The sequence below is a fragment of the Pseudarthrobacter sp. NPDC058362 genome, assembly GCF_042723515.1.
In the GTDB taxonomy this organism is placed as follows: Bacteria; Actinomycetota; Actinomycetes; order Actinomycetales; family Micrococcaceae; genus Arthrobacter.
On record NZ_JBHXIW010000001.1, the window covers coordinates 286,357 to 341,261 of the forward strand.

Consider the following 54,905-nt stretch of genomic DNA (forward strand, 5'->3'; position numbering starts at 1 on the left):
TTTACGTGCGGAGGCATGGGCGGCACGCTTCAGGCGGCCGGAGCTTCTCCTGCAGCACCTGCCGCTGCCCGGTCTCCAGGCGTAGACTTGAAGCGCCTGCAGGTAACCATCAGATGACGCCGGGTTGTTCAGGACATGAGAATGTCCGAGCCGTCTCTTAGCGAGATCGCGAAGGTACCTGCAGGTTCTGTGTTTAAGCAGGTTCTGAACGGCTGGAGCCCTACGGTCCGTCCACAGCGGATCCTTCAGCCGGCGGGGACGGGTCTTTTGTCCCTGTTGTGCGCTGACGGACACGGTATCTACTGGAAGGACGCCCCCGCCCTTACAAAGGAGCAGATGTGAGGGAACAGCATCCTCCAACGCTGCAGTTTCTTGGTGCAACAGATACCGTGACGGGCTCGCGCTACCTTGTCCGTTCCCAGGACCGCCGGGTCCTGGTGGACTGCGGGCTTTTCCAAGGGTATAAACAACTCCGCGAACGCAACCGCATGCCGCTCCATGTCAACCCCGCAAGCCTTGATGCGGTTGTCCTCACGCACGCGCATCTGGACCATACCGGCTACATACCGGCGCTGGTCCGGGACGGCTTCCGGGGCCCTGTGTATGCGACGGCTGGAACAACTGAACTGTGCAAGCTGCTCCTTCCCGACAGCGGGTACCTCCAGGAAGAAGAAGCCCGTTACGCCAACCAGCGGGGATCCTCGGTGCACCATCCAGCGGTGCCGCTCTACACAGCCGAAGACGCCGTGCGGTCGCTCAACAGCTTCAGGGCCCAGGACTTCGATTCGCCGTTCCAGACGGCCGGAGGAATTGAAGTGTCCTTTGTTCCCGCCGGGCATATTCTTGGCGCTGCCCAGGTCCGGCTCAAGGTGGGCGGCCGGACCGTCCACTTCACCGGTGACCTCGGCCGCGACAATGACCCGCTTATGTACCCACCGCGGGGTCTGGAACCGGCGAACGTCCTGGTCACCGAGTCCACCTACGGCAACCGGACCCACCCGGCAGGAAGTCCCGAAACTGAGTTGGGTGAGATCATCACACGGGTCGCTAAGCGGCAGGGCGTCATCATGATCGCGGCCTTCGCTGTGGGCCGGGCTGAAACCGTTCTGTTGCATCTGTCGCGGCTATTGGCCAAGGGCGCCATCCCGGCCATCCCCATATACCTGAACAGCCCCATGGCCATCGACGCTTCTGACATGTACCGGCGCCACCGCGAAGAGCACCGGATCGAGCAGCGTGAGTTCGAGGCGATGTATAAAGTGGCCCAGCCGGTCCGAAGCCCGGATGACTCCAAGCTGCTCAACCTGCGCGGCGGGCCCATGATTATTATTTCCGCAAGCGGCATGCTCACCGGAGGCCGGATCCTCCACCATCTTGCGGCCTACGGGCCCGACCGCCGCAACGCCATCATCCTGAGCGGCTATCAGGCCGGCGGAACCAGGGGAGCGTACCTGGCCGCTGGAGGGAAACATGTCCGCGTTTACGGCGAGGACGTCGGGATCCAGGCTGAGGTCATCCAGATGGAAGGGCTCTCAGCCCATGCCGATTCCAACGAGTTGATCCAGTGGATGCAATCTGTCCCTGAAGCGCCGTCCATGACTTATATCACCCATGGCGAGCCGGACGCGTCTGATGCTCTTCGGCTCCGTATCAAGCACGAACTGGGCCGGCGCGCCCGCGTCCCGGAGTTCATGGAAACCGTGTCCCTGCTTGATCCCCGCTGAAGGATGCTCCAGCACCCGGCCCACCCGCTCGGGGCGGCAAGGTGACGGAAGCACAAGGAGGGCGTACGACGGCGGGACCTCCCGCCGTCGTACGCCCTCCGGAGATATGGCGTGCTTTGCTGCCTGCTAAGCGCTGGCGAGCTCCGAGCCGCGGAGGCTCAGGGTGAAGGTGTTGGGGCCGCTGCAGGTGACGGCGATGCGGCACTTGGTGGTGTTGTGGCGGGCCGAAAGGTCCTCGACCATGGCGTCCAGCGTGTGGTGCATGTTCGCGCGGTCCCAGATCTTGAGCGTTACGGAGTGGGCAGTTTCAAACGTCATTGTTTTGTACTTCCATGTCGGTCCGGACTGTGCCGGAGGTGGCCTGCTCGTGAACGCGCGGAGGCGTCGGCGGCCCGGGGGTCACCGGTGGGCTTCGTTGCGTCACCAGATGTGGAGGGCCGGAGTCAACCCCGCCCTGCTCCTCCATAGTGCCCAACGGACGGGGTGGCCACAACATTATTGCGAGTGAATCGCATCACGTGTGATCCACTCCACACGGTGCCCCTCGATGGGACGGCGCCTCAGGACTCCAGGAACCCGCCGCTTGCCCAACGCCGCAGCGCCCGCCGTTCGTCGTCATCGAACTCCATCAGCGCCACCCGGCAGAGTTCCTCCACGTTGTGGGTCCAGGCCGTGGCGAGCTGAGCTGCGGTGGACGTGTCGGTGAGCTCGAAATGCGCGTAACCCAGCCCCTGGATGACGAAGTTCACGGCTGCCCGGGACACCGGCTGGCCTGCGCTCACGCAATCGTCGCGGACTTGCTTGGCCAGTTCATTGCGGTTCACGGGGTGTTCGCGGAGGCGATTCTCCAGCGCGATGAACATCTGCCGGAACTGGGCCGTGGAAAGCGACGGCACGTCCGTCACCCGGGCCACCTGCTCCTCGATCCCCGGCTCCGGCTCGGTGTCCTGCGGCAGGTCGGCGCTCGAAAAACGCTTAGCGTCCCAGACCCAGCCGCCGCGGGCCGGGGAGTATTCGATGCCTTTGCCCAGCTGCGCGACCCACGTGCCGAACTTCCCGTGGCCGCCCCAGTCGGACTTCAGGGAAGGGTCCGCGGCCAACGCCCGGTGCGCCACCATCGCGCCAACTACGGGACCGGCGGCGCTGCGGATCAGGGCGGTGACCTCTTTGACCGCGGGGCTGAGCGGCCTGCCCTTCGGGGCTGCCGGGCCGTTGACCGGAGCCGTACCGTTCGTGTTGACCGCGCGAATGGGCTCCGCCGTGGATTGGTTGAGGATTGCGATGAAGTCGTGCGATTCCACCACGCTGTCCGCCATTTCCCGGTAGGCAAAGGCCACCGGGCCTGCGGCGATCACTGTGGTCATGCGGTCCGCGGCCCGGAAGCGCTGGATCAGCGAGGTGAAGTCGGCGTCGGCGGAGGCGATGAAGAACTCTTCGATCCCGACGCTGCCGGACAGCGCATCCATCGCGTCGAGCACCAGGTTGATGTCCGTGCTGCTCTTGCCCTGCTGCGTCAGCGACGGGCAGTCGATCACCCTGAACCCGGCCCGGGTCCAGTATGCCCGGTACTTCGAATAGACCACGGGGTTCAGGTAGCAGTTCCGCACCAGGAAGCGGCGCGAGTTCTCTGCAGTCCCGCCCGCGGACAGGGCATCCGCCCAGTGCTTGGGATCCTCCGCGAAGCGCTTGGCGGCCACTGGATCCAACGCCAGCAGGCCGGTATAGACATTGTCGAAATCGACGAACATCGCAGCGCGGATGCCCGGCCGCCGGGACGGGGAAAGACTCATTCGCCCAGTGTGCCAGCACGCAGCCGCGGCGTCACGCATCCGCCGGCAGGGTGTCCACGGTCCCCAGCGGGATCACGTGCGGGCGTCCCTCGGTGGGCTCGGGCACCACGCGGGCCGCCAGGCCGAACACGTCCAGCAGGCGTTCCGGCGTGATCACCTCCGCGGGCGACCCCTGGGCCACGATGCGCCCGTCCTTCATGGCCACGATGTGGTCCGAGTACCGGGCCGCCAGTGAGATGTCGTGCAGCACCATCACCACGGTCCGCCCGTGCTCGCGGTTAAGGGTGCGCACCAGTTCCAGCAGGTCCACCTGGTGTGCCAGGTCCAGGTAGGTGGTGGGTTCGTCCAACAGCAGGATCCCGGTTTCCTGCGCGAGCGTCATGGAAATCCAGGCCCGCTGCCGCTGCCCGCCTGACAGGTCCTCCAGCGGCATGTCCGCCAGTTCCAGGATGTCGGTGGCCGCCAGCGCCCACTCCACGGCGGACTCGTCGAAGGTGGAAAACTGCTGGTACCACTTCTGCCGGGGGTGCCGCCCGCGGGACACCAGGTCCGCGACGGTCAGCCCGGACGGAGCTCTGGGCGTCTGCGGCAGCACGCTGACCCGTGTGGCTACATGCCGGGTGGACTGCTGCCGCAGCGGCGTCCCGTCGAGGAAAACGTCACCGGACTGAGGCGCCAGGAGCCGGCCCAGGCCGCGCAGCAGCGTGGACTTGCCGCACCCATTCGGGCCGATGACAGAGGTGACATGGGCGTTCGGCACGGCCAGGGACAGACTTTCGATGATCGTCCTGCCTTCGTAGCCGAGGCTGAGGTTCCGGGCTTCGAGGCCCGCCTGCTGGACGGTGGGGGTGCTCAACTCAGCCTCCGCTGGTATTTCAGGATCAGGTGGATCAGGAAGGGCGCGCCCACCACGGCCGTGGCCACACCCACCGGGAGGGGAGCGCTCAGCAGGTTAGCCGACAACAGGTCTGCCAGCAGCACAAAGATGGCTCCCACCAGCGCGGATACCCCGACGGGCGGTATCACGGTTCCGGCCAGTGCGCGGGCAATGCGGGGGCTGGCCAGCGCCACGAACGCCACCGGCCCGGCAGTCACCGTGGCCACCGACGCCAGCAACACGGCCAGCGTGAGCACCACCAGCCGCACAGCGCCAATGCGCGCTCCCAGTCCGACGGCGGTGTCTTCGCCCAGGCTTCCCAGCAGCAGCCAACGCCCGCAGCACATCGCCGCCAGGAGAAGCACGACGGCGGCGCCCGCCATGGGTTGGACGGTTTCCCAGTCCTTCCCGTTCAGCGAGCCCATCATCCACGTAAGCGCCTGGGCGGCGCTGGTGACATCACCCAGGGTCAGGATCCAGGTGGTCAGGCTCGCGGCCAGCCCCGAGATCCCCAGCCCGGCCAGGACCAGCCGGTAGCTGTCCAGCCCCCGCCGGTGGGCCAGCAGGTACACCGCCACACCGCTGATGATCCCGGCGCCGAACGCTGCTGACGGCATCCCCACGGTGGCGGCGAACCCGCTCAGCCCGGCATGGCCGCCGTCGGCGATCACCAGGACGGTGACGGCGCCGAGCGAGGCCCCGGCGGTCACCCCCAGGAGGTCCGGACTCGCCAGCGGGTTCCGCGCAACGGTCTGGGTAATGGCCCCTGCCGCGGCCAGGCAGGCCCCGACGACGACGGCTGCGACCATCCGGGGCGCGCGAAATTCCGTGACGGCCAGGTAGACGCGGGGGATCGAGTCATCGCCGAGCAGGGCGCGCAGTACGTCGGGGTAGGCCAAGGGGGTGCCGCCGAAAGCCACATGCAGGGCCATTGCGGCGACGGTGCCCACAGCGAGGAGGGCGCCCACCGCCAGGGCGCGGAGATTGAACCGGATGGAGACGGGCCCGGCGCGTAAGGCCCTGAGGCCCGTGACGGGACGGGATTCCTGGCGCGGGGGAGCCTGCTGGAGAAGTGTCACAGCGTGGCCAGCCTCCGTCGCCGGGCGAGGTAGACGAAGAAGGGGGCCCCGACGACGGCCAGGACCACGGCCACAGACAACTCACCCGGCCGTGCGATCAACCGCCCGGCTGTGTCGGCCAGGAGCACAATGCTGGCGCCGGTGACCAGAGAAAGCGGTATCAGCCACCTGTAGTCCGGCCCAGTGATGGCCCGCGTGATGTGGGGGACCAGGAGTCCGGCGAACGCGATGGGCCCGGCGAGCGTGACGGCGGTGCCGGCCAGCAGCGTGATGGCGCCGATGCCCATGGCCCGGGCCCGGAACACGGAAATGCCCAGCGAAACGGCGGTATCGGCACCCAGGGCCAAAGCATTCAGGGCGCGGATGTTGGCGACAGCCAGCATTACGCCGGCCACGATGAACGGCCACACCAGTTCCAGGACTCCGGAACGGCCAGCCAGCGAGCCCACCTGCCAGAACCGGAGTGTGTCCAGCGCCTGGTCGTTCAGCAGCACTATGCCCGACACTATGCCGGAGCACAGCGCGGTGACCGCAGCGCCCGCCAGGACCAGCGTTACCGGAGTGGCGCCGTAGCGGGCAGCGGAGCCGATGAGGAACACCAACACGCTTGCAGCGAAGGCTCCGGCGAAGGCCAGGAAGGACTGGCCCAGCGGGGAGATTTCGCCGGCCACAGCGGTGGCGGCCACGATGGCCAGCGCCGCGCCCTGATTGATGCCAAGCAGGCCAGGGTCCGCCACCGGGTTGCGGGTATGCCCCTGCACCAGGGTTCCAGCCAGACCCAGGCACATGCCGGCGCAGATTCCCAGCACGGTCCGGGGCCAGCGGAGTTCGCGGATGGTGACGTCCATGACGCTGCCCGTGGGAGTGAACACGGCGTGCCAGACGTCGGCCAGCGTGGACGGCTGGCCTCCGAAACAAACGCTGAGCACCACCGCCACGGCCAACGCCAGGGCTGCTGCCGGCACGGCTGCCGTGGTCAAGGTCTTCACTCAGAGTCTCTCTATTACGTCACGCGTTTGTGAGCTAATCGCAAAAGTACTGCTACAGTCTACGGCAGACGCAGGTAAGGCTAACCTTATGCGTCGCATCCCCGTTCCTTGTATGAAGGCATAACCGTGAAACTTCGCATCACCCGGCACCTCACAGCTGCCGCCGCTGGCCTGGCCCTCCTGGCCACCGCGGCCTGCGGCGCCCCGGCCGCATCCACCGGCGACGCCAGTGCTCCCTCCGAGACCGCCGGCTTCCCGCTGACCATGCAGCACACCATGGGCTCCACCACCCTCGAATCAGTGCCGAAGCGGGTCGTGGCGCTGGACCCCAGCTACATCGATGCAGCCCTGCTGCTCGAGGCTGACCTGGTGGGCTATGTCCAGTACCGCCAGGACCCCAAGGCGCCGTTCGCGCCGTACCTCGGCGACGTTGCCGAGGCCACCAAGGACTCCGTGAACGTGGGCACGCTGGCCGAGCCGAACCTGGAAAAGATCCTTGAACTCGAACCGGACCTGATCGTCTCCGCCAAGGTGCGCCACGAGGCCCTGTACTCGCAGCTGTCCAAGATCGCGCCCACCATCTTCTCTGAGAGCACCGGCCCCACCTGGAAGGAAAATGTCGTTTTCCTCGGCGAGGCGCTGGGCAAGAAGGAAAAGGCCCAGGACCTGGTCAAGGCCTACGAGGAGCGCGCCGCCAAGGTCGGTGCCGAGATCCTCGCCAAGAACCCGGACGCTACGTACTCCCTGGTCCGCTTCACCGGCGGCGACACCGCACGCCTGTACTCCTCCAACTCGTTCATCGGCGAGATCATGACGGACATGAACATCCCCCGCCCCGAGGGCGCGCCGGACACCCAGGAAAAGATCTTCGTTCCACTGTCCGCTGAGCAGATCCTGCAGGGCGACGCCGGCCTTGTCATGGTCAGCGCCTTCACCCCGGAGGGACCCGAAGGCGAAGAAGCGCGCGCGCAGCAGGCCAAGTTCCAGTCCAACCCGCTGTGGAAGAAGCTTGAAGGCGACGTCATCGAGGTGGACGATGCAACCTTCCTGGCCTCCGTCAGCATCCAGGGCGCCCACTCCGTGATCACGGATCTCGCCAAGCACTACGGCGTGGACCCGCAGTTGCCGTAGTGAGCCTAGCTATTCGGCCGGTCCCCGTCTCCCTGCACCCGGTGCGGGTATTCGGGGCTGCCGTGTCGGAAGTGCGGGACCTGGGCCCGCACTTCCGCCGCATCACGTTCGCCGGCCCGCAGCTGGCCCGTTTCGGCGTCCCCGGGCCCACCCGGGACCTCCGCATCAAGCTGCTCCTGCCCTCCCCGGGACATGCGCCGTCCGAGCCCGGACCGCTGTTCCTGCCCGGTGGCCCGGACGGTACCCTCCACGCCGGCTGGTACCAGGACTGGCTCCGGCGGGACCTGCCCGGCCGCGGCCACATCCGCAGCTACACCGTGCGCGCGCTGAGGCAGGCAGGCGCGGCCCGGGAGATCGACGTCGACGTTGTCCTCCGGGCCAGGGATGGCACCCCGGCCGGACCCGGATCATCGTGGGCGGCCGCCGCCGTCGTGGGTCAGCCGGTGTGGTTCGTTGGGCCCGACGCCGAAGCCATTACGCCGGCCACGCCGCTGCCCGAAGCGGGCATTAACTGGCGCCCCGGCACCGCCGGGCGTGTGCTCCTTGCCGGTGACGAAACGGCAACACCCGCCATCTGCTCCATCCTGGAGTCCGTGCCCGCGCATGTCCGCGGCCATGCGTTCCTCGAGGTCCCGGCAGCGATGGACATCCAGCCGCTGTCGACGCCGGGCCGCATCCAGGTCACATGGCTGCATCGGGGCGGCGGACCAGTTCGCGGAGAGCGGCTGGTCGGGGCCGTACGGCAGGCATTGCAGCAGGCAATTGCAGACGGCGGGCGGCCGCCCGGATACGCATGGGTCGGCGCCGAGGCCGCAACGGTCCGCACCCTCCGGCGGGTGATGTCCGGGTTTGGCGTGGACACCAGGAACGGCGAATTCCGCGGGTACTGGAGCGAGGGCAGGGCCGGATCGGGCGTCAACGGCACACCCGTGGCGCCTGAGCGCCGCTGACTTTCCCCGCGTGGATGCTCCTGGGTGCGGGACGGTCGGCGGGTTATTCGTCGAAGTGTGTGTCTATCTTTTGCTCGCCCGACACCGAGGCGATCACTGTGGCGGCCAGGTCCCGCACTTTGACGTTGCGGGTGCTGGAGGCCCTGGTCAGGATGCTGAACGCGGTGTCCCGGCTGCACCGGTTTTCCGCCATGATCACCCCGATGGCGGTGTCGATCATTGTCCGCGACTGCAGCGCCGCCGTCAGGTCCTCCTTCGCCTCGCTGAGTTGGGAAATCCGAAGGGACAGCCGCAGCGCGCCCGCCGCTTGTTCCGCAAACGCTTCTACCGTGGCGATGCTGTCGCTGGGGAAGCTGTGGCGGGACGGGGCGTAAAGGTTCAGGACGGCGTCGGCCTCCCCCGCCAGATCCAGGGGAACGGCGAGGATCGAGGCCACGCCGTTGCTGGCGGCGGCGCGGATGTATGCCCGCCATCGTTCTTCGGCGGCGAGGTCAGGAACCAGTACCGTGGACCTGGTCCGCAGGGCGGTGAGGCACGGCCCGTCGCCGAATCCGTTCTGCAGCTCATCCAGGGCCCGGGCTGTGATGTCACTGGCGGCGACGGCTTCCGGCCGCTTGCGCCGCAGCACCGTGACCCCGCTGTGCACGGGGCTGCCCGGAGAGGAGAGCCGCCCGGAGGCGAGCGTGGCCAGTTCGGTGAGGAAACTCCGGATGTCCGGGTTCGCCAGCACCATTTCCTGCATGGTCAGGTCAGTTTCCGCGTCGCGGGTGTTCACTGCCGGTCACGCTCCACGGGGGCCGCCCTGTTGCTGGTCGACGAGGCGGGGGTCATTGCAATGTTTATGGCCATTCGGCCCTACTTCCCAAACGCCGCCCTGCGGGTGGCTGGTGGCCGCCGCTCTTGGGTGCGGGGCGGCCCGGACAGTCAAACCCCCGGATCCTGTCGCTATCCCGAAGTCTCCTGCTATCGACACTACGCCCCTGCCGGGCCATGCGATACACGGCGGGGCCAGTAGGATGGCCGCATGCCGACATCAACCGAACGCGGGCCCGTCCACCAGCTTCAGGAAATTCTGGTGGGCGCGGAAAACGCGATGGATTTCCTGTCCGGTCTCTCCGGGATGGCGGCAGCCGCGGTCTCGGAAACCGCCGGTGACCACATCGAATGCGCTGTAACCCTCAAGGCCAAACGCAAACCCGCGACGGCGGCAGGCAGCAGCCAGCGCGCGCTGGACCTTGACCACGTGGAGCAGGCCCTTGGCGACGGTCCGTGCATCAGGGCGCTGCGGGAAATGTCCCCGGTGATCATCGACGACGTCAGCAGGGATCCCCGGTGGCCCGCCTACAACCGGCAGCTCGCGGAGAACGACGTCCACAGCACTTTGGGCGTGCCGCTGGAGATCGGTCCGGATGCCAGTGCCGCCTTGAACTTCTTTGCCGGCAGGCCCGGCGTCTTCACCGCAGATGTCTACGAGCAGGCCGTGGGTTTCGCGGGCGCCGCGCAGAACACGCTTCGGCTATCCGTGCGGATCACTTCCGCGCAGAGCAGGGCGGAGGACCTGGAGGCGGCCCTGGAGAGCAGGACCGCCATCAATCTGGCGTGCGGGGTGATCATGGCGCAGAACCGCTGCTCGCAGGCTGAGGCCATGGACATCCTCACCAAGGTTTCCAGCAACCGCAACCGCAAGTTGCGGGACGTGGCCCGCGAGCTCATTGAGCAGCTGTCCGGAACCTCAATTGAGACGCACTTCGATTCCTGAAACTGTTGACTCCTCCGCGGGATAGGAATATCGTACAACCAAATGGTTGTAGATCAGCTCCCTGAAACAGAACTCGACCGCCTGTTCCAAGCGCTCGCAGACCCTACCCGACGTGACATTGTCCGGCGGGTGACGGTGGCTGGGTACTCGGTGTCCGGCCTCGCTGATCTCTATGCCATGAGCTTCGCCGCAGTCCAGAAGCATGTGGCGGTGCTGGAGCGCGCGAACCTGGTGAGCAAGGAAAAGCGCGGAAGGGAGCAGTTGGTGCGGGGCAGCCGTGAAGGCCTGCAGAAAGCCCGTCTGCTGCTCGACGAATACGAAATGATCTGGCGGCAACGCGCCGGCCGGATTGCTGACATTCTCGCTGAAAACTAGGACGGCACAGCCATGACAGTCATCAGTATGGACAAAAACCCCGAGGCACTCTGCCTCACCCTCGTCGCGGAGTTTGACGCCGCCGTCGACCGCGTCTGGAACCTGTGGGAAGACCCGCGGCAACTGGAACGCTGGTGGGGGCCGCCCACCTGGCCAGCGACGTTTGAGAAGCTCGATTTTGTCCGCGGCGGACGCGCGAGTTACTACATGACCGGCCCGGAGGGGCAAAAATCGCGTGGCTGGTGGGAATTCACCGCCATTGACGCGCCGCGCCAGCTTGAGTTCGATGACGGTTTTGCGGATGACGACGGCAACCCCACCGGCGATCTCGGCATCACCCATGCCGAGGTGACCCTTGAGGATGTCGGCGGGCGGACCCGGATGACGATCCACTCGAAGTTTGAGTCGGAGGAGCAGATGGAACAGATGGTGGCCATGGGCATGGAAGAGGGCCTCAAGGGCGCCGTGGACCAGATGGACGGCATCCTGGCCGAACACGCCAACGCCTGAGCTTTCGGAGGGCATGGAATGGCGGGGGGATCCGACGGATTTCGGAACCGGCTGGAACGGGCGGCGGAGCTGAGATCGTACCGGGGAGCGGGTATCAGCGCGGAGGAGGAAGCCGCGCTGGAAGCCGCCGAAGCCCGCGAACGTGAAAAGCGCCGGAAGGTGGGAGACGCTGCCCGCGCCGATTACCTGATCCGTGACGCCATGGCCCAGGGCAAGTTCGACAACCTCAAATACGCGGGCAAGCCGATTCCCGGCCTTGGGGAAGCGTACGACCCCGATTGGTGGGTCAAAGGCCTCCTGGAACGGGAGAACATCAGTGGCATGGGGCCCGCAGCGATACTGCTCCGTAAGGAGGATGCCGGGCTCGATGCCACCCTGGACTCGCAGTACACCGAACAGCAGGCGCGGGACCTCCTGGAGGACTTCAACCGCAGGGTCATCGACGCGCGCCGCCAGCTGCAGGGTGGTCCGCCGGTAGTTACCAAAACCCGCGACGTGGAAACCGAGCTGGCCCGGTGGCGCAAACGGCGGGCGGCTCGTGTTGTTGAGGAGCCGTCGGCCGCACCCGCCGGGCCGCGGGGATGGAGCAGCCGGTGGTGGCGGAAGGTGTGGCGCGGGGAAAGCTAACGGCCGGGAGGCGCCGGCGGCCTGCCTCCGCCTTGACGTTCGGAACCGCTATCCGGCCCGCTCGGGGTGGCACCACCGGTGGATCCGTCGTTTTGGCTGGAGGGTGCCGGGCCGGTGCCCCCGGTGGACGTCCCGGGGCTGGGCGACGGAGAAGGCGGCGTCCCGTACATCGATGCCGGCGGCGGCGGGAACTCCTTCCGCGGATACAGCGGACCCACCTTGAGCATGTAGTTGGCCCACTGCGGCCCGGCGATCATGTAGCCGTCCAGCCGCTCGTAGAACACGCCGTTGATGGTGACGTTCTGTCCCGGCCGGTCCTGGCCTTCCAGCGCGTCGCCAAAGAAGGATGCCGTGGCCAGTCCGCTGGAGTACCCCACAACCCAGGTGGAGCCGTTGTTGTTGGACGTGCCGGTTTTCGCGCCGACCGGGAACTTCGTGTGGACCTTCGGCTCGATCCATACACCCGAGCCCTTCTTCATGACGTCCTGCAGCACCGCGTTGACCCCGCGTGCCACCTGCGGCTTGAGCGCGTCCCGGCATTCCGTGGTCTGCGCCGGCAACCTGCCGCCCGTGACATCACGGATTTCCAGGATGGCGATGGGTGCGCAGTAGCGGCCATCGTTGGCGAACGTGGCGTACGCATTGGCAAGGTGCAGCGGGGCCACTCCGATGGCACCCAGCAGGTTGCCCAGCTGGTGCATATTAATCTGGGCTCCATCCAGGCCGCTATGCAGGCCCACCGCGTCCACCACCTTCTGGATGCCGCAGAAGTCCAGCTGGGTGGCGGAGGCAAAGGTGGCCGTGTTGATCGAGTTGTAGAGTCCATAGTTGATGGGCATCGGCCGGTAGAAGCCGGGTTCAGCGTTCTGCAGGTCGTCGGCAGCCCCCAGCTCCGGGTTGTTCTGCGCTGTGCTGTAGGCGCCCATCACCCGGCTGCAGCTGGATCGCCACGGGAAGCCCACCGGGTAGACCCTTCGGGAAGCATCGATCATTGCGGTGAGTGACTTCCCCTCATTCAGCCATTCCGCAAACGTAAACGGCTTCATGGTCGAGCCCGGCTGGAAACCGCCCGCGCCGTTAAGGTCGTTCCCCTCCGGATCCTTGGCGTCCACATTGAAATTCAGGTGGGTATCAAACTTCCCCCTGGCCGGCAGGATCACCGTGTTCTGCGCCATCGCCAGGATCTTTCCGGTGCCGGGCTGCACCGTCACCAGGGCTGCGCCCCAGCGGTCCGGGTTGGCGCCGGCCGTCCCGTTGACCTGTGTCTGGGCGGCTCCCTGCAACCGACTGTCCAGAGTGGTGATGATGGTCAGCCCGCCGCGGTAAAGCTTGCGCTGCCGTTCGATCAGGCTGGTGCCGTAGGCAGGATTGTTCAGGATCAGGTGCGAAACGTAATCGCAGAAGTATGGTGCGATGGCCGCGTAGGCACAGCCCTGCCGCTGGGGCGTGAGCTTCAACTGGATGGGGGTTGCCACCGCTGCGTCGTGCTCGGCGTCGGTGATCATGCCCTGGCGCAGCATCTCGGACAGGACCTGGTTGCGGCGCACGATCGACTTGTCCGGATTGATGGCCGGGTTGTAGAACGTGGGGCTGTTGACCAGGCCGGCCAGGAGCGCCGCCTGGGGGAGGGTCAGCTTCTTGGCGGTGCTGCTGAAGAAGTAGCGCGCCGCGGCTTCGATCCCATAGGCCTCGCTGTTGAAGAAAACGATGTTCAGGTAGCCCTCAAGGATCTGCTCCTTGGTGAACTTCTTCTCCAGTGCGATGGCCAGCTTCATCTCCCGCAGCTTGTCGCCCATGTCCTTCTGGCCGCTGAGGATCACCTCGTCGGGACGGTCCTGCGAGAGCCGGGCCTCGTTGACCACGTTGGTGACGTATTGCTGGGTAATGGTGGAAGCCCCCTGCTGGCCGCCCGTGGTGAGGTTGGAAACTACCGCCCTGGCAATGGCCTGCGGGTCGATCCCGGCGTGTTCGTAGAACCGGCTGTCCTCGATCGCCACCACCGCATTCCTGACGTACGGAGACATCTGGTCCAGCGGGATCCGCACCCGGTTCTCCGCGAAGAACGTGGCGATCAGCTTGCCGTCGGATGTGAGCACCCTGGTGGATTGCGACGGCGGCTGCACCGTCAGCTCGTCGGGCAGGTTCTCGAAAAACCCAATGGATCTGCTGACTCCCAGCCCGGCTGCCGCCACCGCCGGAACCACCAGGCTGGCCGCCAGGACGCCGCACACGACGCTCGCGGCAATGAACCCGATAAAGCGTGCCAAGACGGCGCCAACGCCGTACTTGCGCTTCATTGTCTGTGCCATTCAGCTGCCCCTGAGCCTCGGAGGTGGCATCAGACTACGCCGCAGCGGTGGGCCGATCCAGAGACATGCAGGTCAGGATTTGGTCACGTTTGCCGGACCAGAGCAGGTGCCGCGGCCTGAACGCACTCAGGCGAAGGAGTCTTCCTTGGCGCGTGCCGCCGTCGTGCTTTCCTGGTGTGAACGCAGGTGTCCGAGCGGGTTGAAGCCGGCCCCGGCCTCCCCGAAGGCGTAGGCGGTTTCAGCGTGTTCGGACAGGTCCACACCTGCGGTCTCGGCTTCGTGGCTGACCCGGAAGCCAACGGTCTTGTGGATCGCCCGGCCGATCACCAGGGTGCCGATGCCGGAGAGCAGAACGGTGATGACGACGGCCGCGGTCTGGGCGATCAGCTGCTGGAAACCGCCGCCGTAGAACAGGCCTCCACCCGCGCCGTCCACCGGCAGGGCGATGAATCCGAGGGCCAGGGTGCCGATGAGACCGCCGCCCAGGTGCACGCCCACAACATCCAGGGAGTCGTCCAGGCCGAAGCGGTATTTGAGGTCGACGAACCAGCAGCACGCGGCGCCCGCCACCAGGCCCAGCCCGACGGCGGCCACTGGGCTGATGTTGGCGCAGGAGGGGGTGATCGCCACCAGGCCGGCCACGACGCCCGACGCGGCACCCAGCGAGGTGGGGTGGCCGTGGCGGATCTTCTCGACAACCAGCCAGCTGAGCATGGCGGCAGCGGGGGTGACCAGGGTGTTGATCCAGATGAGGCCGGCCTGCTCGGCGCTGGTGGCGGCTCCGCCGTTGAAGCCGAACCAGCCGAACCAGAGAATCGCGGCACCCAGCATGATGAACGGGATGTTGTGCGGGCGGTGGTTGGGATCCTTGGCGAAGCCGTGCCGCTGGCCCACGATCAGTGCGAGAACCAGCGCCGCAGTGCCGGAGCTGATTTCGACGACGGCGCCGCCCGCGAAGTCTATGACCTGGCCGAACGCTGCGGTCACCGCGCCGTCCGGTCCCATGAGTCCGCCGCCCCAGATCATGAACGCCAGGGGGCAGTACACCACGGTGATCCACACAGGGACGAACATCGACCAGGCGCTGAACCTGGCCCGGTCCGCGATGGCCCCGCTGATCAGGGCCACGGTGATGATGGCGAACGTTGCGCTGTAACCGGCGGAGATCAGGTCCGGTGAACCCATCATGTCCTGCAGGCCAAAGTGGGTAGCCGGGCTGCCGACGATGCCCAGCACGCTGTCGCCGGTAGCCATGGAATAGCCCCAGAGAACCCAGACCACGCCGACTATCCCGGCCGAGATGAAGCTCATCATGATCATGTTCAGCGCGGCCTTGGCGCGGGTCATGCCGCCGTAGAAGAGGCCAAGCCCGGGGGTCATCAGCAGTACCATCGCGGCTGAAATCATCAGCCAGACGTGTTGGGCAGTGATCTCCACCGGAAGGTCCCTTCGCATGTAAACGGCAAACGGGGGAGCTGGCTGCACGCCCCGTGTTTCCCCCGCCGTCCATTTTTCGGGTCCAGTGTTTCCGCTAATCGAGCGTCAAGTTGCGGTCACGTTACACAAATCGCCGTTGCGTGAAGATCGCGTGTCGCCGATGTTTCGGAGATGTTAACGCGGTCTCTCGGCGCGGTCAGAATCGCCGTGCGTTGGCCAGCACGGGGAGCTTCCGGCGGGCCTGAGCCACCTCTGCGGGATCGAGGTCGACGACGGCGAGCTCAGGTTCGGCGCCCAGCGTCACCAAGGGGGCGCCCAGGGGAGTGATGACGGCACTGTGCCCGATGCCGGTCGGAGCCGTCCCGGGGGTATCGAAAGTCCCAGCGCCACCGGCGCCAACGCTCGCCGGGTCGGCCTGGCCGCACGCCACCACGAACGTGGTGCTGTCCAGGGCTCGGGCCCGTACCAGGAGGTCCCACTGTTCGGACTTGCCCGGACCGGCGCCCCAGGACGCGCAGAGGATGGTGACCTGCGCTCCGGCATTGGCGTTGGCCGTAAAAAGCCCGGGGAAACGGACGTCGTAGCAGGTCGCCAGTCCGAAGACCGTGCCGTTGTACTCGAACGTCACCGGGGCATCGCCGGCGTCCACCGTCTCGGACTCGGTAAAGCCGAATGCGTCGAAAAGGTGCACCTTGTCGTATGAGGCTTCCACTCCGGGTCCGGTGACCAGGAGCGTGTTCCGCACCCGCCCGTCCTTGCCGGGGGTGAACATCCCCGCCACCACCGCGATGCCGTGCTCGCGCGCGATGTCGCGGACCGCCGTCGCCCACGGTCCGTCCAGCGGTTCGGCGATGCCGCGCAGTGAGTTGCCGAACGCCCGCATGGTGGCCTCGGGGAACACCACCAGTCCAGCCCCCGCGGCCTTGGCCCTGCCGGTGTAGTCCCGGACCAGGTCCAGGTTCGCAGCCGGGTCGGCGCTGCTGATGATCTGGGCGACTGCGATGCGCATGGAAAGGCTCCAACCTGTTGTCAGGGTTGTTCGTTGAACGCGTTTACCTTGTAGCCTACGGGCCTACTGCCGGTAGCCCTCCACCTCGCTGACGGGGCGGGCCTCGGCGTCGTTGGGGTCCTCGCCGGAGCGGATCTTGGCCCGCCGCTGCCGGAGCAGGTCCCAGCACTGGTCCAGGCTTTCCTCCACCTGGCGCAGGCGGGTGCGGTCCGGCGCCTGCCCGTCGGCGGGTTCGCGCAGGGAATGCTCCTCCTCCACGAGGGCCTGGATGCGCGTCAAAATATCCTGGTCGTTCATGGCGTCTCCTTCGTCGCTGTCCGCGGGCGTGTTTGCGGCCGCGTCCGGATTCCCAGCGTACGGAGTCACGGCCCCGGCCACCACCCCGGGAAGGCCGTCCCGCGCTGTACGATCTTCACCATGACCACCGTGCTCGATCTGGCAGGTCCAATCCTGGAAATGCTGACCTGGTTGTGCCTGCCCGCTGGGCTCGGACTCCTCTCTTATGCCGGCTTCATGCGCCGTTTCGTCCATCCATGGGAGGTGGCGCAGGGAGTGGTCTATTCGGACATCACCGGCGTGGGATTCCGGTGGGCGGACCGCAGGCATCAGGTGCATCAGGCGCCGATGTCGCCCCACGACATCAAGGACATGGCCGCGGGCGACACCCTCCCCATCTACTACCACCCGAAGCGGCCCACCCAGTGGCGCATGGTCACGCCGGAACAGCCGGGCCGGACGGCAGGAATCCTGGGCGCCTGGCTCACGGGCATCGGGGCGGTGGCGCTGGTGGCGGGCTTCCTGCTCCCGATGTTCTAGCTGGGCGGCCAGCGCCGCACCGCGCCGACTGCCCTGCGGTGCGCTGACTATCCGGCGAGGACGACGCCGATTCCCAGGGTTCCCAGCGCCACCCCGGCAAAAGCGGTCCACAGGACGGCGGAGACGTCTGCCTCCACGCTTTCGGACGCTATTCCTTGCGCGCGGTGGCTGTACCGGCGCCGCTGCGTCAGGTAGATGGCCAGCGCCGCAGCTGAGGAGACGGCGAACAACAGCAGGATGGGCAGCCCGTGGATCGGCAGCCAGCGGAGGAAGAACGCGCTCACGGTGGCCAGCGCCATCATGGTGCGGCCCCAGGCCAGGGCGGTCCGTTCCGGCTGGAGTCCGGGGTCACCGTGCAGGGTGGAGGCGGGGCGGTAGCGGGCCATTGGGTGTTAACGCCAGAGGACAAAAACCAGCACGACGGCGGCCGCCAGCGCGCCCGCCGCGGCCAACAGCGGCACGATGAGCGGCAGGGGGAGGGGCGCCTTATTGCGCATGCTCCGTTCCACGCGGAGCCAGCGTACCGCTGAGCCGCCGCTGAGCAGCATGCCCAGCAGGAGCAGCAGGATGGCGAGGCCCTTCCGGAGGGGCTCCAGGAACAGGTCGCCCGTGAAGGCCTCAATGGCGATGCCGCCGGCCAGGAGGGCGAGGGACGTCCGGATCCACGCAAGGAACGTCCGTTCGTTCGCCAGGGTGAAACGGGGGTCCGGTTCCTCGCCGCCGGGCAGCAGCCGCTGGGCGACTTTACCGCGCGATGGCGGAACGGGGGCGTGGGCGGGCGGCTCGCTGTTGGTCACGGTGCAAGTTTAGCCGGGGCGCTTATCAGGACTGCCGCTAGCCTGCGCTCCGCGGTGCGAACATGATGACGGCAACGCCCAGCAGGCAGATGACGGAGCCGGCCACGTCCCAGCGGTCGGGCCGGAAACCGTCGAACACCATGCCCCAGGCCAGTGACCCGGCAACGAACACGCCGCCGTAGGCCGCCAGGATCCGGCCGAAATGGGCGTCCGGCTGGAGGGTGGCCACGAATCCGTATGCCCCCAGGGCCAGGATGCCCAGGCCAGCCCACCACCAGTCCTTTCCTTCCCGTACCGATTGCCACACCAGCCAGGCCCCGCCGATTTCAGCCGCGGCGGCCAGAGCGAACAGCAAGACGATCCTGGAGGCGGTGAGAGCCTGGGCTAAGTTGTCCACCCAGCCATCATCCCAGCAGGAGGCCTACGGGTTGCCGATCATGACCGTCAGCGATGAGCCCTTGGCCTGCGAGATCACTCCGCTAGCGAAGGAAGGCGTCCCGGTGACCACGGCCTCCTGCGACGTTCCCCTGAGGCTGAACCGGTTGACGAACTGCCCGGGCAGGATGGTCCTGGAGTTGGTGCCTCCCCGCATGACAGGGCCAGTGCCCTGCCAGGTCAGGTCCAGGTAGATCTGGCTTCCATCGGAAAGCAGAACGGTGGCAACGGCGTGGACAAAGTCCTTATCGAAGGTGAAGACGTCGGTTGGAGCTGATCCATAAGCGGAGTAGTAGAACTCTTGGGTGCAGTCGTTGAAGCTGTATGTCGAATAGAACATGGTGCTTCCTTCCTCCGGGCTATAGCCGGCGCCGGCCATGACAGAAGTGAAGGTACAGCCGTCCGGGGACACCATGTCCGAGTAAGCCTCTGCGAACTGTGACCTGTAATCCACCCTGAATGTGGTGGCGGCCGACGCCGGCGAAGCCACGAGGAGGCCGCCGCTAAGGATTCCGAGCAGGGCCATAACCATGGCAGCGAAACGGACAGGCTGCAGGTTTTTCCGATGCATGACACACTTCTTTCCTGGATGGGAGGCCGCCCCACGCGGGGCGGATCCTGGAAGCGTCCCACACACTCAACAGGCGGCACAGAGTCTTTCGGCCCGGGGAATTCCCGCGCCGCCTGCCCTGTTGGGCCAGATATGAAGAACGTTGGTTTCCTTTCCTTCGGCCATTGGGGCCCCGGTCAGGGCTCGCGCACCCGGACGGCAGCGGACGCACTGCTCCAGGGCATCGAACTGTCGGTAGCCGCCGAAGAACTGGGCCTGGACGGTGCGTACTTCAGGGTGCACCACTTTGCGCGCCAGCAGGCGGCACCCTTTCCCCTGCTTTCCGCCATCGCAGCCCGGACCAGCCGGATCGAAATCGGCACCGGGGTCATCGACATGAGGTACGAGAATCCCTTATATATGGCCGAGGAAGCCGCCGCCACGGACCTGATCAGTGGCGGCAGGCTCCAGCTGGGCATCAGCCGGGGCTCACCTGAACCCGCCCTGCAGGGCGCGTCCGCGTTCGGATACCGGCCCCTGCCGGGGGAAACGGACGCTGACATGGCCCGCCGGCACGCAGGGGAGTTCCGGAATGCCATCGGCGGCGCCGGCGTGGCGCAGTCGGACCCGCGCTATGCGGGTGTTGCGACCGGACTGCTGCCCGTCCAGCCCCAGTCGCCCGGCCTGCGGGAGCGCATCTGGTGGGGCGCCGGGACTAGGAACACCGCCGTGTGGGCAGCGGAGCAGGGCATGAACCTGATGAGTTCCACCCTCCTGACCGAGGACACGGGAGTCCCCTTCCACGAACTCCAGGCCGAACAGATCCGACTCTTCCGCGAGGCCTGGACCGCCGCGGGCCACAAACACGCCCCGCGGGTGTCCGTCAGCCGCAGCGTGCTGCCCATCGTGGACGACCAGGACCGGCGGTACTTCGGTGGCAGCGCCCTGCGCGATACCCGGGACCAGGTAGGTGTCATCGACGGCCTGACCGCCCGGTTCGGCAAGAGTTACGTCGGAGAACCGGAAGCCCTGGCCAAACAACTTGCCGGCGATGCTGCCGTTCAGGCGGCAGATACCCTGCTGGTCACGGTCCCCAACCAGCTGGGAGTGGACTTCAACTCGAAGCTTTTGGGTAACATCATGGGTATACTAAGCATGCTTACGGAATACGACGGGGAACCATCCGCCCATGCCAGCCGTTACTCTTAGAGTGCGGCTGTGGGGGCTTAGCGCCACCATTTACAGTGTGACTGCGGAACGGTCATATGACGGAGAGAGAGAACTATGGCTCGCGCCGCATTAGGCTTGATCGCATGATCCGGTTACGGCAATTGGCCCAGGCGGCCACTGTGCTCACCACGCCCCTGGCGCCGGAGGACATCCTTGCACTGTTCAATCCGGTCTATTCCGCGCGCCAGCTGCGCGGCGTAGTCACGCGCGTGGTGCAGGAAACCGCCCAGTCCGCCACGATCTTTTTCCGCCCCGGCCGCGGCTGGAAGGCGCACCTTGCTGGCCAGTGGGCGCGCATCGGCGTCGAACTCGACGGGGTCCGCCACTGGCGCTCCTACTCGTTGAGCGCCCCTGCCGGCAAGGATCCGGCCATCACGGTGACTGACGTCGGCGCCGTCTCCGGCACCCTCGTCCGGACCACCAAACCGGGCGACGTATTGTTCCTCGCGCCGCCGCAGGGTGATTTCGTGCTCCCGGAACATCCCCGCCCGCTCCTGATGGTCACCGCCGGCAGCGGCATCACTCCGGTGATGTCCATGATCCGCACGCTGGTGCCACGACGCCCGGATGCCGACGTCGTGCTGGTCCACTCGGCCCGCAGCCCCGGCGACAGCCTCTTCCGGGAGGAACTTGCCGAGCTCGCGGACCAGTTCCCCAACTTCCGCCTGGCACACTGGTTCACCGGAGAACAGGGCCGGATGGACTTCTCCAACACCGAGCAGCTCGACGAGATCTGCCCGGACTGGAAGGAACGTGCTGCCTACGCCTGCGGTCCTGACAGCTTCCTGGATGACGCCGAAGCGCTCTGGAACCGGGTCGCACTCACCGCCGCCGGCGCCGGTACCGACCTCGCCGTCCCCGGTGAACCCGGGAACCTCATGATTGAACGGTTCAACACCACGTTCAACGCGGGCGTGGGACACGACGGCGGACTGGTCACCTTCGAGGCCTCGGACCGGGAAGTCGAGGCCGACGGCGATACTCCCCTTTTGGACATCGGCGAGGACGCCGGGGTGCTGATGCCCAGCGGCTGCCGGATGGGCATCTGCCACAGCTGCCTCACACCGTTGCTGGCCGGCCAGGTCCGCGACCTCCGCACCGGGGAAATCCATGGCGAACCCGGCCAACTGATTCAAACGTGTGTCTCGGCAGCCGCCGGACCCGTCAACCTCGAACTCTGAGGAGCATCAAGGTATGTCTGTCATTTCACCCTCCAAGCCAACACCCACGCGCGCCCGCCCCGGCAAGCTCGCCGAATCGGGCAGCCCCACGGTCCGTCCTCCCGCCGCCGCGCACCTCACCGACGAGCAGGTGGCGGAGCTGGGCCGCGAGCTCGACGCAATCCGCGACGAGGTCCTTGCCAAGCGCGGCGCAGAAGACGCCGCCTACATTCGCCGCGTGATCAAAGTCCAGCGGGCCCTGGAGATCTCCGGCCGCGCCGCGCTGCTGGTCAGCAAGAACAAGGCCGCCTGGGTCACCGGAACCACGCTGCTGAGCCTGGCCAAGATCCTGGAAAACATGGAGATCGGGCACAATGTGCTCCACGGCCAATGGGACTGGATGCGGGATCCCGACATCCACTCCACTACGTGGGAGTGGGACTTCGTCACGCCCTCACGCTCCTGGCAGCACACCCACAACGACCTCCACCACCGCTGGACCAACGTCGTGGGCAAGGACAACGACGTCGGATACAACCTCCTGCGTATGGACGAGAACCAGCCGTGGAAGCCGATGAACCTCGGCAACCCCCTGTACAACGCCATTTTGGCGCCCTTTTTCGAGTGGGGCATCGCCATCTACGACCTTGAGCTCACGGAGTTCAAGGAAGGCACGAAGTCCAAGGAAGCGCTGCTTAAGGACCTCAAGGCCCTCGGCAAGAAGGTTGTCACCCAGTTCACGAAGGACTATGCCGCGACCCCGGCCGTTGCCATGCTCACCGGCTCCGGCAAGCAGGCACTCTACGGCACCATCACGGCCAACGCCGTGCGGAACGTGTGGGCCCACGCGGTGATCTTCTGCGGCCACTTTCCCGAAGGTACTGACACCTTCACGGAGGAAATGGCCGAAGGCGAAACCCGCGGCGACTGGTACATCCGCCAGATGATCGGTTCCGCCAACATCTCCGGGTCGAAGTTCATGCACATCATGACGGGCAACCTTTCGCACCAGATTGAGCACCACCTCTTCCCGGACCTGCCCTCCAACCGGTACGCCGAGGTGGCGCCCAAGGTCCGGGAAATCTGCCAGCGGTACGGTCTGAGCTACACCACCGGGCCGCTGCTGAAGCAGGTCGGCTCCACCTGGGGCAAAATTTTCCGGCTGGCACTGCCCGGCAAGGCAGCCAAGGCCTGATCCGGAGGGCACCGATACCAGTCGAGAAAGGACCGAAGCGATGGCATACATCACCGTAGGAACTGAAAACAGCACTGACATCGAGCTCTATTACGAGGACCACGGCACCGGGCAGCCGGTGGTACTGATCCACGGCTACCCGCTGGACGGTTCGTCCTGGGAGAAACAGACGGCCGCCCTGCTCTCGGCCGGCTACAGGGTCATCACCTATGACCGCCGCGGTTTCGGCAAGTCGGGCAAACCCACTGTGGGCTATGACTACGACACCTTCGCCGCGGACCTCAAGGTTCTCCTGGACACCCTGGACCTGAACGACACCGTCCTGGTGGGCTTTTCCATGGGAACCGGCGAGGTGGCCCGCTACCTCTCCACCTACGGTTCAGGCCGCGTGGCCCGTGCCGCCTTCCTTGGGTCGCTGGAACCGTTCCTGCTGAAGACCGGCGACAACCCGGACGGTGTCCCGCAGGAAGTGTTCGACGGGCTGATGGAGGCCGTCACGGCGGACCGGTACGCGTTCTTCACGGAGTTCTTCAAGAATTTCTACAACGCGGACACGTTCCTGGGAACGCCGCGGCTCAGCCAGGAAGCGGTCAACGCCAGCTGGAACCTGGCTGCTTCCTCCGGCGCCACCGCGTCCGTGGCCGCCCAGCCCACCTGGCTCACGGACTTCCGGAAGGACATTCCCAAGATCGACGTCCCTGCCCTGATCCTGCACGGCACCGCGGACAACATCCTTCCCATCGAAACGACGGGGCGGCTCTTCGCCAAGGCCCTGCCCGCAGCGGAGTACGTCGAGATCGAGGGTGCGCCGCACGGGCTCCTCTGGACGCACGCCGCCGAGGTCAACGAGGCGCTGCTCGCTTTCCTGGCCAAGTAGCAGGCGCCGGCCCGCTACCCGTCGTAGTGGGTGCGGGCCGGTCCCTGGCCCAAGGAATTGACCACGGCGGCAGCCACGTCATGCAGTTTGGAATTCCGGGTGCTGGACGCCGTCCTGAGGATCTCAAACGCGTCGCTCTGGCTGCAGCGGTTCTGGGCCATGATGATGCCTACCGCCATGTCGATCACCGTACGCGTCTCCAGGGTGGCCCGGAGGTTTGCTGCGGTTTCGCTGTAATGGGCGAACCTGACGGCCAGGCGCAGTGCCAGGGAAGCCTGGGTCACGAAGTCTTCGGCAATGTCCAGGACTCGGCCGGCAAAGCGGTGGGGGCGTCCCGAATACAGCAGCAGGGCAGCCTTGGTTTCGCCTTCGAGTTCGAAGGGGATCGCCACCACGGAGCGCACGCCTTGGGCCAGGACTGCCTCGGCGTAGTCCGGCCATTCTGTTTGCTGCTCCAGGTCCCGGACATGGACGGTTTCCCGGGAATCGGCTGCCGACAGGCTGGGCGTGCGGCTGAACTGGTATTCGAGCTCACCGACAGCCTTGGCGTCATGGCTGCTGCTGGCGACCGTGGCAGCTTTCCGCTGGCGAAGCAGGGTGATGGCACAGAGCATCTCGTCGCCGGGCTCGGTGAGGTTGCGGGCAGACACCTGCGCGAGTTCGTTAAGGAAGTCCTCAACGTCGGAGCTGTTGAGGACCAGTTCGTGCAGGTGTTCGGTGATGGAGGTTTCGGTTTTAGCTGTTGACTCGCTGGCCACGATTATTAGTGCCATTCGCTCAGGTCAAAACGAGCCGGCAACACACAGCCGTCCCGCCGTCAGGCCGGGATGCGGTGGAGGTCGCTGGATTGACGCGCTTTCCAACGGCCTGCTGCTAAACCGATATGCATGAGTATATACATCCCCGGGAGTGCGCCGGTGTCATCATGACGCGCCCATCCAGGGCCGCGCAGGGGCGCCCTGGCAGGTAGTCTCGGTGTACGCGGACGGGGCCCGCCGCCGTCGTAATTCGATGCCGGTTCCGCCTGCGCGGAACCGGACGCACGCCCGAACGGAAGGACACCGATGAAGATCGCAGTAACCGGAGGCAGTGGCAAGCTCGGACGGCACGTGGTGCACAGGCTGATCGAGGACGGGCACCAGGTACTCAACCTGGACCGGGCCGGCAGCCGCAGTCCCGGCCTGGTCGTGGTGGACCTTCGCGATTACGGCCAGGTGGTGGACGCTCTGCTGGGCGTGGATGACCGGCATACCGGGTTCGACGCCGTCGTGCACTTGGGTGCCATTCCGGCGCCGGGCCTCCTTCCGGATGCCGCGACGTTCGAGAACAACATGCTCTCCACCTACAACGTGTTCCAGGCAGCGCGGCGCGCCGGGATCAAAAAGGTGGTGTACGCCTCCAGCGAGACGGTGCTCGGGCTGCCGTTCGACATCGACCCTCCCTACATTCCTGTCGACGAGGAGTACCCTGCCCGCCCCGAAAGCACCTACTCCCTGGTGAAGCACCTCGAGGAACAGATGGCCGTTGAGCTGACCCGCTGGGACCCGGAGCTAAGCATCGTTGCCCTGCGCTTCTCGAACGTCATGGACGTGGAGGACTACAGGGAATTCCCGTCCTTCGACGCCGACGCCACGCTCCGCAAGTGGAACTTGTGGGGCTATATTGACGGCCGGGACGGGGCACAGGCCGTGGCCCGGGCGCTGGAGAACGGAAAGCCCGGATTTGAGGCGTTCATTGTCGCCAACGCGGACACGGTGATGAGCCGCTCCAGCGCCAGCCTCGCGGCGGAAGTATTTCCGGCGGTGAAGGTCACCCGCGAACTCGGCGAGCACGAGACCATGCTGGCGATCGACAAGGCCCGGCGTCTGCTGGGCTTTGAGCCCCAGCACTCCTGGCGGGACCACCAGGGCTAAGCCCGGCAGATCCGCAGGGGGCGCAGCGGGCGCCAAAGGTTGGCACAGGATCGTGCAAGGAGCGGGCCCGGGCGGGTGGCCCGTTCCTATCCTTTTTGTAGCGGGGTTATGTGACCGCTTCCCACGTCCGACATTGCCACCCCAAGGATCCTCCGATTCGCATCTTCCCCTTCGCCCGCAAAGCCCTTGCTGTGGCCGTTCCGGCCCTCGCGCTCGTCACCGTTTCCGTACCGGCCCAGGCCGCTCCTGCGGCAGATCCTGCACCGGCCGGCCGCTATATTGTCCAATACACGCCGGGGGCCGATGTGGCCGCCGAAGCTGCCGGGCTCAAGGCCCAGGGGTTGGCAGTGGGCCGGACCTTTGCCCACGCCTTCCGCGGCGCCGTGGTAACCGCCACCCCGGCCCAGGCTGCAGCCCTGGCGCGCTCCGGCCGGGTGCTGTCAGTGGAAGCGGATGCCCGGGTGAGCGCCACCGAGTCGCAGCAGCCGTCCCCGTGGGGCCTGGACCGGCTGGACCAGCGGGCCCTTCCGCTCTCGGGCTCCTACACCTGGACCGCTTCCGGTTCCGGCGTGAAGGCCTACGTCGTGGACACCGGCATCCTGGCGTCCCACTCGGAGTTCGGCGGCCGGGTGGCCGGAGGCTGGACAGCAGTGGCCGACGGACGCGGGACCGGTGACTGCAACGGCCATGGCACACACGTTGCGGGCACGGTTGCCGGCGCCACCTACGGCGTGGCAAAGGGCGCCACAGTGGTTCCCGTCCGCGTCTTGGACTGCAACGGGTCCGGCTATAACTCCGATGTTGTGGCCGGCCTGGACTGGATCGCGGCCAACCATGCCGCCGGCGAGCCCGCCGTTGCCAACCTCAGCCTGGGCGGCGGCACCAGCACCGCGGTGGATTCCGCCGTGCAGGGAGTCATCAATGATGGCGTCACTGCGGTGGTGGCCGCCGGCAACTCTGCCGTCGACGCCTGCGGCAGTTCCCCCGCCCGGGTGGCGGCCGCGGTGACCGTGGCCGCCAGCGACTCCGCCGACCGGCAGGCGTCCTTCTCCAACTACGGTTCCTGCGTCGACCTGTACGCGCCCGGGGTTGCCATTGCTTCCGCCTCCTACACCTCCACTACCGCCGCGGCCTCCATGTCGGGGACATCCATGGCAGCACCCCACGCCGCCGGCGCAGCCGCGGTCCTGCTCGCGCAGAACCCCGCGTTTACTCCTGCGCAGGTCGCCGGATCACTGAACGCCAACGCGACGGCGGGAGCCATCACGGGCAGCAGCGCCGGCACGCCGAACCGTCTCCTGTATTCACCGCCCGCGGAGGCAGCGCCTGCTGCTCCCTCCGCACCTGCACCCACCGTCACGGCCGTGGGCCCTGCCGCCAAGTCCACGGGGGTGGTGCCGGGTGCCAATGTCACGGCAACCTTCAGCACCGGTGTGCAGGGTGTTGGATCTTCCACTTTCGTGCTCAGGACCGCTGCCGGGACCACGGTGCCGGCAACTGTGTCCTACAACCCGACCACACGGACCGCGGTCCTGGACCCCACGTCCAGCCTGGCCGCCGACACCATGTACACCGCCACGCTGGTGGGCGGCAGCGCAGCCATCCGGGACACCGCGGGGACGCCGCTGGCGACCGCCAGCTGGACGTTCCTGACGGGCCCGGCTCCGGTGATCACGGGCTTTGCACCGGGAAGCAACGCACTCCTGGTCAAGCGGGGCAGCAACATCACGGTGACGTTCAGCGAGGCGGTCCAGGGTGTTGGAACCGGGACCTTTACGGTAAAGAATGCCTCCACCGGTGCGACGGTTTCTGCCCGGGTATTCCGCAACGGGACTACCAACCAATGGATCCTGGATCCCAGCCTGGCTCTGGCCAAGAAGACGAAGTACACGGTGACGCTCACCGGCGGAACTGCCGGCATCCGCGACCTGGCCGGGAATGCGCTTGCTTCCAAAACCTGGCAGTTCACCACGGGTTCGTTCTAGCTGTGCTGCCCAGGAAACGGGCCGTCGCCACCCAGCCGCCCGTCCAATGCGGCGGGACCAAACATGCTGAGTCGGGATAGTCTTCACTCAGCAAATCTTCGGCGTACGGACGGGCACAACACAGTGGGACAGCACCAGACAACAGCATCCGGCACCAACGGAAAAGGCGGCAGATGGCGCGCCTTCCATGACAAGTTCGTCGTGGAGGAGCGCTACATGGACCCCGAGGACCGGAGGAGCCTCTACCGGACCGCAGCGACGCTGGCGGCTACCGGGGTGGTGCTCTTCATTGCAACGTTGATCAGCGTGGTGCAGGCCGACGGGCTCTCCGCCGCTGACGTTCCCGTCCGGGACTGGCTCCTGACGCTCCGGTCAGACACGCTCACGGCCGTGATGATCTTCCTGGCCATCGTCTTTGGCCCCATCGCGCTCCCCATCATCGTCCTGGTGGTGAACGTGGCCTGGGGGTTCCTGGCCAAGCATGCCTGGCGGCCCATCCTGTTGGCCGGGGCCATGCTCACCGGCGTCATCGTCTCGCAGATCATCCTGCACATCGTCCGGCGCTCACGGCCGCCGGTGGAGCAGATGCTCTTCGGTATCGACCACACGTTTTCGTTCCCGTCCGGCCATGTCCTGGGCGCCTGCGACTTCCTGCTGGTGGGCACGTTCCTGATCTTCTCGCGGCGCAAGAACAGCCGCGCGGCAGTGTTCGGTTTCATCGGAGCGGGTGTGGGCATCATTCTCGCAGCGCTGAGCCGGCTATACCTGGGCTACCACTGGCTGAGCGACACCCTGGCCTCGCTCTCGCTGTCGCTGGTGATCCTGGGCGCAGTCATCGCCCTGGACACGTGGCGCACCGCGCGCATCCCGGGCGAGCGGATCACCGGCGAGCTGTCCACGGCGGAAACGCCGAACGACTGACCCGGCCACCCGCCGTCGTCCGCGTCCTTCGTGCGGCCTCGCTATTTCTGCTGCTGCGACCGGACCCGCTTCAGCGCCCGGTGGAGCCTCGAGTTTGCCTCCTCAAGCTCCAACACCTTGGCCACGCCGGCCAGGTTCAGACCCTGGTCCAGGAGTTCGCCGATGCGCAGGAGCACCGCCACGTCGTCGTCGCTGTACTGGCGGGTGCCTCCCGATGTGCGCGACGGTGTCAGCAGGCCCTTTGTCTCGTAGAGCCTGATGTTCTGCTGCCCCGTGCCCGCGAGCTTGGCGGCGACGGAAATGGCATAAACGGCGTGCCCGGGGGCGGGTCGGCCGGCGCGGCCGTGTTCGTCTGCCATGGGGTCTCCAGAAATTGAGCGGGCTATTGCTTCAGTTTCCCACGGGTGCTATAAAAAATCTATATCCATCACCATAGATTACGGGCGTGGATATGGCTTAGATCCAACACCCTAGAAGCTGAAGGAGTGGGAAATGATGTTGATGCGGACGGACCCGTTCCGTGAGCTGGACCGGCTCACGCAGCAGGTCTTCGGAACGGCCGCCCGGCCGGCGGCCATGCCCATGGACGCCTGGCAGGAGAACGGCCAGTTCGTGGTGGCGTTCGACCTTCCGGGTGTCAAGCTGGACACGCTCGACCTCAATGTCGAACGCAACGTCCTGACCGTGCGGGCAGAGCGCCAGGATCCAACGCAGCCCAACGTGGAACTGGTGGCCTCGGAGCGGCCGCGCGGCGTCTTCAGCCGGCAGCTGATCCTCGGCGACACCCTGGACACGGACAACATCAAGGCCAGCTACGACCAGGGCGTGCTGACCCTGCGCATTCCGGTGGCCGAGAAGGCCAAGCCGCGCAAGATCGAGATCGAAACCCAGCAGGACCAGATGCAGGAGATCAACAAATAGCCACGACGCTCCGGACACGGGCCGCCCCCGGTGCCCGCGCCCGGAGCGCCCGTAGCTTCCCGGGGAGTTTCCATGACCTCCGATCCTGACCACTACGCCGTACTGGGAGTCCGGCGGGACGCGGGCGCTCAGGAAATCTCACGTGCCTACCGTGCGCTCATGCGCAGCCACCACCCTGACATGGACCACGGACCGGTGCCGGAAGACGAGCTGTTGCGGATCATGCAGGCGTTCAACGTGCTCCGCGATCCGCAGCGCCGCGCAGCCTACGACAGGCAACTGGCGGCCCCGGAGGGCACGGCTATCCCGGTGCGCAAGGCGCAGCCGCGGCCGGATGCCGGATCTTCCGGTCCCGTTCTCAGGGTGACACCCGTCCGCTGGGAAAGCGGCCCCTGGTCCTAGCGGGCCCCGGAGGACCACAACCAATCAACCGCAAGGAGGCGGAGAGTCGAATGAGCGAATGGCGACGCTACGATACACCCCTGATCCCGGCATTCCACGAGCGTTTCGAGCAGCGGTGGGGTGAGGGGACGGCCCCGTTCCTGGATCCGGAGGCGCATGAGCAGCCCCTGCCGCGGGCCCAGTGGATCAACCCTGCCACCGGAGCTGCCCTGGCTGTGGTGCCCGTGTGGAGCAGCGATGAACGCCAGCAGCGCTCCTTCGGCGTCTTCTATCTTCCCCCGGCCGGGGACATCTGGGTCCTGCGGCCGGGCTACACGGGCTACCTTGAACCGGCCGACGGCGAGACCGAGCACCTGGTGACGCTGCGGAATGACGCCTTCCGCAAGGCAGTGGCGCACGCCAAAGAGTTCCTCTTCGGATCGCAGTAGGGACCGTGGTACGGCGGACGGGCAAATACTCGTCAGGGACCGCCCGCTGTGCCATTCTGGGACGTACCTGTCCAGCCGTCACAAGGGGCCCGCCCATGCACATCACCGCCAAGGACCTCGCCGCCATCATCCCGCCGGGGTTCACCCTCGGTGTGGCCACGGCGGCGTTCCAGATCGAAGGGGCCCTTGATGAAGATGGCCGCGGTCCGGCGGGATGGGATGTCTTTGCCGCCAGGCCAGGTGCCATCGTGGAGAACCACAGCCCCGCCATAGCCTGCGACCATTACCACCGCATGCCGGAGGACGTGGCGCTCATGAAGCAGCTGGGCGTGGACTCCTACCGGTTCTCATTCGCCTGGCCGCGGATCCAGCCCAAAGGCAGGGGAGCGGTTAACCAGGCCGGCCTGGACTTCTACGACCGGCTCCTGGACGAGCTCCTGGCCAATGAAATCTCGCCCATGGCCACCATCTACCACTGGGACACACCGCTTCCCCTCGATGAGGAGGGCGGCTGGCTCAACCGGGACATGGCCCACCGGCTGGCCGAATACGCCGGCATCCTGGCGGAGGCCTTCGGTGACAGGGTGGCGCGGTGGGTAACGATTAATGAACCCGCCACGGTGAGTGCGAACGGCTATGCGTTCGGATTGCACTCACCCGGGAAAGAGCTTGCCCTGGGCGCTTTTCCCACCGTGCACCACCAGTTGTTGGGGCACGGCCTCGCAGTGCAGGCCCTCCGCGCCGTCGGAGTGCCTGGCGAGATCGGCATGACCAACGTCTACTCGCCGATGGTGCCCAACTCCATCAACCCGCTGGACCGGGTCAGCGCAGGCCTGATGGACCTTGCGCAGAACCGGCTCTACGCGGACCCCGTGCTGACGGGGAAATACCCGGACCTGATTCGGGCGGCCAAATTCTTCAGCACCTTTGAACACCCTGACGAGGACATGGAGACCATCTCGCAGCCCCTGGACTTCTACGGGCTGAATTACTACATGCCCACCAAGGTGGCGGCAGGCCCGGGCGGCGGAGCAGTGCCGGCCAGCATGGCAGAAGCCATGGGCAGCGACCTCAGCGCCGCCGGCAACGGCGGAACCCCCTTCCACGTGGAAACGTGGCCGGAAGCGGACATCACGGCGTACGGCTGGCCGGTAAAGCCGGAGTACATGGCTGTGGCGCTGAAGGAGATGGGGGAGCGCTACCCCAATCTTCCGCCGGTGATCCTGACCGAGGGCGGCGCAAGCTTCGAGGACATCATTGTCCGCGACAAGTCGACCAATACCCGGTTCATCCCGGACGAGCGCCGGCTCAAGTACCTCTCGGACCACCTGGAGACCGCGCTGCGGGCCACGGCTCCTGGCGGCATGGCCGAATCGGTGGACCTGCGCGGCTACTACGTCTGGTCACTGATGGACAACTTCGAATGGTCCGCCGGCTACAACCAGCCCTTCGGACTCGTGCACCTGGATCACGAGACGCTCGAGCGCACGCCGAAGGCGTCCTATTTCTGGCTCCAGGAACTCATCGAGGAACGTGACCTCGCCGCCGAGGCGACTGCCGCCGTCGTCCGCGCTGTTGCAGGTGACGAAGCGGCAGGTGAGGTAGCCGCGACGGCGCAGGGCTAGCCAGGCTAGCTAGAGCAGGTCAAGGGCGGTCAGCTGTTTGGCCATCCCGGCGCCGTCCGGAGAGTAGATCCACGGCACCTTGGAGGCGGTATGGTCGCCGTCCTCGGAGTGGCCGCCAGCGAACACGGATTCGCTGATGGACAGCTGGCGGATGGCGATGGCGGCCACCTTGTCCGGGTACTGTGCCGCAAAGCCGGAGTAGATGGCCTCGTCGTGCTGGCCGTTGTCGCCGATCAGGAGCCACTGCATGTCCGGGAACTCACGGGAAAGCCGCTCCAGGTTCTTGTGCTTGTGGTCCTGGCCGCTGCGGAACCAGCGGTCCTGGGTCAGGCCCCAGTCGGTGAGCAGGAGGGCGCCGGCGGGGTACATGTTCCGGTTCAGGAAACGGGCCAGGGTGGGGGCGGCGTTCCAGGGGCCGGTGGACAGGTAGATGACCGGTGCGTCCGGGTGCTCAATGGTGAGCCGGTCCAGCAGGACGGCCATGCCGGGGGTCGCCATCCGGGCACGCTCACTGAGGACGAATGTGTTCCACAGCGCCAGGAAGGGCCGGGGCAGGGCGGTGACCATCACGGTGTCGTCGATGTCCGAAACAATGCCGAACTTTACGTCCGGCGCGATCACCCGGACCAGGGCTTCCGCGGGTTCGGTGCCGGCGGCCTGCAGGACTGCGGTGTGCAGCCCTGGTTGCAGCCGGACGTCGACCTCGGTATCGATCAGCCCGCCCCGGTCTGCCTGCACCTTGGTGACGACGTCCCCGATGGTGATGGTGACGTCGGTGAACTGGACCGGGACGCTGGTAAAGGCGCGCCAGCCCCGGACGTTCTGCGTTCCGTTCAGGGCGGCGTGTTCGGCGCGGCTTCCCGGCTGCGGCTTCCGGGTCAGCAGGACCCGGCCCAGGATGCGCACGCGCGTGGTGGATCCGTAGCCCTGATAGGCGATGGTCTGCGGCTCGAACTTCCAGCGTTTGGCGAGCCGGACGCGAAGGGCGTTGACGGCGTCGGAAGTCCGGTGTGCGAGCCGGAACACCTGGTTGCCGGAGATTGCGCGGGGGTCCAGGCCAGCATCGAAGGCCGCCTCGGCGGCGGGGGGAAGCGCCTGGGGCGCATCCTGCGGGTGGTCCTGCGACGGTTTCTGGGGAGCCGTATCCATGCCACCACTCTGCCACAGCGAGGCGATCTGCGCCGCTGGCTCCCCCGCTGGCTGCGGGCGGACTGCGGCCGTTGCCTCCGCGCCCCGCTCAACCCGCGCCGAGGATGCCCCGCAGGGTCCGGGCATTCCGCACAGCGTTGCCGCCGCCGTCGTTATTGAAATAGGCGTACACGTCCACGCCCTGGCTGGACCATTCGCGGATGCGTTCAGCCCACCAGTGCAGGTCCGCGTCCGAATAGGAACCGCCGTACAGGTGCTCGTGGTCCGGTCCGTGCAGCCGGACGTAGGCGAATGGTGCCGTGATGCGCAGGGTGCAGGGCAGGTTGGCGCCGCTCATGACGCAGTAGGCGGCCTGCCGCCGTTCAAGCAGTCGGAACACTTCCGGGTCCTCCCAGCTGGGGTGCCGGAATTCCACCGCCACCCGGACCCACGGAGGGACGGCGGCCAGGAAGTAGTCCAGCCGGGCGTCGTCGCGGGCCATCTGCGGTGGCAACTGGACCAGGAGCACGGCTCGCTTGTCGCCGAGTTCATGCCAGCACCGGCTGATCCGCTCCAGCCACACCTCCGGCGCGTACAACTTCCTGGCGTGGGTAAGGCCGCGGGGAGCCTTGACGGACATGGCAAAGCCGGGCGGCAGCCGCCGGTTCCAGCTGGCGAAGGAGGTCTCCCGGGGCCAACGATAGAAGCTCGCGTTCAGTTCCACGCTGCTGAATTCGGCAACGTAGCAGGCCAGCCGTTCGCGGCCGGGCAGGCCCGGCGGGTATAGGACGTTTTCCCAATGGTCGTAGCTCCAGCCGGAGGTACCGAAATGGACTCCCACCCCAGCAGGCTACACCCGCCGGGGTTCCTGCCAATTCCGCGCCCGTGTGGCAATGTTGGTCCATGGCGCGCATTGAGGATTATGCGGTGATCGGGGACCTTCAGACCGGCGCGCTGGTCAGCACGGAAGGCTCCATCGACTGGCTTTGCCTGCCGCGCTTCGACTCGCCGGCATGCTTCAGCGCCCTCGTGGACACGCCCGACGCCGGCCGCTGGCTCATCGCTCCCGAAGGCGCCGGACCGTGTACCCGGCGGCAGTACCGGGACGGCAGCTTGGTGCTGGAAACCGAGTGGGAGACTCCCGAGGGTGCCGTCCGGGTCATCGACTTCATGCCGCCGAGGGACCGCGTTGCGGACGTGGTGCGCATAGTTGAGGGCGTCACCGGAACCGTGCGGATGCGCTCGGAGCTGGTGCTGCGCTTCGATTACGGGCACATCGTTCCGTGGGTGCGGCGGGACGAGTTCGGCCTGCACGCCATCGCCGGGCCGGACGCCGTCTACTTTGCCACCCCTGCCCCATTGCGCGGCGAAAACATGCATACCACCAGCGAGTTCACCGTCAGTGCGGGCGAACGCGTCCCGTTCGTGCTCACCTGGGCGCCCAGCCATGTGGGGCGGCCGCAGACCGTGGACGCGGAAGAGGTACTTGGCACCACCTACGCCTTCTGGCGCGGCTGGGCATCCCAGTGCGCGGTCAAGGGCAAATACCAGGATGCCGTCGTCCGGTCCCTGGTCACCCTGAAGGCCCTCACGTACGGTCCTACGGGCGGCATTGTTGCCGCCGTGACCACGTCGCTCCCGGAGCAGCTGGGCGGGTCCCGCAACTGGGATTACCGCTTTTGCTGGCTTCGGGACGCCGCGATGACCCTCCAGGCGCTGCTGGCGGCGGGCTACACGAAGGAAGCCGGGGCCTGGCGGGACTGGCTCCTCCGGGCAGTGGCCGGCGACCCCGCCGACCTCCAGATCATGTACGGCATCCACGGCGAACGCCGGCTGCCGGAGATCGAGCTGCCCTGGCTGCGCGGCTATGAGGGGTCCGGCCCGGTGCGGATCGGCAACGGTGCGGTGGACCAGCTGCAACTGGACGTGTGGGGCGAGGTGCTGGACTGCCTCGCGCTGACGCGGAATTCGCTGCTGAAGCACACGGACGAGGCCTGGGACCTCCAGGTGGTCCTGATGCAGCACCTGGAAACCATCTGGGACAAGCCGGACAACGGGCTCTGGGAGATGCGCGGGCCGCGGCGCCACTTCACCCATTCAAAAGTGATGGCCTGGGTTGCGGCAGACCGGATGGTCAAAGGCGTCCGTGAGTCCGGGCTGCCCGGGCCGGTGGAACGCTGGGAGGCGCTGCGGGACACCATCCACGCGGACGTGATGGCCAACGGTTTCGACCCGGTACGCAACACCTTTACCCAGTCATACGGCCGGCCTGAACTGGACGCCAGCCTACTGCTTATTCCCAAGGTGGGATTCCTGCCGCCGGACGATCCGCGTGTGGTGGGCACGATTGACGCGATCCAGCGGGAACTGACGGAAGACGGTTTCGTCCTCCGGTACCGGCCGGCGGAGAGCGACGACGGCCTGCCGGGTGACGAGGGTGTCTTCCTTGCGTGCTCCTTCTGGCTGGTGGAGGCGCTGCTGGGTGCCGGCCGGCACGAGGAGTCACGCGAGTTGTTCGAGCGGCTCCTGGAACTGCGCAACGACGTCGGGCTCCTCAGCGAGGAGTGGGGTGTGCGTGCCAGCCGGCAGTTGGGCAACACTCCCCAGGCTTTTAGTCACTTCGCGCTTGTGACTAGCGCGCTGGAGCTCTATCAGGATACGGTGCGCCGGAGCGATACCCCGATTCCTCCGGAGGGTAGGCCGGAGGGGCAGGACGCCCCGGAACGCCGGGAAATCTGAGAGCGAGCTTTTCCTTCCCAGGATAAGTAAGTAAACTTACTAATACTCACGGAGCGCCCTGGTGCGGTGCCGTGATCGACGGAGGAGTGATAGTAATGGCCGGATATTTTGAGCTGGTGGATGCCCCCGACGGCGGGTATCGGGTCCGCATGCTCGACGGCGCCGGAGAACTGATGGCCATCTCGGTCACGTTTCCCACCAAGCGCGCCGCCGTGGCAGGTGTGGCCATGGCGCGGGAGATTGCCGGGACGGGCCTGATCCGGGACCGGAGCCATGACGGCCACGGGTCCGTGCTTCGGGAGCGGGTCCGCCCCGTAAGTTCGCCCAAGGAAGAAGCCGCCCGGCGCAAGAAGGCGCCGGAGGTCCGGCGGGCGGCGGTCAGTTGAGTCCGCATCCCGGCCGGCCCGCCGGCTCCGCTACCCCTGGCCGCCGCCGGGGGGTGCTGTTCGATGTTGACGGCACGCTGATCGACTCTTCCTACGTGCACACCCTTTCCTGGTGGGGCGCCTTCCGCCAGCAGGGCTACGACGTTCCCATGGCCCGGATCCACCGTTGCGTGGGCATGGGCGGAGACCGCTTGGTGGACAGCCTTCTACCGGCTGGCCGGGACCGCAGCGCCGACCAGGAGATCCTCGCCAGCCACTCGGCGCTGTACGCCTCCCATTGGCCGTCGCTGCGCGCGCTTGGCGGCGCCAAGGACCTGCTGTTGCAGTGCCATTCGTCCGGGCTGGCCGTGGCGCTTGCTTCCTCCGCCCGGGAGCGGGACCTGCAGGCAATGCGGCAGATCCTGGATGCAGACGCGGCCATTGACGCCGCCACCAGTGCCAACGACGCGAAGGAAAGCAAGCCCGCGCCTGACATCCTGGTTGCCGCCCTTGCAGCGGTCGATGTGGACGCGGCGGACTCCGTTTACGTGGGGGACGCCGTTTGGGACATGCAGGCCGCAGCTGCACTGGGCATTCCCGCCATAGGGGTCACCTGCGGCGGCATCAGCGCCGCTGAACTTCGGGACGCCGGCGCTGCCGAAGTCTATGAGGATCCGCGTGAGCTCTTGGCCAACCTGACCTCAAGCGCCATCGGGCGGCTGTTGGACGCTACCGAAGTGGGCCATCGGTGACCGTTCCGGCCGCCGGATCCCCGGGCTTGAGCCAGGACACCACCACCTTGACCGAGCCATCGTCGTTGCGGTCAACGTCCGTGTAGATCTCGGTGAGGCTGGCGCCCATCTCCATGATGCGCGCCCGGTAGGTATCGACGAGCTGTTCAAGGCTGGTCTCGGTCCATTCGCCCGGCCGCATGCGGGTGGAAATTTCAACCGGTTCCGGCTGGTACGGCGACATGGTGGACCTCTTTCACTGGTGTGGGCCGGACTCTGTCCCCTCCTACGCTAGAAGCCCCGCGCGTCTCCCACAAGAGTTTCATCAGCATGCTTACTTTTTCCGGCCTTTCCCGCTAGCGTCGAATAAGGGCCGTTGCCGGCCCCCGATAAGAGGACCCCGGCGGAAGGAACACCGTGAAAGCACTGACATGGCAAGGCAAGCGCTCGGTGAGCGTGGAAGAAGTACCGGATCCGGTAATCCAGGAGCCGACGGACGCCATTGTACGGATCACCTCCACGGCGATTTGCGGCTCGGATCTGCACCTGTACGAGGTCCTGGGCCCTTACATGCATAAGGGGGACGTGATCGGGCACGAACCGATGGGCATCGTGGAGGAAGTAGGCAGCGGGGTGTCCGGTCTCCGCAAGGGCGACCGGGTGGTAATTCCGTTCAACATCGCCTGCGGGTCCTGCTACATGTGCCGCCAGGGCCTCCAGTCGCAATGCGAAACCACGCAGGTCAAGGACAAGGGCTCCGGGGCGGCCCTCTTCGGCTACTCGGAGCTGTACGGTTCCGTTCCGGGCGGCCAGGCCGAGTACCTGCGCGTGCCGCACGCGGACTACGGTCCGGTGAAGGTGGGAACCGACCTGCCCGATGAACGGTACCTGTTCCTCTCCGACATCCTGCCCACCGCCTGGCAGGCCGTCGAGTACGCCGACGTACAGCAGGGTGGAACGCTGGCCGTGTTCGGGCTGGGCCCGGTGGGGCAGTTCGCCAGCCGGATCGGCGTGCAGCGCGGCCTTCGTGTCCTCGGCGTGGACCCGGTCCCGGAACGCCGGGCCATGGCTGCCCGGCACGGCGTGGAAACCCTGGACTACGGCAAGGGCGTGGCGGACGAACTCCGGGGGAAGACAGCGGGGAGGGGCCCGGACGCGGTGATTGACGCCGTCGGCATGGAAGCCCATGGTTCGCCGGTGGCGGGCTTTGCGCACCAAGCACTCGGGCTGTTGCCGGACAAGCTTGCCCAGAAGGCGATGGAAACCGCCGGGGTGGACCGCCTGGCCGCGCTGCACACCTCCATCGACGCCGTCCGGCGCGGCGGGACCCTGTCCCTGAGCGGCGTCTACGGCGGACAGGCCAGCCCCATGCCCATGCTCACCATGTTCGACAAACAGCTCCAGGTCCGCATGGGACAGTGCAACGTGCGGCGCTGGACGGATGACCTCCTTCCGCTGGTGGAGGACGACGCCGACCCGCTGGGGGTGATGGATCTGGTCACCCACCGCTCGGGGCTGGACGGGGCGCCCGCACTGTATGAGAAGTTCCAGAAAAAAGAGGACGGCTGCATCAAGGTGGTCCTGAATCCCTAGTCTGCCGGACCCCTGATCCGTGGGATTCAGGAGCCGGGCTGCTTGCCGGCCCAGGGATCGTAGTCCGCGATCAGTTCCTCCTGCGCCGGCCGGTCCGGTGCGGGGACGTGCTGCAGGTTCACCCGGACCCGGTACCAGAGCGAACTCGATCCGCGCATGCCGTCCACCAGGACATCGGCCGGGGTGAGGGCAGGGACCACGTCCCGGTGCCGGGACTTCCACTCCTCGAGAGCGGCGAGGGCCTCCGGCTTCGTTTTGGTCCGGGCTACCTCGACCAAGGGCATGACGGACCGACGGCGGCCCGAACCGTCTCCCGCACGCGGGGCTTTCTCCGCCGGGCCCAGCTGCGCCGCCAGGTCCAGCAGGCCGTCCAGCCGTCCGGGGGCATCGTCGATTCCCTCATGCGCGTCGCCGGATTCTGCGAAGCGGCGAAGCACGGTGGGTACGGTGAACTGCTCCGGCCGGGCAGATCGGACTTCATCCCAGGTGAGCGGCGTGGACACACGGGCATCGGGCAGTGCCCGCACTGAGTACGCTGAGGCAACGGTGCGGTCCTTGGCGTTCTGGTTGAAATCGACAAACACGCTCTCGCCGCGTTCCTCCTTCCACCACCGTGCAGTGGCCAGTCCGGGGGCACGGTTCTCCACTTCGCGGGCCAGGGTCTCGGCAGCGAGCCGGACATCCCGGTAGGACCACTCCGGGGCGATCCGGACCAGGATATGCAGCCCGCGCGAACCGCTGGTCTTGGGCCAGCCCGCCAGCCCGGTATCGGCCAGCACATCCCGGGCCACATAGGCGGTGTCAACGATCCGGGCCCACTCCACGCCCGGCATCGGGTCCAGGTCCACCCGCAGTTCGTCGGGGTGCTCCAGGTCCTCGGCGCGCACCGGATGCGGATTCAGGTCCAGGCAGCCCAGGTTCACCACCCAGGCCAGGCCCGCGGCGTCCCGGATGACGGCCTCCTCCGCGGACGTGCCGGACGCGTACTGCAGCGTTGCCGTGCCGATGAAGTCCGGATGGTTCTCCGGCACCCGCTTCTGGAAGAACGGCTCCGCATCGATGCCCTTGGGAAACCGCTTCAGTACCATGGGACGCCCGCCTGCCCCGCGCAGTGCGCCCTCTGCCACTGCAAGGTAGTAGCGCACCAGGTCCAGCTTGGTCAGCCCGGCCTCGGGAAACACCATTTTGTCCGGACTGGAGATGCGGACCTCGTGGCCGTCAACGTCGAGGATCTGCGCCGGTGCCTTGGACGGGTTCATGCGGCCACGTTAGGTGCTAATCTCGATTCTGCCAACGGCGGGCACCCACACGGGAAGCTATCTACCAGGCGCTACTGAACCTTCAACAGCACACCGCTGAATCCTGGCTCGCCGTCGCACCTGGTTCCACCGGGCCGCGCCCGCCCGGCTTCGGCGCAAGGGAGTCGCATCATGAGCACCACTGCCACCGACGAACAGTTCCTGTCCCGCGCCGTCCGGCTGGCCACGGCCAATGTCCTGAACAACGGCGGCCCGTTCGGCGCCACGGTCGTCACCGCGGACGGGCAAGCGTTCGACGGCGTCAACCGGGTCACCGCGGACAACGACCCCACGGCACACGCCGAGGTCACCGCCATCCGGACCGCTTGCCGCGAACTGGGCACCTTCGACCTCACCGGTGCCGTCCTGTACACCAGCTGCGAGCCCTGCCCCATGTGCCTGGCGTCGGCCCTTTGGGCAAGGATAGGCAAGGTGGTCTATGCCGCCGACCGGCATGATGCCGCCGCCGCAGGCTTTGACGACGCCGTCTTCTACGAATATTTCCAGAATCCGGACCGCGGCTCCCTGATGGCTGTCTCCAAGCTGGAACTGGCCGGCAGCCCTTCGCCGGCCCCGCTGGAACCCTTTACTACCTGGAACGCACTGGAGGACCGGACCGAATACTGACGTGCCGCCGTCGTAATTTTCCGGACCCCGGCAGGCGTGCCCCTATAGTCGGAGGATGGAACAGCGGATATTGGGGAAGACCGGCCGGAGCGTTTCCGTGGTTGGATTGGGAACCTGGCAGCTCGGAGCGGACTGGGGATCCGTGGAGCCGGAGCAGGCGCAGGCCGTCCTCGCAGCATCGGCCGAAGCCGGTGTCAGGTTCTTCGACACAGCGGACGTCTACGGCGACGGGCGCAGCGAGCAGGCCATCGGCACGTTCCTGGCCCAGAACCCGGGGCTGGACATCACCGTGGCCACCAAGATGGGCCGCCGCGCGGAGCAAGTGCCCGAAAACTACACCCTGGCCAACTTCCGCCAGTGGGTGGACCGCTCGCGGAAAAACCTCGGCACGGACACTCTCGACCTCGTCCAGCTGCACTGCCCGCCCACGCCCGTCTACAGCAGCGCCGAGGTCTACGACGCCCTGGATACGCTCGTTGCCGAGGGAGCCATCCGCAACTACGGCGTCAGCGTCGAGCGCACCGATGAGGCGCTGGAAGCGATCCGCCACAGCGGGACGGCCTCCGTCCAGATCATCCTCAACGCGTTCCGGCTCAAACCGCTGGACGAGGTGCTTCCGGCGGCCAAGACGGCAGGCGTGGGCATCATCGCCCGCGTCCCCCTCGCCTCCGGCCTGCTGACCGGCAAGTACGCCAAGGACACGGCCTTCGCCGAGGACGACCACCGCAACTACAACCGCACCGGAAGCGCGTTCGACGTGGGCGAGACCTTCTCGGGCGTCGACTATGAGCTGGGGCTCAAGGCTGTGGCCGAGTTCGAACAGCTTGTCCCTGAGGGCGCGTCGATGGCCCAGGCCGCGATCGCGTGGGTGGCCGCCCAGGATGGCGTCACCACCGTCATTCCGGGTGCCCGAAACGTGGAACAGGCCCATGCGAACGCCGCGGCAGCGTCCGTGGCGCTGCCCGGAGGGTTCGACGACGGCGTCCGCTGGATCTACGACCACTACTTCCGCGATGCCATCCACCCCCGCTGGTAACGTGCGCGGCGCGAATTCTCCGCGGCGCACCGCTGTCGTGACCGGCGCGGGTTCCGGCATCGGCCGCGAGGTGGCCCGCCAGCTGCTTGCTGACGGCTACCGTGTGGCACTCGCCGGACGCCGTGAAGCCCAGCTCGAAGAGACGGCCGCACGCAACCCGGACGCGCTGGTGGTGCCGTGCGACATCACCCGGCCAACCGACGTCGAACGTCTCTTCCAGGCCGTCCGGGAACGGTGGGGGCGCGTTGACGTGCTGTTCAACAATGCCGGGGTGTTCGGCCCCGCGGCCGGGGTGGACGAGATCAGCCTCGAGGACTGGAACGACACCCTCGCGGTGAACCTGACCGGCGCCATGCTGTGCGCCGCGGCGGCTGTCCGCGCCATGAAGTCCCAGGAACCGCAGGGCGGCCGGATCATCAACAACGGTTCCATCGCTGCGCATTCACCGCGGCCGCGGACCGTGGCGTACACCGTGACCAAGCATGCGATCACCGGGCTGACCAAGAGCATCGAGTTGGATGGCCGCGGGTTCGGGATCACCTGCGGGCAGATCGACATCGGCAATACGGCCACGGAACTGATGGACACCATCGGGGTGGGCGCAGGTGCGCTGCAGGCGGACGGCAGCCGGCGCGTGGAACCTACGTTCCCTGTGCCGGACGCGGCCCGTGCGGTGCTGATGATGGCCAACATGCCTGCGACGGCGAGCGTGGGCTCGGTGGTCATCACCGCAGCGGGCATGCCGTTCATCGGCCGCGGCTGACTTCGCCGGAAAACTTACAGCGAACCAGCCGCTATCCCGCGAACTGGCTACAGCGGGAGAAGGGCAGCCAGGTCCGCCCGCAGCCCGGAGGCGGACACCTGACCTGCCGAGACGGCGTCCGCCCACCGCAGCCTGCCGGTGACCATCGCAAGCCAGGTGGCGGCGTCGCACTCGATGACATTCGGCGGCGTCCCGCGCGTGTGCCGGGGCCCCTCCACGCACTGCGTTACGCCAAACGGCGGCACGCGTACCTCTACGGAGTTCCCGGGCGCCCGGGCCGTGACCTCCTCGAGCGAGTAGCGCACGGCGGTTGCCACCACGGCACGCGGAACGGGAACGTCCGACGCCGGTGCGGTTCCTTCCAGCCACGCCTTCAGCGCCGCTTTCCCTTCTTCGACGTCGATACGACGGCGGGCCACAGCCATGTGCGCGGCCTCCTTTCGGGGGTGATCAGAGCAGTCGGTTGAAACGCGTCAGTCCAGCAGCGCGGAAACAGCCGGTCCCAGCCGGATCTTGCCTACCGGGTGACCGCCGCCCAACACGGGTTCCACAACCTTCTCCAGGACGCTGGCCACCCCGGGGATCTCCACGGCGCCGGCCGCGGCCAGGAGGGTCAACGCCACCAGGGAGGTGGCCCGGACATTCCCGTCCAGGATCTTCACCGCCACGGAAACGCCCTGCGGGGTAGCCATGGCCAGCACCCCCTCGGCTCCGATCTTGGCGATGATTCCCAGCTCGTCCATGACCAGGGTGTTGGCCTCCCCATGGCCCTGGACCGCCCACGGGTAGTCCAGCATCGAGGTGGCGATGGTGGCTGCCCGGGCGCTGAAGTTCTGGTCGCCCGGGGCTTTGGCCAGCTGCGAGTATCCGCGCGCCAGCCCCTTGAGCGACACCGCCGCAACGGGGGCGCCGCAGCCGTCGATGCCCAGGTGCGCGATCTTCTCGTCCGTGTACTCCTCGATTACCGTGCGGATCCGCTGCTGCAGCGGATGGTTCGGCTCCAGGTAACTGCCGGTGTCCCAGTGGTTTTCGGTGCAGGCCCAGAGGAACGCCGCGTGCTTGCCGGAACAGTTGAAGGCGAGCCGGGATTTTCCGCGTTCCGAACGGACCAGCCAGTTCCTGGCGGCCTCGTCCTGCGGCCAGGCGGGCGGGCACTGCAGCTGTTCCTCGCGCACGCCGGCGGCCTTGAGCATGCCGGACACCACGTCCATATGGTCCAGCGAGCCGGTGTGGCTGCCGCAGGCGATGGCCACCTGGGCCCCGCGCAGCGGAACTCCGGACTGCATGGCGGCCAGTGCCTGGAAGGGCTTGAGGGTGGACCTGGCATAGATGGGAGTGTTGACGTCACCGAGCTCCGTCACCACGGAGCCGTCTGCGGCGAGCAGCACGGCGGAGCCGATGTGCCGGGATTCCACGAAGCCGCTGCGCTCGATCACGGCAAGTTCGACGGCGGAGTCCACGGTGAAGGTTGCATGCGGATTGTGCGGCATCCTGCCAGTCTAGGGCCCGCGCCGTGCGCGGCCGGGCAGGCCCGCTGGGGCTGCTACTCGACCGTGACCATTACCGACTGCCAGCCGGAGGCGCCGTCCGGGACGGGGTCGGCCCGCTGGTCCGTCTGGACCTCGCCAGTTCCGTCCGTGGCACGGACCTTAAGGTAGTGCGCGCCCGGTGCGGCATCCCATTCGTAAGACCACTGCCGCCAAGTGTCCACTGAAGCCTCGGTGGAGAGGACCGCCTCAACCCAGTCGCCGTCGTCGATCTGCAACTCCACCTTGGTGATGCCGCGGGTCTGCGCCCAGGCGGTGCCGCCCACGGCTACCTTGCCCGCAGGAACCTTGGCGAAGGACCTGGGCACATCTACCCGTGCCATCGTCTTGATCGGTCCGCGCTCGGACCAGCCGCGCTGCGTCCAGTACGCCTTGTTGTCCGCAAAGCGGGTCACCTCGAGGTCCACTACCCACTTGGTAGCCGACACGAACCCGTACAGGCCGGGCACCACCATGCGTACCGGGTAGCCGTGCTCCAGCGGCAGCGGCTCACCGTTCATGCCGATGGCCAGCATCGCGTCGCGGTCATCCTGCAGCACGGGGAGTGGAGTTGATGCGCTGAAGCCGTCGATGGACGTGGACAGCACCATGTCCGCGCCGTCCTTGGGCCGTGCCAGCTTGAGCACGTCGCGCAGCGGCATCCCGAGCCACTTGGCGTTTCCGGCCAGGTTGCCGCCCACCGGGTTGGACACGCAGGTGAGCGTCACGTGCGATTCGATCAGGTCGGCGTCGAGCAGGTCCTGGAAGGTGAGCGTGACCTCTTCCTCCACCATGCCGTGCACCCGCAGTTGCCATTCTTCAAGGTTGATCTGCGGAACGCTGAGGGCGGTGTCGATGCGGTAGAAGTCATTGTTGGGGGTAAGCCACGGAGGCATGCCGGGGGCAGGAGACTGGACGGCCGCGGGGACGGCCGGTGCGGGTTTGGCGGGCGTGGGCAGCCGGAGCGCCTCACGGGCTTTGGCGATGTTGCTCCGGGCCGAGCTGAGCATGCGTCCTCCGGTGGCGGCAGCGGCCGCGGCGAACGCAGTTACCCCGGCGGCGGCGAAGAACCCGCGCCGGCTGGGGCGGGCCGCGGGAGAGTCAGCGGCGACGTCAGCCGGCACTTCGGGCCACGGCGCCAGCCGCCACAGCCGCACCATGAGCCAGCGCAGTACGGCTAGCCCCGCGAGGGTCCCGGCCACAGACGGCAGCGCATCGGCGGGTCCCACGCCGGCGCGGGTCACCACGCTGGCCACGATCACGGCGCCCATGAACAGCACCCCCAGCACACCCAGAGCCCACTTCCGGTACGCCACGATCCCCAGGACGCACGCGAGCACGCCAATGGTCAGGCCCATGCCGGCGAACAGGGCCACCTTGTCATTGGTGCCGAACGTGGCGATCGCGAAATCCTTGAGCCAGGACGGCGTGAAGTCGATGAAGGTCGAACCCAGCGCGATCAGCGGGGCCGCGCGGGCGGTGAAGAAAGCGCCGGCCAGTTCCGCCACGGAAAGTACGACGGCGGCGCTCACCACGCCTGCCACCGCAGCCAGTCCGTACGGCCCCTTGAGCCACTTCCGAAGCTTATTCATGCAAGGGATTCGCAGCCGGAGGCGGCGCGGATTGCCGGGCCGGCCGGGCAGGTCACACCTTAGGAGCACGGAGGGTGCACAAAGTACCCTTGGAGACTGTGAAGGTACTCGTCATTGGCCCCGGAGGCCGCGAACACGCCATAGTCCGATCCCTGCTTGCCGATCCCAACGTGTCCGAGGTCCACGCGGCGCCCGGCAATGCCGGCATCAGCAAGCTGGTCCCCACCCACGGCATCAACGGCAACGATCCGGACGCCGTAGCCGGGCTCGCCACCAAGCTGGCGGTGGACCTGGTGGTGGTGGGGCCGGAGGCCCCACTGGCCGCCGGTGTCTCCGACGCCGTCCGCGCCGCCGGAATCCCGGTGTTCGGCCCCAGCAAGGCCGCCGCGCAGCTCGAAGCGTCCAAGGCCTTCGCCAAGGAAATCATGGCAGAAGCCGGCGTCCCCACCGCAATGGCTATGGTGGCCACCAACGCTGAAGAAGCCGCCTCTGCGCTGGACACCTTCGGAGCGCCCTACGTGGTTAAAGACGATGGCCTCGCCGCCGGCAAGGGCGTAGTGGTCACCTCCAACCGCGACGAAGCGCTGGCGCACGCGCAGGCCTGCTTCGACGCCGGCGGTTCCGTGGTCATCGAGGAATTCCTGGATGGCCCCGAGGTGTCCATCTTCGTGGTCTGCGACGGGCAGAACACCGTGGCACTGTCCCCGGCGCAGGACTTCAAGCGTATTTTTGACAACGACGAAGGCCCCAACACCGGCGGCATGGGCGCCTACACCCCGTTGGAATGGGCTCCCGAGGGCCTGGTCCAGGAAGTGATCGACCGCATTGCCCAGCCCACCATCAACGAGATGGCCAGCCGCGGCACCCCGTTCGTCGGCGTGCTGTTCGTGGGACTGGCGCTGACGTCCCGCGGCACCCGGGTCATCGAATTCAACGTCCGCTTCGGCGACCCCGAAACTCAGGCAGTCCTCGCCCGCCTCAAAACCCCCCTCGGCTCCCTGCTTCTGGCAGCCGCCAAGGGCGAACTGGACAAGGCGGAGGAACTGCGCTGGGCGAAGGAGACCGCTGTCGCCGTCGTCATCGCCTCCGAAAACTACCCGGACACGCCGCGCACCGGGGACCGCATCCGCGGCCTCAAAAAGGTGGAGGAGCTGGACGGCGTGCACGTGATCCACGCCGGAACCGCGCTGGACGGGGACGGCAAGGTGGTCTCCGCCGGCGGCCGGGTGCTCGCAGTCGTCGCGCTGGGCAGCGACCTGGTGGAGGCGCGGGAAAAGGCATACGACGGCGTCGAGCTGGTAAAGCTCGACGGCGGCCAGTTCCGCACGGACATCGGCCGCAAGGCCGCGCGCGGCGAAATCAAGGTAACGTCAGGCGCCGCCGTTTCGGTGGCCGCCCCGGAAGCGAAGGCCTAGCATGACTGAGACTCCCCGCGGCTTCAACGCCACCGTACTGGACCTGCCCGGCTGGCGCCACGTCTACTCCGGAAAAGTCCGCGATCTGTACGAGCCGGTGGACCCGTCCATCGAAGAGCGGGTGGGCCAGGAGTGCGTCCTGGTGGTGGCCAGCGACCGGATCAGCGCCTACGACCATGTGCTCAGCAGCGAAATCCCGGACAAGGGCCGCATCCTCACCCAGCTGAGCCTGTGGTGGTTCGACCAGCTGGACGTGGAACATCACGTGCTGGCCTCCACCGTGGCGGACGGCGTGCCCGCCGAAGTTGAGGGCCGGGCCATGATCTGCAAGAAGCTGGACATGTTCCCGGTGGAATGCATCGCGCGCGGGTACCTGACCGGTTCCGGCCTGCAGGAATACCGCGCCCACGGCACGGTCTGCAACATCCCGCTGCCGGAGGGCCTGGTGGACGGTTCGCGGCTGGAACACGCCATTTTTACCCCGTCCGCCAAGGCCGAAATCGGCGAGCACGACGAAAACATCACCTACGACGCCGTGGTGGCGATGGTGGGTGACGACATCGCGGGCCGGCTCAGTGAACTGACGCTGAAGATTTACACCATGGCCGAACGGATCGCCCGCGAGCGCGGCATCATCCTGGCCGACACCAAGGTGGAGTTCGGCTATGACGCCGTCTCTGGTTCCATCACGCTGGGCGACGAGGTCCTCACCCCGGACTCCTCCCGGTTCTGGGACGCGGCCACGTACCGGCCGGGCCAGGCCCAGCCGTCCTACGACAAGCAGTACGTCCGGGACTGGCTCACTTCCGCGGAATCCGGCTGGGACCGGGCATCCGACACCCCGCCGCCGGCGCTGCCCGCAGACGTAGTGGAGCGGACCCGGAGCCGGTACGTCGAGGCCTACGAGAAGCTGACCGGCACCAGGTTCGCCTGACCGGCCTGCCTAGCTTGCCTTGGCCGCAGCGGCTGCGCGCTGCTGGGCCAGCTTGATCTCAAGGACCGCGTCCAGCGTCTGCTGGACGCGGTCTGCTGCTCCTGCGGCGCTGAAGGATTTCTGGGCCTCTTCCAGGTGCAGCAGTGCTTCCTCCGGTTCGCCGGCCGCCTTGAGGGATTTGCCCAGCAGCAGGGAGACCTCACCGGCCGTGTGCTTGGCCAGGGCTGAGCGTTCCTTGTGGATTTCGCGGAGCTTTTCGACGGCGGCCACGATATCGCCGGTCAGGTACAGCCAGCGGGCGCGGATGAAGGCGACTTCCAGCTGGTCGGACTTGTTGCCGCCCACGATCGACAGTGCCAGTTCGGCCCGTTCGATAGCCGACAGCGTTTCCGGTTCCACGATGCCCGAGGACAGCCGGACGGCTGCTGATGCTTTGTTGAACCGGGCCCAGAGTTCGATGTCATTGGCGGGGGAGAGCAGCCGCGCTGCCCGCTCGTGGTGTTTGATCCCCTCCTGGTAATCGTGGCGCATGAAGGCCACGTTGCCGATGACCCAGGCCACCTCACCGGCAAGCTGGGACATGGAGTGTTCGTCCACATGCTCGATCATGTCCAGGCAGTACTTCCAGGCTTCCTCCAGCCGGCCGCTCTCGGCCAGCGCGCCGATCAGGGCGCGGTGGGCTCCAATGATGAGCGTGGACCCCTTGGGGAGTTGGGAGCAGAGCCGGACCGCCTCCATGGCGTAGTCAACTGCGGCGCTCAACCTGCCTTGCCCCTGACAGATGCCGGCGAGCATCTGTCGGGCACGTACGGCAAGTCCGGCGGATTCCGTCGCCATGGGGTGCTCCAGCAGGTGCTGCATGATGCGCTCGCATTCCTGCCACTCACCCTGCTTCATGAGGCATTCCGCCTGCATGTAGGTCATGTTCCACCAGGCGCTGGTGTTGCGGCCGTCGAGCGCGGTCTGCGCGGCGGTGGCCGCGTGACTGGCCGCCAGGGGGTAGTCCCTCAGGTCCCATGCCTGCCTGGCGTACAGGCCGGCGAGGACGTATTCGGCGTCACTGACGGAAATAGGCTGGCTCCAGGCTTCCAGGGCCTTGGGCGCCAGCTCCAGCCGACGTGCCAGTTCCTCGATCACTTCGGCCGTAGGCTCCCTGCGGCCGGTTTCGAGTAGCGAGATGTAACTTGGTGAATACAGGTCCCTGCCCAGTTCAGCCTGTGTCATCCCCCGTTCGAGACGCTCCGCGCGGAGCTTCTCCCCGAATCCGTTGCCCACGGGATTTCCTCCTCTTTCCAGACCGTCTTTGTACCAAATGCTTGACAGTCCCTGTGGAAAACATTTTACAATGTATGTCAACAAGGGCAGTGCTGACTTTGTAACGAATCCGACTCGTATTGAGGAACCTAATATGTTGAAGAAGATCGCAGCCGCGGCCGCCCTCGCTGGCGCCCTGGCGTTTTCTGCTGCGGCTCCAGCCGTCCTGTCTGCCGGTTCCCACGGGGATCCCAGTGGTACAACCTCGGCGAGGGTTGGCAACTGGCCCGACCCGATGTCCACGACTACCAAGGGCAACAGCGCGGAGGTCGAGCGGGGTAAGAGTGCCGAGCAGGTCTCATACATCACGTATGTCGGCAACTGGCCGGACCCGATGTAATAGCCTCCTCACCATAGGAGGCGTGAAGACCCCGGAGCAGCCGCTCCGGGGTCTTTCTTTACCAAGCTGTTACCGGCATTATGACAAAAGGGCATGACAAAAAAGAGAGGGCCTCCATGTGGAGACCCTCTTCTCTTGGTCGGGATGACAGGATTTGAACCTGCGACCTCTTCGTCCCGAACGAAGCGCGCTACCAAGCTGCGCTACATCCCGATCCGCTGCAAAAGCAACTTTACAAGGATAGCCGATGCACGGTCCCGATGCGAAATCTGCGGTCCGGCATCCGGCGTTGCACCTCAGACCAAGGAGTCCTTCCACGCACCGTGGAGGTCGGCGAAGCGTCCGCCGCCCCCAATCAGCGCAGCAGGGGTGCCGTCCTCCACGATGCGGCCGTCGTGGACCACCAGCACCCGGTCCGCCGTCTCCACGGTGGAGAGGCGGTGGGCGATGATCAGGGCAGTCCGATGTGCGGCCTCCGTCCCCGCGAGCAGGCGCGCCAGGCCGGCCTGGACCAGGCGTTCGGATGGGATGTCCAGGGAGGAGGTGGCCTCGTCCAGGATGAGCACCGCCGGCTGCGCCAGGAAGGCCCGGGCAAAACTGATGAGCTGCCGCTGGCCGGAGGAAACCCGCCCGCCGCGCTTGTTCACGTCCGTGTCATAGCCGTCGGGGAGTTCCATGATGAAACCGTGGGCACCCACGGCCTTGGCTGCCTCCTCGATCTCGGCGCGGGAGGCCCCAGGCCGGCCCAGTGCGATGTTGTCCGCCACGGAACCGCTGAACAGGAACGCCTCCTGGGTGACCATGACGATGTTCCGCCGGAGATCGGCAGTGGCAAGGTCCCTGAGGTCCACGCCGTCCAGGGTCACGGCACCGGCGCTGACATCGTAAAACCGTGCGATCAGCTTGGCCAGCGTGGATTTGCCCGCTCCCGTCTGGCCCACCAGCGCCACCGTCTGTCCGGCCGGAATGTGCAGGTTGAGCCGGGGCACCACCAGGGGGCCGTCGCCGTAGCGGAACTCCACGTCCTTGAAGTCCAGTGCGCCGCGGGCCGCCGGCAGGGCGACGGGATCGCGCGGCGGGCGGACCGTGGGCACTTCCTCGAGCAGGCCGGAGACCTTCTCCAGAGCCGCCTGGGCGCTCTGGAAGGAGTTATAGAACATGGCCATCTGGTCCACGGGCTGGAAAAACCGCTTCGTGGAAAGGAGGAGGGCCAGGAGCACGCCCACGGCCAAGCTGCCGTCCAGCACCCGGAAACCGCCCGCCAGCAGCACCACGGCCACGCAGACGTTCCCGATCAGCACCAGGCCAGGCTGGAAGACGCCGTTGAGGTTGATGGAACGGACCGTGACCTGCCGGTAGTCCTCGGCGAGTTGCCCGTAACGGCGTGCATTCTGCTGTTCCTTCCGGAAAGCCTTCACGGCCCGGATCCCCGTCATGGTCTCCACGAAGTGCACGATGAGCCGCGCCGAGACCACCCGGGACTCACGGAAGGCGATCTGCGAATGCTTCTGGTACCAGCGGGAAAGGAAATACATGGGCACCCCCGCCGCGAGCAGCAGCAGCCCGCTGCGCCAGTCCAAAATAAGCACCGTGGCCGCCGTGAACACCATGAACAGCAGCCCGGACGCCAGCGAACTGACGCCTGAATCCAGGAGTTCCCGCAGCGTCTCAAGATCGGACGTCTGCCGGGCGATGATCCGGCCGGAGGTGTACTTCTCATGGAACTCCAGGCTCAGCCGCTGCGTGTGGCGGAACACCCGGACACGCAGGTCCAGGAGCATTGCCTGGCTGAGCCGTGCCGTGGAGGTGACGTACAGGGCAGTGAGTCCCGCCGTCGTGATGGCTGCCAAGAGGTAGGCTCCGCCGGTGAGCACCAGGGGAAAGTTGTCGCCGGCCCGGAGCGCCGGGAGGGCGTGGTCGATGCCGAAGGCGATCAGCGCCGGGCCCGCCGCCCGTGCCGCCTGCGAGAGCACCACTGTCGCGATGGTCAGCCAGAACCGGACCCGCACCGGGCGGATCAGCGACCCCAGCAAGGCGAGCGACCGCCGTCGTACGGCCTTGCTGTCGCCCCTGCTCAGGTGCGCGTTGTCCTCATTGGCGGTGCCGAAGGTGGCCGTGCTCACCGCGTGGCCTCCTCGGCCTGGTCCTCGAGGTCGGATAATTCGGTGTCCAGGTCCTTGGGCCCCACGTCGAGGCTGGCGATCACATGCCGGTAGTGCTGGTTGCGTGCGAGCAGGTCCGCGTGGGTTCCGACGGCGGTTATGGTGCCGTCTTCGAGCAGCGCCACCCGGTCCGCCAGCGCCACGGTTGACGGCCGGTGCGCGACGATCAGGGTGGTGGTGTCCTTCAGGACGGTGCGAAGCCGGGCCTCCACCAGTTCTTCGGTGTGGACGTCAAGGGCCGAAAGCGGGTCGTCAAGTGCCAATACCCGGGGCCGGGCGGCGATGGCCCGGGCCAGCGCAATCCGCTGCCGCTGCCCGCCGGAAAGGCTCAGGCCCTCCTCGCCGATGAGCGTGTCAACGCCGTCCGGCAGCGAATACGCAAAGTGGGCCTGAGCCACGTCCAGGGCCTCATCCAGCACCTCGGCGGTAGCCTCCGGGGCGCCGAGCAGGACGTTGTCCCGCACCGAGCTGGAGAACAGCGTGGTGTCCTCGAACGCCACGCCCACGATCCTGCGAAGTTCGGCGACGTCGAAGTCGCGCAGGTCAACGCCGTCGATGCGGACGGCGCCGCCGGTGGCGTCGTAGAGCCGCGGCACCAGCTGGATGAGCGCGCTCTTTCCGCTTCCGGTCACGCCCACCAGTGCCATGGTCTCGCCCGGCCGGATTTCCAGGGTGATGTCCTTGAGGATCGGTTTGTCCGGCGCATCGTCGAAGGCAAAGGAGGCCCTGCTGAAGGTGAGCGCACCGCTGAGCTTTTCGGGCCGGCGCGGCTCCGCAGGGCTGACGATGGTGTTCTCCGCGTCCATCACCTCGAAATGCCGGTCGACGGCGGACTTGGCGGTGAGTGCCATGGCCAGCAGCATGCCGCTGAATTCCACGGGTGCCGCGATGACGGCGGCGGTGGCGAAGAAGGCAACCAGGGCGCCAATGCTCAGGTCCCCGGCGGTGCACAGCATGATGCCCACCACCAGGCCGGCGCCGAGGGCCAGCTCCGGCAGCAGCGTAACCACCATGGTGAACGCGGCCTGGTGGCGGGCTTTGGCGATCTCCGTCTGCCGCAGCTCCTCCGCCTGCCCGTTGAAGTTTTCCAGCGCCTCGCGGCTGCGGCCGAACGCCTTCAGTACCCGGATGCCGTGAACGGACTCCTCTACCGTGGTGGCAAGGTCGCCGGCCTGGTCCTGGCTGCGGCGGGTGACCTTGCTGAACCGCCTGCGGAAGCGGAAGCCGTAAGCCATGATGGGCAGGGCCGCGGCGAGGAAGATCAGGGCCAGCTGCCAGCTCATGGCGAACATGGCCGCGATGCCGATCAGGACCGTCAGGGTGGTGACTACCAGCATGATGGCCCCGAACGCCATCCAACGCCGAAGGAAATTCAGATCCGTCATGGCGCGGGAGAGGAGCTGCCCCGAGCCCCACCGGTCGTGGAAGGCGACGGGCAGGTCCTGGAGGTGCCCGTACAAGGAAATGCGCATCCGGCTTTCCACTGTGGTGGCCGGGTTGATGACGAATTGCCGGCGCAACGCCACCAGGACAGCCTCGGCCGTGCCCAGCAGCAGGATGATGCCCGCCGAAGCCCACACCGTCTGTGGGTTTCCACCGGGCTGCAACGAGCTGTTGACAAGCACCCGCAGCACCTGCGGAATAGCCAGGGCCACCACGCTGGCCAGCAGCGCGGAGAGCAGCCCCAGCAGCAGCCGGGGGATGATGGGGCGGACATGGGGGTAGAGGCGGCTGATGGATCTGAAGAACGTCGTTTGGCTGGCCATGCCCGCTTCTTAGCTAATTTTCCTAGGGTAGTTTCCTGTAGCAACTACCTTATGCGATGAAGTGAGATCCTTCACACACTTTCGCGTGGGGTGAGCGTGAGCAGCACGGCCTCGGGCCGGCAGGCGATCCGGACCGGGGCGAAGCGCGAGGTGCCGATTCCGCCCGAGACGTTGACCGGCGTCGTCCGTCCGTTGCTTTCCCAGGCATTGAGGCCCTTGGCGCGCCAGGTGGGGAGGTCGCAGTTGGAGACCAGGGCGCCGTAGCCGGGGATGCAAATCTGCCCGCCATGGGTGTGGCCAGCGAGGAGCAGGTCCGCCCCGGCTTCGGTGAAGTGGTCCAGGACCCGCTGGTACGGGGCGTGGATTACCGCAACGCGGAGGTGGTCTTGCGCATCCTGGTTGACGGTGCCCCGGGGCCAGCCGGCATACCGTTCGCGGTTCAGGTGTGGATCGTCCACCCCGGAAAAGTCGAAGCGCATGCCGTTGAGAATGAGGGACTGGTGGCGGTTGGTGAGGTCTACCCAGCCGCCCATGCCAAAGCCGGAACGCAGCCGCGGCCAGTCCAGTTCCTGCGGCTTGGGTTTCACCTTGGACGGGCCACGCAGGTACGCGGCGGGGTTCTTCAGGGTAGGCGCGAAGTAGTCATTGGACCCCGGCACGAACACGCCGGGGAACTCCAGCAACGGACGGAGTGCCGCGAGCAGGGGATCAACTGCCTTGACGTGACTGAGGTTGTCTCCAGTGTTGACCACCAGGTCCGGCCGCAGCTCCGCCAGGGACTCGAGCCAGGCGGCTTTCTTATGCTGGCCTGGAACGAAGTGGATATCGCTCAGGTGCAGGACGCGAAACGGTTTCCGGCCGTGCGGGAGTATCGCGAGGGACTCCTCCCGCACGATGAACTGGTTCTTTTCCCAGAGGCCGTAGCCGAAGGCCGCGGCACCCGCGGCGGCCCCGGCGCCGGCAGCGACCGCCAGTGCGCGGGCTGCGGTCCGCGCGCTGTCCGCCAGGCTGCCCGTATCCATGGGTTAGTCGTTGCCCTTGGTCTTGGTCGGCGCGGGGGCCGGTGCCGGTTCCGCGGGCGGTTCCTTGGCGTCGTCATCCTTCGGGGCGGGGGGCTCCGGCCGCTGCACATACGGCTCATCGAGCAGGTTGCTCGGCGGCGCCGGGAACGGGTCCGTGCCGTAGGCCGGTGCAATCCGTGCCATGAAGTTCGAGAACATTGGACCGGCAATCATGTAACCGTCGATGCCCTCGTAGAACTGGCCGTTGACTGTGATGTTCTGTCCGGCGCGGCCCTGGTTGCCCAGCGGGTCACCGAACCAGGAGGCGGTGGCCAGGCCGGTTGTGTGGCCCACGACCCAGGTGGAACCGTTGTTGTTGGACGTACCGGTCTTGGCGCCGATGGGGAAGTGGGTGCCGGTGGAAATCCGCGGCTGGATCAGCGAGCCGGAGCCCCTGTTGAGGACCTCCTGCAACGCATAGTTGACGCCACGGGCGACGTCGGGCTTGATGGCGTCCCGGCAGCTGCTGGACTGCGCCGGAAGGGCCTTGCCGGTGCCGTCCTTCACCGCCGTGATGGCGATGGGCTCGCAGTACTTGCCGTCATTGGCGAACGTCGCAAACGCGCTGGCCATGGTCAGCGGGGCAGTCTGCGTGGAACCCAACAGGTTGGCCAGCGTAAACATATTGATCTTGGGGTTGGGGTCGTCCTTCGAGGGCAGGCCGCCGTGCAGGCCCACGGCGTCAACGATCTTC

General features: G+C 66.8%; 57 protein-coding genes and 1 tRNA gene (1 of these 58 running past the window's edge). 29 read left to right on the forward strand and 29 right to left on the reverse strand.

Annotated features, from left to right (window positions below):
- Nucleotides 1-338 precede the first annotated feature (338 nt).
- Nucleotides 339-1,724, forward strand: a complete 1,386-nt coding sequence (locus tag ACFWIX_RS01250) for an MBL fold metallo-hydrolase RNA specificity domain-containing protein (protein WP_377214295.1) — start codon at nt 339-341, stop codon at nt 1,722-1,724.
- A gap of 126 nt (nt 1,725-1,850) precedes the next feature.
- On the opposite strand, the gene ACFWIX_RS01255 is transcribed toward ACFWIX_RS01250, so the two are convergent.
- The 5 genes from ACFWIX_RS01255 to ACFWIX_RS01275 all read right to left on the reverse strand — a co-directional run bounded on the left by ACFWIX_RS01255 (nt 1,851) and on the right by ACFWIX_RS01275 (nt 6,459).
- Nucleotides 1,851-2,042, reverse strand: a complete 192-nt coding sequence (locus tag ACFWIX_RS01255) for a hypothetical protein (protein WP_377214296.1) — start codon at nt 2,040-2,042, stop codon at nt 1,851-1,853.
- Between the two features lie 242 nt (nt 2,043-2,284).
- On the reverse strand, nt 2,285-3,514 hold the full coding sequence (locus ACFWIX_RS01260; RefSeq protein ID WP_377214297.1) for an NYN domain-containing protein: 1,230 nt from the start codon (nt 3,512-3,514) through the stop codon (nt 2,285-2,287).
- A 31-nt stretch (nt 3,515-3,545) separates the two neighbouring features.
- Nucleotides 3,546-4,370 carry an ABC transporter ATP-binding protein gene (locus ACFWIX_RS01265; protein WP_377214298.1) on the reverse strand — a complete coding sequence of 275 codons (825 nt, stop codon included), beginning with the start codon at nt 4,368-4,370 and terminating at the stop codon, nt 3,546-3,548.
- Nucleotides 4,367-5,470, reverse strand: a complete 1,104-nt coding sequence (locus ACFWIX_RS01270) for a FecCD family ABC transporter permease (protein WP_377214299.1) — start codon at nt 5,468-5,470, stop codon at nt 4,367-4,369. The genes ACFWIX_RS01265 and ACFWIX_RS01270 overlap by 4 nt, the downstream gene beginning before the upstream one ends.
- Nucleotides 5,467-6,459 carry a FecCD family ABC transporter permease gene (locus ACFWIX_RS01275; RefSeq protein WP_377214300.1) on the reverse strand — a complete coding sequence of 331 codons (993 nt, stop codon included), beginning with the start codon at nt 6,457-6,459 and terminating at the stop codon, nt 5,467-5,469. Before ACFWIX_RS01275 ends, ACFWIX_RS01270 begins: the two co-directional genes overlap by 4 nt.
- 126 nt (nt 6,460-6,585) lie before the next feature.
- Between ACFWIX_RS01275 and ACFWIX_RS01280 the strand changes: the two genes are divergently transcribed.
- Both ACFWIX_RS01280 and ACFWIX_RS01285 read left to right on the forward strand, forming a co-directional pair.
- Complete coding sequence (locus tag ACFWIX_RS01280; RefSeq protein ID WP_377214301.1) at nt 6,586-7,590, forward strand: ABC transporter substrate-binding protein; 1,005 nt, start codon at nt 6,586-6,588, stop codon at nt 7,588-7,590.
- On the forward strand, nt 7,590-8,540 hold the full coding sequence (locus ACFWIX_RS01285; RefSeq protein WP_377214302.1) for a siderophore-interacting protein: 951 nt from the start codon (nt 7,590-7,592) through the stop codon (nt 8,538-8,540). The genes ACFWIX_RS01280 and ACFWIX_RS01285 overlap by 1 nt, the downstream gene beginning before the upstream one ends.
- A gap of 43 nt (nt 8,541-8,583) precedes the next feature.
- Here the strand turns inward: ACFWIX_RS01285 and ACFWIX_RS01290 are convergent, their stop codons facing one another.
- Complete coding sequence (locus ACFWIX_RS01290; protein ID WP_377214303.1) at nt 8,584-9,315, reverse strand: GAF and ANTAR domain-containing protein; 732 nt, start codon at nt 9,313-9,315, stop codon at nt 8,584-8,586.
- 249 nt (nt 9,316-9,564) lie between these two features.
- On the opposite strand from ACFWIX_RS01290, the gene ACFWIX_RS01295 reads away from it, so the two are divergent.
- From ACFWIX_RS01295 to ACFWIX_RS01310, 4 genes are read left to right on the forward strand one after another with little or no spacing between them, the layout of a single operon-like run.
- Nucleotides 9,565-10,299 carry a GAF and ANTAR domain-containing protein gene (locus ACFWIX_RS01295; RefSeq protein ID WP_377214304.1) on the forward strand — a complete coding sequence of 245 codons (735 nt, stop codon included), beginning with the start codon at nt 9,565-9,567 and terminating at the stop codon, nt 10,297-10,299.
- 42 nt (nt 10,300-10,341) lie between these two features.
- Nucleotides 10,342-10,674: an ArsR/SmtB family transcription factor gene (locus ACFWIX_RS01300; RefSeq protein ID WP_377214305.1), complete on the forward strand. Its 333-nt coding sequence runs from the start codon at nt 10,342-10,344 to the stop codon at nt 10,672-10,674.
- 12 nt (nt 10,675-10,686) lie between these two features.
- Nucleotides 10,687-11,184, forward strand: coding sequence for an SRPBCC domain-containing protein (locus ACFWIX_RS01305; protein WP_377214306.1), 498 nt, complete (start codon nt 10,687-10,689; stop codon nt 11,182-11,184).
- An 18-nt stretch (nt 11,185-11,202) separates the two neighbouring features.
- Complete coding sequence (locus ACFWIX_RS01310; RefSeq protein ID WP_377214307.1) at nt 11,203-11,811, forward strand: DUF1992 domain-containing protein; 609 nt, start codon at nt 11,203-11,205, stop codon at nt 11,809-11,811.
- On the opposite strand, the gene ACFWIX_RS01315 is transcribed toward ACFWIX_RS01310, so the two are convergent.
- The 4 genes from ACFWIX_RS01315 to ACFWIX_RS01330 all read right to left on the reverse strand — a co-directional run bounded on the left by ACFWIX_RS01315 (nt 11,808) and on the right by ACFWIX_RS01330 (nt 16,863).
- Complete coding sequence (locus ACFWIX_RS01315) at nt 11,808-14,120, reverse strand: transglycosylase domain-containing protein (RefSeq protein WP_377214308.1); 2,313 nt, start codon at nt 14,118-14,120, stop codon at nt 11,808-11,810. The two genes, ACFWIX_RS01310 and ACFWIX_RS01315, sit on opposite strands and share 4 nt — an antisense overlap.
- 126 nt (nt 14,121-14,246) lie before the next feature.
- The gene (locus ACFWIX_RS01320; protein WP_377214309.1) at nt 14,247-15,557 is read right to left on the reverse strand and encodes an ammonium transporter; all 1,311 of its coding nucleotides are present in this window, start codon (nt 15,555-15,557) and stop codon (nt 14,247-14,249) included.
- Between the two features lie 196 nt (nt 15,558-15,753).
- A complete protein-coding gene (locus ACFWIX_RS01325; RefSeq protein ID WP_377214310.1) occupies nt 15,754-16,566 on the reverse strand; it encodes a carbon-nitrogen hydrolase family protein in 813 nt (270 codons plus the stop codon).
- 63 nt (nt 16,567-16,629) lie between these two features.
- The gene (locus tag ACFWIX_RS01330; protein ID WP_377214311.1) at nt 16,630-16,863 is read right to left on the reverse strand and encodes a DUF2630 family protein; all 234 of its coding nucleotides are present in this window, start codon (nt 16,861-16,863) and stop codon (nt 16,630-16,632) included.
- A 120-nt stretch (nt 16,864-16,983) separates the two neighbouring features.
- On the opposite strand from ACFWIX_RS01330, the gene ACFWIX_RS01335 reads away from it, so the two are divergent.
- Nucleotides 16,984-17,382 carry a hypothetical protein gene (locus ACFWIX_RS01335; RefSeq protein ID WP_377214312.1) on the forward strand — a complete coding sequence of 133 codons (399 nt, stop codon included), beginning with the start codon at nt 16,984-16,986 and terminating at the stop codon, nt 17,380-17,382.
- 47 nt (nt 17,383-17,429) lie between these two features.
- Here the strand turns inward: ACFWIX_RS01335 and ACFWIX_RS01340 are convergent, their stop codons facing one another.
- Genes ACFWIX_RS01340 through ACFWIX_RS01355 form a run of 4 tightly spaced genes read right to left on the reverse strand, consistent with a single transcriptional unit; the run spans nt 17,430 to nt 19,185 of the window.
- Complete coding sequence (locus tag ACFWIX_RS01340) at nt 17,430-17,768, reverse strand: DUF202 domain-containing protein (protein WP_377214313.1); 339 nt, start codon at nt 17,766-17,768, stop codon at nt 17,430-17,432.
- 6 nt (nt 17,769-17,774) lie between these two features.
- The gene (locus ACFWIX_RS01345) at nt 17,775-18,179 is read right to left on the reverse strand and encodes a YidH family protein (protein WP_377214314.1); all 405 of its coding nucleotides are present in this window, start codon (nt 18,177-18,179) and stop codon (nt 17,775-17,777) included.
- Between the two features lie 37 nt (nt 18,180-18,216).
- A complete protein-coding gene (locus tag ACFWIX_RS01350) occupies nt 18,217-18,576 on the reverse strand; it encodes a YnfA family protein (protein WP_377214315.1) in 360 nt (119 codons plus the stop codon).
- 24 nt (nt 18,577-18,600) lie between these two features.
- Complete coding sequence (locus tag ACFWIX_RS01355) at nt 18,601-19,185, reverse strand: hypothetical protein (RefSeq protein WP_377214316.1); 585 nt, start codon at nt 19,183-19,185, stop codon at nt 18,601-18,603.
- A 132-nt stretch (nt 19,186-19,317) separates the two neighbouring features.
- On the opposite strand from ACFWIX_RS01355, the gene ACFWIX_RS01360 reads away from it, so the two are divergent.
- The 4 genes from ACFWIX_RS01360 (at nt 19,318) to ACFWIX_RS01375 (ending at nt 23,626) form a co-directional block, all read left to right on the forward strand.
- The gene (locus tag ACFWIX_RS01360; RefSeq protein ID WP_377214317.1) at nt 19,318-20,373 is read left to right on the forward strand and encodes an LLM class flavin-dependent oxidoreductase; all 1,056 of its coding nucleotides are present in this window, start codon (nt 19,318-19,320) and stop codon (nt 20,371-20,373) included.
- A gap of 104 nt (nt 20,374-20,477) precedes the next feature.
- Nucleotides 20,478-21,575: a ferredoxin reductase gene (locus tag ACFWIX_RS01365; RefSeq protein WP_377214318.1), complete on the forward strand. Its 1,098-nt coding sequence runs from the start codon at nt 20,478-20,480 to the stop codon at nt 21,573-21,575.
- Nucleotides 21,576-21,588: 13 nt separating this feature from the next.
- A complete protein-coding gene (locus ACFWIX_RS01370) occupies nt 21,589-22,749 on the forward strand; it encodes a fatty acid desaturase family protein (protein ID WP_377214319.1) in 1,161 nt (386 codons plus the stop codon).
- Between the two features lie 40 nt (nt 22,750-22,789).
- Complete coding sequence (locus ACFWIX_RS01375) at nt 22,790-23,626, forward strand: alpha/beta fold hydrolase (RefSeq protein WP_377214320.1); 837 nt, start codon at nt 22,790-22,792, stop codon at nt 23,624-23,626.
- A 14-nt stretch (nt 23,627-23,640) separates the two neighbouring features.
- On the opposite strand, the gene ACFWIX_RS01380 is transcribed toward ACFWIX_RS01375, so the two are convergent.
- The gene (locus tag ACFWIX_RS01380) at nt 23,641-24,384 is read right to left on the reverse strand and encodes an ANTAR domain-containing protein (RefSeq protein WP_377214908.1); all 744 of its coding nucleotides are present in this window, start codon (nt 24,382-24,384) and stop codon (nt 23,641-23,643) included.
- A 306-nt stretch (nt 24,385-24,690) separates the two neighbouring features.
- Here ACFWIX_RS01380 and ACFWIX_RS01385 point away from each other — a divergent pair, with 306 nt between their 5' ends.
- From ACFWIX_RS01385 to ACFWIX_RS01395, 3 genes are all read left to right on the forward strand, one after another.
- Entirely contained in the window at nt 24,691-25,539 is an 849-nt protein-coding gene (locus ACFWIX_RS01385) for an NAD-dependent epimerase/dehydratase family protein (protein WP_377214321.1), read from the forward strand.
- Between the two features lie 110 nt (nt 25,540-25,649).
- Nucleotides 25,650-27,524, forward strand: coding sequence for a S8 family serine peptidase (locus ACFWIX_RS01390; protein ID WP_377214322.1), 1,875 nt, complete (start codon nt 25,650-25,652; stop codon nt 27,522-27,524).
- Nucleotides 27,525-27,740: 216 nt separating this feature from the next.
- A complete protein-coding gene (locus tag ACFWIX_RS01395) occupies nt 27,741-28,445 on the forward strand; it encodes a phosphatase PAP2 family protein (protein ID WP_377214909.1) in 705 nt (234 codons plus the stop codon).
- Nucleotides 28,446-28,486: 41 nt separating this feature from the next.
- Here ACFWIX_RS01395 and ACFWIX_RS01400 read toward each other — a convergent pair whose 3' ends face one another.
- Nucleotides 28,487-28,804 (reverse strand): MerR family transcriptional regulator, encoded by a 318-nt coding sequence (locus ACFWIX_RS01400; RefSeq protein ID WP_377214323.1) that lies wholly within the window; start codon nt 28,802-28,804, stop codon nt 28,487-28,489.
- A 136-nt stretch (nt 28,805-28,940) separates the two neighbouring features.
- Between ACFWIX_RS01400 and ACFWIX_RS01405 the strand changes: the two genes are divergently transcribed.
- From ACFWIX_RS01405 to ACFWIX_RS01420, 4 genes are all read left to right on the forward strand, one after another.
- Nucleotides 28,941-29,366, forward strand: a complete 426-nt coding sequence (locus ACFWIX_RS01405; RefSeq protein ID WP_377214910.1) for an Hsp20/alpha crystallin family protein — start codon at nt 28,941-28,943, stop codon at nt 29,364-29,366.
- A gap of 72 nt (nt 29,367-29,438) precedes the next feature.
- Nucleotides 29,439-29,768, forward strand: coding sequence for a J domain-containing protein (locus ACFWIX_RS01410; RefSeq protein ID WP_377214324.1), 330 nt, complete (start codon nt 29,439-29,441; stop codon nt 29,766-29,768).
- Nucleotides 29,769-29,818: 50 nt separating this feature from the next.
- Entirely contained in the window at nt 29,819-30,196 is a 378-nt protein-coding gene (locus ACFWIX_RS01415) for a hypothetical protein (protein ID WP_377214325.1), read from the forward strand.
- Between the two features lie 95 nt (nt 30,197-30,291).
- Nucleotides 30,292-31,821, forward strand: a complete 1,530-nt coding sequence (locus ACFWIX_RS01420) for a glycoside hydrolase family 1 protein (RefSeq protein ID WP_377214326.1) — start codon at nt 30,292-30,294, stop codon at nt 31,819-31,821.
- Nucleotides 31,822-31,830: 9 nt separating this feature from the next.
- Here ACFWIX_RS01420 and ACFWIX_RS01425 read toward each other — a convergent pair whose 3' ends face one another.
- Together ACFWIX_RS01425 and ACFWIX_RS01430 are read right to left on the reverse strand one after the other, a co-directional pair.
- Complete coding sequence (locus ACFWIX_RS01425; RefSeq protein WP_377214327.1) at nt 31,831-32,970, reverse strand: App1 family protein; 1,140 nt, start codon at nt 32,968-32,970, stop codon at nt 31,831-31,833.
- 88 nt (nt 32,971-33,058) lie between these two features.
- Nucleotides 33,059-33,790, reverse strand: coding sequence for a DUF72 domain-containing protein (locus ACFWIX_RS01430; RefSeq protein WP_377214328.1), 732 nt, complete (start codon nt 33,788-33,790; stop codon nt 33,059-33,061).
- A gap of 62 nt (nt 33,791-33,852) precedes the next feature.
- On the opposite strand from ACFWIX_RS01430, the gene ACFWIX_RS01435 reads away from it, so the two are divergent.
- The 3 genes from ACFWIX_RS01435 (at nt 33,853) to ACFWIX_RS01445 (ending at nt 36,805) form a co-directional block, all read left to right on the forward strand.
- Entirely contained in the window at nt 33,853-35,688 is a 1,836-nt protein-coding gene (locus tag ACFWIX_RS01435) for a glycoside hydrolase family 15 protein (RefSeq protein WP_377214329.1), read from the forward strand.
- A gap of 95 nt (nt 35,689-35,783) precedes the next feature.
- On the forward strand, nt 35,784-36,074 hold the full coding sequence (locus tag ACFWIX_RS01440) for a hypothetical protein (RefSeq protein WP_377214330.1): 291 nt from the start codon (nt 35,784-35,786) through the stop codon (nt 36,072-36,074).
- Nucleotides 36,071-36,805: an HAD family hydrolase gene (locus ACFWIX_RS01445; RefSeq protein WP_377214331.1), complete on the forward strand. Its 735-nt coding sequence runs from the start codon at nt 36,071-36,073 to the stop codon at nt 36,803-36,805. The genes ACFWIX_RS01440 and ACFWIX_RS01445 overlap by 4 nt, the downstream gene beginning before the upstream one ends.
- Here ACFWIX_RS01445 and ACFWIX_RS01450 read toward each other — a convergent pair.
- Nucleotides 36,783-37,028, reverse strand: a complete 246-nt coding sequence (locus tag ACFWIX_RS01450; protein ID WP_377214332.1) for a hypothetical protein — start codon at nt 37,026-37,028, stop codon at nt 36,783-36,785. The two genes, ACFWIX_RS01445 and ACFWIX_RS01450, sit on opposite strands and share 23 nt — an antisense overlap.
- 173 nt (nt 37,029-37,201) lie before the next feature.
- Here ACFWIX_RS01450 and ACFWIX_RS01455 point away from each other — a divergent pair, with 173 nt between their 5' ends.
- A complete protein-coding gene (locus ACFWIX_RS01455) occupies nt 37,202-38,377 on the forward strand; it encodes a zinc-dependent alcohol dehydrogenase (protein WP_377214333.1) in 1,176 nt (391 codons plus the stop codon).
- A gap of 26 nt (nt 38,378-38,403) precedes the next feature.
- Here the strand turns inward: ACFWIX_RS01455 and ligD are convergent, their stop codons facing one another.
- Nucleotides 38,404-39,636, reverse strand: coding sequence for a non-homologous end-joining DNA ligase (gene ligD / locus ACFWIX_RS01460; RefSeq protein ID WP_377214334.1), 1,233 nt, complete (start codon nt 39,634-39,636; stop codon nt 38,404-38,406).
- A 171-nt stretch (nt 39,637-39,807) separates the two neighbouring features.
- Between ligD and ACFWIX_RS01465 the strand changes: the two genes are divergently transcribed.
- Genes ACFWIX_RS01465 through ACFWIX_RS01475 form a run of 3 tightly spaced genes read left to right on the forward strand, consistent with a single transcriptional unit; the run spans nt 39,808 to nt 42,101 of the window.
- Nucleotides 39,808-40,302: a nucleoside deaminase gene (locus ACFWIX_RS01465; RefSeq protein ID WP_377214335.1), complete on the forward strand. Its 495-nt coding sequence runs from the start codon at nt 39,808-39,810 to the stop codon at nt 40,300-40,302.
- A gap of 55 nt (nt 40,303-40,357) precedes the next feature.
- Entirely contained in the window at nt 40,358-41,338 is a 981-nt protein-coding gene (locus ACFWIX_RS01470) for an aldo/keto reductase (RefSeq protein ID WP_377214336.1), read from the forward strand.
- On the forward strand, nt 41,316-42,101 hold the full coding sequence (locus ACFWIX_RS01475) for an SDR family oxidoreductase (protein ID WP_377214337.1): 786 nt from the start codon (nt 41,316-41,318) through the stop codon (nt 42,099-42,101). The genes ACFWIX_RS01470 and ACFWIX_RS01475 overlap by 23 nt, the downstream gene beginning before the upstream one ends.
- 47 nt (nt 42,102-42,148) lie before the next feature.
- On the opposite strand, the gene ACFWIX_RS01480 is transcribed toward ACFWIX_RS01475, so the two are convergent.
- From ACFWIX_RS01480 to ACFWIX_RS01490, 3 genes are read right to left on the reverse strand one after another with little or no spacing between them, the layout of a single operon-like run.
- Complete coding sequence (locus tag ACFWIX_RS01480; RefSeq protein WP_377214338.1) at nt 42,149-42,526, reverse strand: sterol carrier family protein; 378 nt, start codon at nt 42,524-42,526, stop codon at nt 42,149-42,151.
- 48 nt (nt 42,527-42,574) lie between these two features.
- Nucleotides 42,575-43,591, reverse strand: a complete 1,017-nt coding sequence (locus tag ACFWIX_RS01485) for an asparaginase (protein WP_377214339.1) — start codon at nt 43,589-43,591, stop codon at nt 42,575-42,577.
- A gap of 53 nt (nt 43,592-43,644) precedes the next feature.
- Nucleotides 43,645-45,219 (reverse strand): molybdopterin-dependent oxidoreductase, encoded by a 1,575-nt coding sequence (locus tag ACFWIX_RS01490; RefSeq protein WP_377214340.1) that lies wholly within the window; start codon nt 45,217-45,219, stop codon nt 43,645-43,647.
- 98 nt (nt 45,220-45,317) lie between these two features.
- Between ACFWIX_RS01490 and purD the strand changes: the two genes are divergently transcribed.
- Together purD and ACFWIX_RS01500 are read left to right on the forward strand one after the other, a co-directional pair.
- On the forward strand, nt 45,318-46,634 hold the full coding sequence (gene purD / locus ACFWIX_RS01495; protein ID WP_377214911.1) for a phosphoribosylamine--glycine ligase: 1,317 nt from the start codon (nt 45,318-45,320) through the stop codon (nt 46,632-46,634).
- Between the two features lies 1 nt (nt 46,635).
- Complete coding sequence (locus tag ACFWIX_RS01500) at nt 46,636-47,568, forward strand: phosphoribosylaminoimidazolesuccinocarboxamide synthase (protein ID WP_377214341.1); 933 nt, start codon at nt 46,636-46,638, stop codon at nt 47,566-47,568.
- A gap of 9 nt (nt 47,569-47,577) precedes the next feature.
- Here the strand turns inward: ACFWIX_RS01500 and ACFWIX_RS01505 are convergent, their stop codons facing one another.
- A complete protein-coding gene (locus ACFWIX_RS01505) occupies nt 47,578-48,843 on the reverse strand; it encodes a helix-turn-helix domain-containing protein (RefSeq protein WP_377214342.1) in 1,266 nt (421 codons plus the stop codon).
- Between the two features lie 133 nt (nt 48,844-48,976).
- Here ACFWIX_RS01505 and ACFWIX_RS01510 point away from each other — a divergent pair, with 133 nt between their 5' ends.
- Nucleotides 48,977-49,222 (forward strand): hypothetical protein, encoded by a 246-nt coding sequence (locus ACFWIX_RS01510; protein WP_377214343.1) that lies wholly within the window; start codon nt 48,977-48,979, stop codon nt 49,220-49,222.
- A gap of 136 nt (nt 49,223-49,358) precedes the next feature.
- On the opposite strand, the gene ACFWIX_RS01515 is transcribed toward ACFWIX_RS01510, so the two are convergent.
- The 5 genes from ACFWIX_RS01515 to ACFWIX_RS01535 all read right to left on the reverse strand — a co-directional run.
- Nucleotides 49,359-49,435: transfer RNA gene (locus ACFWIX_RS01515), tRNA-Pro, on the reverse strand.
- Between the two features lie 83 nt (nt 49,436-49,518).
- Complete coding sequence (locus ACFWIX_RS01520) at nt 49,519-51,345, reverse strand: ABC transporter ATP-binding protein (RefSeq protein WP_377214344.1); 1,827 nt, start codon at nt 51,343-51,345, stop codon at nt 49,519-49,521.
- Complete coding sequence (locus tag ACFWIX_RS01525; protein ID WP_377214345.1) at nt 51,342-53,150, reverse strand: ABC transporter ATP-binding protein; 1,809 nt, start codon at nt 53,148-53,150, stop codon at nt 51,342-51,344. Before ACFWIX_RS01525 ends, ACFWIX_RS01520 begins: the two co-directional genes overlap by 4 nt.
- 71 nt (nt 53,151-53,221) lie before the next feature.
- Nucleotides 53,222-54,172, reverse strand: a complete 951-nt coding sequence (locus ACFWIX_RS01530) for a metallophosphoesterase (protein ID WP_377214346.1) — start codon at nt 54,170-54,172, stop codon at nt 53,222-53,224.
- A gap of 3 nt (nt 54,173-54,175) precedes the next feature.
- Nucleotides 54,176-54,905, reverse strand: the 3' portion of a protein-coding gene (locus tag ACFWIX_RS01535) for a transglycosylase domain-containing protein (RefSeq protein WP_377214347.1). The gene runs 1,547 nt beyond the window's last position; only the last 730 of its 2,277 coding nucleotides appear in the window; its start codon lies off the right edge, out of view; the stop codon is at nt 54,176-54,178.

What these genes read in the sequence shown, in the direction of transcription:
- ACFWIX_RS01255 (WP_377214296.1), bottom strand. Translation starts at nt 2,042, where the DNA reads ATGACGTTTGAAACTGCCCACTCCGTAACGCTCAAGATCTGGGACCGC.
- ACFWIX_RS01260 (WP_377214297.1), bottom strand. Translation starts at nt 3,514, where the DNA reads ATGAGTCTTTCCCCGTCCCGGCGGCCGGGCATCCGCGCTGCGATGTTC.
- ACFWIX_RS01295 (WP_377214304.1), top strand. Translation starts at nt 9,565, where the DNA reads ATGCCGACATCAACCGAACGCGGGCCCGTCCACCAGCTTCAGGAAATT.
- ACFWIX_RS01300 (WP_377214305.1), top strand. Translation starts at nt 10,342, where the DNA reads ATGGTTGTAGATCAGCTCCCTGAAACAGAACTCGACCGCCTGTTCCAA.
- ACFWIX_RS01305 (WP_377214306.1), top strand. Translation starts at nt 10,687, where the DNA reads ATGACAGTCATCAGTATGGACAAAAACCCCGAGGCACTCTGCCTCACC.
- ACFWIX_RS01310 (WP_377214307.1), top strand. Translation starts at nt 11,203, where the DNA reads ATGGCGGGGGGATCCGACGGATTTCGGAACCGGCTGGAACGGGCGGCG.
- ACFWIX_RS01315 (WP_377214308.1), bottom strand. Translation starts at nt 14,120, where the DNA reads ATGGCACAGACAATGAAGCGCAAGTACGGCGTTGGCGCCGTCTTGGCA.
- ACFWIX_RS01325 (WP_377214310.1), bottom strand. Translation starts at nt 16,566, where the DNA reads ATGCGCATCGCAGTCGCCCAGATCATCAGCAGCGCCGACCCGGCTGCG.
- ACFWIX_RS01330 (WP_377214311.1), bottom strand. Translation starts at nt 16,863, where the DNA reads ATGAACGACCAGGATATTTTGACGCGCATCCAGGCCCTCGTGGAGGAG.
- ACFWIX_RS01335 (WP_377214312.1), top strand. Translation starts at nt 16,984, where the DNA reads ATGACCACCGTGCTCGATCTGGCAGGTCCAATCCTGGAAATGCTGACC.
- ACFWIX_RS01340 (WP_377214313.1), bottom strand. Translation starts at nt 17,768, where the DNA reads ATGGCCCGCTACCGCCCCGCCTCCACCCTGCACGGTGACCCCGGACTC.
- ACFWIX_RS01355 (WP_377214316.1), bottom strand. Translation starts at nt 19,185, where the DNA reads ATGCATCGGAAAAACCTGCAGCCTGTCCGTTTCGCTGCCATGGTTATG.
- ACFWIX_RS01360 (WP_377214317.1), top strand. Translation starts at nt 19,318, where the DNA reads ATGAAGAACGTTGGTTTCCTTTCCTTCGGCCATTGGGGCCCCGGTCAG.
- ACFWIX_RS01365 (WP_377214318.1), top strand. Translation starts at nt 20,478, where the DNA reads ATGATCCGGTTACGGCAATTGGCCCAGGCGGCCACTGTGCTCACCACG.
- ACFWIX_RS01370 (WP_377214319.1), top strand. Translation starts at nt 21,589, where the DNA reads ATGTCTGTCATTTCACCCTCCAAGCCAACACCCACGCGCGCCCGCCCC.
- ACFWIX_RS01375 (WP_377214320.1), top strand. Translation starts at nt 22,790, where the DNA reads ATGGCATACATCACCGTAGGAACTGAAAACAGCACTGACATCGAGCTC.
- ACFWIX_RS01385 (WP_377214321.1), top strand. Translation starts at nt 24,691, where the DNA reads ATGAAGATCGCAGTAACCGGAGGCAGTGGCAAGCTCGGACGGCACGTG.
- ACFWIX_RS01395 (WP_377214909.1), top strand. Translation starts at nt 27,741, where the DNA reads ATGGACCCCGAGGACCGGAGGAGCCTCTACCGGACCGCAGCGACGCTG.
- ACFWIX_RS01400 (WP_377214323.1), bottom strand. Translation starts at nt 28,804, where the DNA reads ATGGCAGACGAACACGGCCGCGCCGGCCGACCCGCCCCCGGGCACGCC.
- ACFWIX_RS01405 (WP_377214910.1), top strand. Translation starts at nt 28,941, where the DNA reads ATGTTGATGCGGACGGACCCGTTCCGTGAGCTGGACCGGCTCACGCAG.
- ACFWIX_RS01410 (WP_377214324.1), top strand. Translation starts at nt 29,439, where the DNA reads ATGACCTCCGATCCTGACCACTACGCCGTACTGGGAGTCCGGCGGGAC.
- ACFWIX_RS01415 (WP_377214325.1), top strand. Translation starts at nt 29,819, where the DNA reads ATGAGCGAATGGCGACGCTACGATACACCCCTGATCCCGGCATTCCAC.
- ACFWIX_RS01420 (WP_377214326.1), top strand. Translation starts at nt 30,292, where the DNA reads ATGCACATCACCGCCAAGGACCTCGCCGCCATCATCCCGCCGGGGTTC.
- ACFWIX_RS01425 (WP_377214327.1), bottom strand. Translation starts at nt 32,970, where the DNA reads ATGGATACGGCTCCCCAGAAACCGTCGCAGGACCACCCGCAGGATGCG.
- ACFWIX_RS01435 (WP_377214329.1), top strand. Translation starts at nt 33,853, where the DNA reads ATGGCGCGCATTGAGGATTATGCGGTGATCGGGGACCTTCAGACCGGC.
- ACFWIX_RS01440 (WP_377214330.1), top strand. Translation starts at nt 35,784, where the DNA reads ATGGCCGGATATTTTGAGCTGGTGGATGCCCCCGACGGCGGGTATCGG.
- ACFWIX_RS01450 (WP_377214332.1), bottom strand. Translation starts at nt 37,028, where the DNA reads ATGTCGCCGTACCAGCCGGAACCGGTTGAAATTTCCACCCGCATGCGG.
- ligD (WP_377214334.1), bottom strand. Translation starts at nt 39,636, where the DNA reads ATGAACCCGTCCAAGGCACCGGCGCAGATCCTCGACGTTGACGGCCAC.
- ACFWIX_RS01465 (WP_377214335.1), top strand. Translation starts at nt 39,808, where the DNA reads ATGAGCACCACTGCCACCGACGAACAGTTCCTGTCCCGCGCCGTCCGG.
- ACFWIX_RS01470 (WP_377214336.1), top strand. Translation starts at nt 40,358, where the DNA reads ATGGAACAGCGGATATTGGGGAAGACCGGCCGGAGCGTTTCCGTGGTT.
- ACFWIX_RS01475 (WP_377214337.1), top strand. Translation starts at nt 41,316, where the DNA reads ATGCCATCCACCCCCGCTGGTAACGTGCGCGGCGCGAATTCTCCGCGG.
- ACFWIX_RS01480 (WP_377214338.1), bottom strand. Translation starts at nt 42,526, where the DNA reads ATGGCTGTGGCCCGCCGTCGTATCGACGTCGAAGAAGGGAAAGCGGCG.
- ACFWIX_RS01485 (WP_377214339.1), bottom strand. Translation starts at nt 43,591, where the DNA reads ATGCCGCACAATCCGCATGCAACCTTCACCGTGGACTCCGCCGTCGAA.
- ACFWIX_RS01490 (WP_377214340.1), bottom strand. Translation starts at nt 45,219, where the DNA reads ATGAATAAGCTTCGGAAGTGGCTCAAGGGGCCGTACGGACTGGCTGCG.
- ACFWIX_RS01500 (WP_377214341.1), top strand. Translation starts at nt 46,636, where the DNA reads ATGACTGAGACTCCCCGCGGCTTCAACGCCACCGTACTGGACCTGCCC.
- ACFWIX_RS01510 (WP_377214343.1), top strand. Translation starts at nt 48,977, where the DNA reads ATGTTGAAGAAGATCGCAGCCGCGGCCGCCCTCGCTGGCGCCCTGGCG.
- ACFWIX_RS01525 (WP_377214345.1), bottom strand. Translation starts at nt 53,150, where the DNA reads ATGGCCAGCCAAACGACGTTCTTCAGATCCATCAGCCGCCTCTACCCC.
- ACFWIX_RS01530 (WP_377214346.1), bottom strand. Translation starts at nt 54,172, where the DNA reads ATGGATACGGGCAGCCTGGCGGACAGCGCGCGGACCGCAGCCCGCGCA.